This window comes from Pyruvatibacter sp. HU-CL02332 (assembly GCF_040362765.1).
GTDB lineage: Bacteria > Pseudomonadota > Alphaproteobacteria > CGMCC-115125 > CGMCC-115125 > Pyruvatibacter.
In genome coordinates, this window is record NZ_BAABWK010000001.1 from 568,277 (window position 1) to 624,274 (window position 55,998).

The following is a 55,998-nucleotide window of genomic DNA, read 5'->3' on the forward strand; positions in this document are numbered from 1 at the left end:
CCGTCATCCGGCCCTTCGTCCCGGCGCAACACCTGGTCCAGCGTGTCGATGTTGGAAATACCAAGCACCCGCACCTGCGCATCGCGCGGCACCAGCAGCGTGGCGGTGTCTGCCAGTCGATCGCCATCCACAAAGTCATCGCTCAGCGCCCGTCGGAACTGTGTGTCCCCCCAGTTAGCCAGCACCTGTTCCATCGCCTGCTCCACATGCAGGCGGGGAATGGGCACAGGACCCGACAGCGGTTCGCCAACAAGGTCTGACAGAGCGGCTGCATCCTCGCCAACAGCCAGCAACTCCGGCGTCATAATGCGGTCCGCAGACCTGAACCCACGCGCATCCGCACCGGGAGCCACAACGAGCGAGCCAGTCAACAATGCGGCAACGAGAATGCCACTCAGGCGACATGTCATACCCATCACAGCCGCTCCACCTGAATGGTCGCCAGACCAAGAGTGACTGTCACAGTCACGCGGAACCGCTGTCCCCCCGGCGATCGAATGATGACCACTCGGGTCGAGTTGACAGGAATAGTGAGAGACAGACCGGGCGCAATTGCCGGGTTCTCAAAGACAAACCCGTTATTGGGAAAGATGAACGCGTCGGTCGCATTGTCCGTCCCTGCCTGCAGGCTTTCACCGCCCGCCGCTGGTAGAACCGTGATCGTGCCGTCATTGGCAATGGCGAAATAGGCCGTAGACGGTGGCGCACCCAGCGTGTCCTGCGCCGTCTGAACAACACCGCCGCCCGCACCCGCGCCTGCATTGTTGCCCGCATCATTGCCTGCGTTGTTTCCAGCATTGCCCGCATTGCCCCCGCCAAACTCGGTGACGATCAACCGCTCCGACAGCGGATCAAACCCGACCACATGAATGCTGCGGTCTGCCTCGACACCAAGCAACTCAAGCAGCGCTTTGCCGCCATCAGGCAGCTGCGTCACGATTCCATCGCCAAGCGGGCCTGGTCCCGGGCCGGGGCCCGGCGGTCCCGGCGGACCGGGCGGCGGCTTTGGTCCATCGCCGCCTTTCTTCTTGTCGTCATCATCCAGCGGCGGCCCCTCGCATTTGCCACCGAACACCGCAACGAAGCGATGCTGCAGCTCAAGCAGACCGACCGTGAACTCACTGCGGTTTGACTGAGCAAACCCCTGCGGCGATCCGAAGTCTTCAATGGACAACGCCTGCGCGGAAACGGTCAGGCCGCACCAGGCAGCCCCGGCAACAAGTGCCAGTTGGAAAACGGAGCGGGTCATGATCAATTCCCCCCACCCGTATCAACAGCACCAAATCCTTGCGCACTCGCACCCTGCGCATTAAGCCCCGCTTCCACCGACGCCAGATCGCGGGCAAGTGCATCCGCGTTTGTGCCCGGCGTGCTGTCCACAAGTTTGCGTGCCGCATCAAATGCGTCTGCCGTTTTCTGCGCGCGATCTGAGAAGTTGCGCCCGGCAGTCGTGACATCGTTCTGCAGCGCTGCAATCGCATCCGCGTCAGCGCCCGATGCCTTGGCGTCCTCCAGTCGTTTGGACTTTGTCACCAGTTCAGCCAGCGCCTGATTTTGCTCAGTCTTGGCCCGCTTGAGAGCCTGCGACACTTGTTGGGCCTGCTGCGCCTGCGTATCGACGGGCTGATTGCCCACGGCTACACGTTCCGCGGCATCATCGGCAAGGTTGCGAAGCCGCTGCGCCTTAGCATCGAGTGCCGCCGCCTCATTGACCGCATTCACCGCGACACCACCCTGACTGCCTGACGCAACATTCGGTGCCCTGGCTTCGTCAAACTCTTTCAAAACCTGCTTGAACGCATCGGGGTCCGCAAAGGCTTCGCGCAGGTCTTTATCAATCAGGTCCTTGAGGCCACCGGCACCGCCCTGACCAAACTTGGTCGCCGTGCCGTCCTGAATGCTTTTGGCCAGACCTTCATCGCCCGCCGCCGTCGCCTTCCTGAAGCTGTTGAACTCGCTCGCGCCCACATTGGTGGAGCCGAACAGCCGTTCACCCAATACCGCCCGGGCGGACTCCGGTGACCCTGCTTCAATGACGCTGCCGGATTCCACAAAACCAGCGGACGCATTCGGCCCATCGCCCTTGACCAGAATATTGCCGGGGTTGGTATCAAACGGCACCAGCTTGGCATTCGCCGCCTTGTCGAACTCGCGCAGAATGGCGATCTGCTGTTCTCGGGTCAGTTTGACATTGCCCTCGCCCGCCACCTTCTCGATGTCCTCAAGAGTCTTGGCGCCATCGGGGAACCGCTCCTGCTTGAAGAACGGGACCTCTACTTCAACACCATCAATCACACGCTTGACCGTGCCCTGCCCCTTGATGTCCAGCGAGTTGACGCCCGCGTCTGCAAATTTCTCAGCGCCGCTGATCTGGTCATCGACAATCTCACGCGCCGCATCCGGATCAAACTTGGCACCCGCTCCGCCTTCACCTTTTGACACAACCTTGCCGGTACCATCCACACGGACGTTCTCAACCAGCTTGATAACGTCAGAGTTGGGATCACCGATCTTCTCAGCCACCACGTTGGCCGTGCGGCCTTCGCCGACAGCCCCTGCCGGGTCGTCCAGCGCTGCAGCCCGATCCGCAGGCAGGTCAATCGCACCCTTGTCCACCTTGCCCGGCGTCAGCGGCGGCCCCTGATTGCCCGCAGCCGCCTGCTGCTTGAGCGCTTCCTGCCGAGCTTTCTCTTTCGCAGCTCTGGCCGCAGCCTCAGCTTCATCGGCTGCGTCATCAAGCGCGTCAGCAACCTTCTCTTCTGGCGTTCCAGGCTTCTTGTTCAGGTTCTCGAAAAAATCTGACACGTCATCCGGAGGGCCATCGCCTGGGTCTGCAATGTCGTCGGCAAAGTCGAACGCGCCGCCATCAGACGTCCCGTCGCCATCACCAAAAATGTCAGCAAGTTCATCCTCGACGCTGCGACCGCCCCCTGAACCGTCGGTCGCGTCCCCCACCTCATCAAGAAAATTGCCATTGCCGGTGTCTGGCTCCGCATCCCCGAAGATATCTGCCAGATCATCCTCGACGGTTCTGCCGCTGCCGGTCCCGCCAGCAGGGACATCTTGGTCAGCCGCCTTGGCAAGATCATCGAGCACATTGGCGTTGTCGGCCTGCTCAGCCAGCGCATCCACCTGATCCTCGATACGCTTCAGCTCATTGGCCTCATCCACCGTGTCGGCAAATTTCTGCGTATCCCGAATGGCCTGCTCCGCCACATCGTCAAGCGGACCAAGACCCTTGGTGGCACGCAGATCATTTGCAGCCGCAATCGCTTCGTCGGTGGACGTAAAGACCTTGCCGCCCACCTTCAGCGATCTGGCACTGACAACAAGAGCTTCGCCGCCAAGCAGATCAAGCGCGAGAAACACGCCCGCAGATTGGCCCTTATTGATGGTTTGCTGTTCTTCGCTTTCCACGAGAAAACGTGTGGCTTCCTCTGTCAGATCTGTGGGTTCATCTCGCACAGCCTGCGCAATGGCAATACCGATTGCTTCGCCAACAGCCTCCGCATCATTCACCGTCAGTTCCGCAATATTGCCGATGCCAAAGCCGCCAAGCTGGTTCAACACCACCGCCCCACTCAGCTTGTCTTCCTGGCGCACCCGCAGATCTTCATCAATGAAGGCAGCAATGTCCGTACCCACCACAATGTCAAAGCCGCGTGGCAGAGATTCTGTGAGGAATTTTTTGGCATCCCTGAGCTGCTGGTCATCGGAAAACGCTGCCCCCAACGTGATGCCGTTGAGAACTGCCTTGTTAGCGGTCTCAAAGATTGTCCGCAGCCCTACAAAGAAGTCTTCGATGGCAACCAGCCCGCCAAGGCTTTCAACCTCTTTGATCTGCTTCGTGATTTCGCGCTGCGCCGCCAGCGCCCTGTCGCCATCCATCTTGAAGCGCAGGGGGAAGAAATCCTCAAAGCCTTCAACAACCGTTTCCAACGGCGGCGGCAAAATCGCAGCCTTGCGAAATACTTCCGGCGATACATCACGGTCAGGATGCTCGGGAAACGTCGTGTTCATGCCCGGCAGACCGGTAACAAGCCCCTCGCCCTCAGTGCCCGCAAGCACAGATGTGCCCTCACCGGGAGGCGCGCCGAGACAATGTTCGAAAGTGCCCGCATTGAACAGCGCTGCCAGACGCTGCTTCTTGCTCTGGTTGTCCGCACGCAACTGTGCCAACTGGTCTTTGCGCGCTTGAATTTTTTCCCGCGCTTCCTTCAGCTCCTTGGCAATGAAGGCGTCAACTTTTGTGCGCGTCTTGCTGCTTTCCGCGCTGGCTCGTGCGGAGATGTCCGCAAGTTCCTTTTTGAACTTCGCGACCTGTGCCAGCTGTCCAGCGCCGGACGTGAAGATGAAGGGAATGGCGGGTTCTGGAATGTCCGCCCCAAGCAACATGGGAATAAACAACGCATCGTCGCCCAACGCCGCACGTCGTTTGCGATCCCGCTCAAGCGCGGCGCGTTGTCCGGCTGCCAGGATGGTCTGTGCCTGCTTGCTTTGCAGCACGCCCGCCCGAGCCGCCCGCTCCACATAGTCGGCCATCAGGTCATTTTGATCCTGCAGCGGCGCCCGAAAGTCGCGCAACGGTGTCAGAATGTCATTGAGGAAGATCGCTTCAATGTCTTTTTGGCCCGCATCATGAAACAGGACGTCCAGCAGCAATGCTTCCATCAGATCCGTCACCGGTTCACAGGACTGCCTGAGAAGCTTTGTCCGCCGCGCGATTTCGCGTTCGCAGTCACGGCAGGCCTTTTGATCCGCGGGCGGCACCTTCGGTGCAGACGCTTGCTTGAGGAAACGTTCAGGCTCAAGCTGGGTGCGGACGACAATCCTGCCGTCCTCATCAAGCTCATGCAGGGGAATGGGCACCAGGTCACCGGGCTGCTGCGACCCGCTGACATTCTCAAACCCGCCCTCTGCCAGCTCGTCTTCAGGCAGTTCTACTTTCAGGCCACCTGCACCATCGGCAAGGTTTTGAGCGGCAGGCTTCGTGCCACCGCAATTGAGCACCTGGATGATGTGCCGCACCGGTGCCGGCCGAAAATTCTGCGGCCCGCCGCCAAGGTCTGCTTCGTCAATGGATGCAAACAGCTGGTAATTGCCGTCACCATATTTCCGGGCATCGAAAACGAAATTGCCCCGCGGCCCGATCTTCTCGAGCACTTCACCGTCCCGCCGCAATTCCCACGTCGCCCGGCTGTAGGGTTCCTCGCGGACATTTTTTGAGAACACCGCTGAATTGGTTTCACTAGTGATGTCCGCCACCCGCACCGTCGAGGTGAAGGTATAGGTCTTGCAGTGATTGCGATTGTCCGGGTCCCGCGGATCACGCTTGGACCCGATGACAAACGCCGTTCCCACAACCTTCGAGCCCTTGGGATTATCAATCCGGATCTGCGTAATGCCGCGCGTCCGGTTCTGGCCGGCAGAGACAACCGTCACCGTCTGCGACACGGCCCCGATCCGGAACGGTGACAACCGCCCCTTGGCCCGCACGGTCAGCCGGTAGACACCCGGCCGGGGCAGCTTGGCTAGGCCCTGGGCAAACTCGCCAAGTTTTTCAAAGGGCGCATCCGCATTGTCAGCGCGTTCAACAATCAGATCATATTGCTCCACCACCGGCTGGCGTTTGCCTGCATCGCGTGAGAACGCCTGCGTGACATGGCAATCCGTGGAGAAGCCCAGAATCTTTTCAATAATGACGTAGTCACCAACCGGACGGATGGCGGGCTGGTTGGCAAAGTCGATGACCGTCGGCAGTTTGAAGTAAAGCTGCTTGAGCACACGCTGCCCGACGCCTGCCTGCGTAAAGCCGTCCTTGCTCAGTTCGCGCGCAAGCCCCGCCTGCGCCTGCGCTGCCTCCTGCGACGACAGCACACCAATCTGGTCCGGAAACCCGCACACAGCCCCCTGCGCATGGGCCGGAGCCACCTGCAGCGCCAGCAAAGCCGCTACCGCCAGAGCACCAATGGCACTCAGCAGTCCCGTTCGGTGGATCGAAAGACGACAAACTGACGAAAAGACGCTGGAACGCAGCACGTTTGGATATTCCCCCTAGCCAGCCGTGCACCTGACCTGCGCACGGGGGAGAAATATCTATGGGCATTCGCACGCGCAGGCACCTGTCCAATAGGACAGGAAACGACATCTCCGGACGAAAAATGCCCGCAAAACTGGGAAAAAGAAGTGGGCTAGTTGCTCAAAAGATTACTGCGCGCCGCAATGGCCACCACCTCAACCCGTGAGGACGCTCCCAGCTTCTTCATCAGATTGTTCACATGGAACTTGATGGTCCGCTCACTGATGTTCAGGGCTTTGGCCATCTCCGGATTCGAGTCGCCACGTCCAAGCAGAGACAGGCACTCCAGTTCGCGTACGGACAATTGCACGTTGGGTACGTTTTCAAGGTCAAACCCGATAAAGTCATGCACCGCCACCGCAAAGACACGCGCCAGATCAATCAGCTCCTGACGTTGCGCTGAAATGCGCGCTTCATCAGCTTCGCTTTCACCAAGCACAAAGAAGTAGACCACCTGAATGCGCCCCGGCGTGTGCACCGGAACGAACAGGTCATAACTGAGGTGATAGTGGCTGGTCAGATCCACCAGCTCCTTTTGGTCCCGCGTGACATTCTCAGGCGTATAGACATCCGCCGTCGTAAACGGCTCCGTCGCCTTGGCGATGGCCGCCACCGCAAGATCAGTGTCGCGATACCCCTTCCACAGATACAGGGCCTCATAGGGCTTCATGTGGCGTGGCCCGCGGGTGGTAATCAGAAAGTCGCTCGACTGCGGCGACGCCCATGCGTCGCGGCGGCAGGAGAAATACAGGAGACCATCAACAGCCATCGACTGGAGAATGGCCTCAAGCACATTCACCGCCTGATTGTAATTCGACAGCGAGCCTACCTGCGCCAGAAATCGCGCCGCCGGCGGAAGCATGTCACCGGGCACCGCTCCATTGGTTCTGGCAGCAGCTTTGGCCCCTGTCCGTCCTGCGGTCTTTCCGGCTTTTTTAGTTGATGACCCGGCCACCTTTTGCCCAGACGCCATGTGCAACGCGTTCCCCTAGCCCAAACACCTGCAAAAGGGCAGAAAACCGCACTCCTCGCAGGGGAAGGACATTAGCATTCTCCCCCGCCGACGGCACCTTGAGATTTTGACCATGGGCGCGGCCAATCAATCGAACACAAAACCAGACACCACCGGTATCCAGGAAATCCCACCGGATAAAACCGAGTGACCTATCTCAATGAAGACGATCAGTTTTAGGCGCAGCATGCAGGTAAGCGTGGCCTTGGAACGTGTAGTGCGTCCATCGCAGGCATCAGTACGGCACTCTCAACCCAAACCGGAGGACTGCCCTATGACAACCGCAGGATTGAAGGTCTTTGACGAAACGGTTCACCTCACCAACACGTGGTTGAATGAACTGCAGCGGGATTTGGACCTCGAGAGCAAGCAGCAGGCCTATCACATTCTCCGGGTGGTTTTGCACCACCTGCGCGACATGCTGCCGGTCAACAACGCCATTCACCTGTCGGCACAATTGCCCATGCTTGTGCGCGGATTCTATCTGGAGAACTGGCGGCCAGGTGCCAAGACACCCCATCCAAAAACCCGCGAGGCGTTTTTGGACGCTGTCTCAGAAGACTTCATGCCGGGCCCTGACATCTCCGCCGCCAGTGCGGTCAATGCTGTGTTCTTCCTGCTCTCGCAGCATGTCACCGAGGGCGAGATCAGGCAGGTCATCGATTGCCTTCCAAAGCCGGTCCAGACGCTCTGGGATTCGGCCCGCCCGGCAGGCTAACCGCGCCTGCGCGCAACAAACCGCTTGATGGAGGCACGCACATGCTCGGTGGAAACCTGAAACTCACGACTGTCTTTGGCATCGAGATCAAAGTGAATGTGAGCTGGGTATTCATTGCAGCGCTGCTCTCGTGGGCCTTGGCAAAGGGTTACTTTCCCGTTCTCCACGAGGGGCTGCAGCAGATCGACTACTGGTCAATGAGCATCATTGCCGTGCTTGGACTGTTTGCCTCCATCCTTCTTCATGAACTTGCACATTCCATCGTTGCCCGCGCGTTCGGCCTGGAAATCAAAAGCATTACCCTCTGGCTCCTCGGCGGCATGGCAGAGATGCGCGATGAGCCGCCCACCCCCAAGGCTGAATTTCTGATGGCGATCGCCGGCCCCGCCGCAAGCATCTCGCTCGCGGGCCTGTTTTATCTCACTGGGGTAGCACTGGGATCTGGCGGTTCGGCAGCCTTGATCGGCCTCGTCGCCAGTTATCTGGCAAAGCTCAATCTTGTCCTGGCGATCTTCAATCTCGCCCCCGCTTTCCCGCTCGATGGCGGCAGGGTGGCCCGGGCCGCCATATGGTCGGCAACCGGCAACTATCAGCGCGCAACAGATATCGCATCGATTATGGGATCGATCTTTGGACTGGGCCTCATTGCATTGGGCCTGATTTCCCTACTCACCGGCATGGGGTTGAGCAGCCTTTGGCTGGTCATTCTCGGCCTCTTCATCCGCTTTGCCGCAGATGCGTCCCGCGCGCAGGCTCAGGCAAAACACACACTCGCCGGCGAACGGGTCTCCGACATCATGACGGCCAACCCCATTTGCGTGTCACCGGACATACCCGTGGCTCATCTAATTGAGCACTACATGTACAAATATCCCTTCGAGTTCTTTCCGGTGGTCGATAACGGCCAGCTTGTTGGAAGCGTGAGCCTGCATGAGGTCAAGCGTGTTCCACCTGGGGAGCGCGGCGCCATCCCTGTCCATCAGATCACTCGCCCACTCACCGACGACCACACAATCGGCATCGACGCGAGTGCTGCACAAGCGCTCGCCCAGATGCAGGCGACCGGGCAGAGCCTGCTCATGGTCACCCGCGGCCAAGCAATTGTCGGCGTCATCGCCATGCGCGACATCCTGAGACTGGTGACCCTCAAGACCACGCTCGCCAATAGCTGATCCCGCCATCTGGCCCGGTTTTGGGCGCAAAAGTTAAGAAGTGCACCGCCCCCGCAGCGGCGGGCTTTTCACAACACCATCGCGTAGAAATCTCACTCTCCATCGCAAGCCAGCATGTCGGTACGGAAATTCCTCGACACGACGCAATGCCATGTTAGCGTCCGCCCAACTTTGCAATTCAATCAACCTAATGAGGTCCATCATGTCTTTGCCCGAAACCTACCTTCAGATGCTGTCCACCCTCACCGAGGATGGCGAACTCCGCATGGAACTGGTCGAGCAGAAAATGCCGACGCCAAAACCCGGTCAGGTCATCATCAAGGTGGAAGCCACCCCGGTGAACCCGTCTGACCTTGGTGTCATGTTCGGCATGGCGGACGCAGCCGCATCCACAACATCCGGCTCCGGTGCCACAACCAAACTGTCAGCCCCTGTCTCGTCCCAGGGCATGCGCGTCATGAAGGCCCGCATCGGCCAGCCGCTCCCCGTCGGCAATGAAGGCGCCGGCACGGTTGTGGCTGCAGGCGACGACAAGGAAGCACAGGCTTTGATGGGCAAGACCGTGGCAGCCATGGGCGGCGGCATGTACGGCCAGTACCGCTGCGTTGATGCCATCATGTGCATGCCGCTTCTGGATGGCGACACGGCCAAGGATGGTGCGTCCAGCTTCGTGAACCCGCTCACCGCTCTTTGCATGGTTGAGAACATGCGCATGGACGGCCACACGGCCCTGGTCCACACAGCAGCCGCGTCAAACCTCGGCCAGATGCTCAACCGCATCTGTCAGGCAGATGGTGTTGAACTTGTGAACATCGTCCGCAAGAAAGAACAGGCCGACATTCTCAAGGCCATGGGTGCGAAATACATCGTCGACAGCAGCAGCGACAATTTCCTCGCTGAGCTGACGGACGCCGTTCACGCAACCGGCGCAACGCTTGCCTTTGACGCAACAGGCGGCGGCACCCTCGCCTCCACCATTCTCAGCGCCATGGAAGGGGCAGCCGCCCGCACACCAGGTGCCTACAGCATCTATGGCTCGGTCGCCCACAAGCAGGTCTTCCTCTATGGCGGCCTCGACACGTCCCCCACCACCCTGACACGCGGCTACGGCATGGCCTGGGGCGTGGGTGGCTGGCTGCTGCCAAACTTCCTTGCCAAGGCAGGTCTTGAAGTTGCGGGCCGCCTGCGCACGCGCGTTGCCAACGAACTCAAGACAACCTTCGCCAGCAACTACACCGACGAAATTTCTCTGGCTGAAGCCCTGCAGGCAGATGTCGTCGGCCGCTATCAGGCAAAGACAACAGGTGAGAAGTTCCTCATCTGCCCCCAGAAAGACATCTAGGAAGCAAAGCTTCCTCGACACAAAAGAAGGCCCGCACCGACATACGGTGCGGGCCTTTTTCTTTGGACGCCAACACTTGGCAAAGGTCTGGAATGACCCGCGCCGCAATGTGCGCCATCTCACCCGTGTGTCACCGCGACATGCAACGGAAGCATGCCGCTACGGAAAATCTGCCGCCGCCATATCCACTGGCATAGGCACACGCCCCGACCTATATTTTTGGACAGTTCAGTATCCAAAACGCCAGGGCGGACCAGACACATCATGCGACTTGTCAGCGACGACATCCTCACCGACAGCAACCGGCAACGCCCTACTTTTGATGCGGTCTATCCAGAGCTCAAGGAATTTGAGCTGTGGAACCCCGCGTCCTGGACCCAGGGCCACCCCCACGACTTCTACAGGAACATGCGTGAGAGCGCGCCGGTCATGTGGTCCGAGCTGCGCAAGGGCGGTGACGGGTTCTGGTCTGTCAGCCGCTACGACGATCTCAAGGCCGTTGAGCTGGCCCCCACGGTGTTTTCCTCAGAGCGCGGCAGCATCAATCTCGGCGTTGCGCCCAAGGACAAATGGAAACCTGAAAAGCTCGTCTCCGCTGCCTTGAACGCGCTCATCAACCTTGATGCGCCCCGGCACATGGAAATGCGCATCCAGCAGATGGATTTTTTCGCGCCAGCCTATGTGGCGACCCTGCGCGACAAAGTCTCTGCAAAGGTCGACGCGCTGCTCGACGACATGGAAAGCAAGGGCCCTGTCGTCGATATGGTGCCGGTGTTCTCTCAGGAACTGCCGCTCTTCACCCTGTGTGAAATGCTCGGCGTCGACGAAGAAGACCGTCCCAAGATCGCCCACTGGATGCACTATCTGGAACTCGCCAGCCAGTACCTCACCAATCCGTGGCAGGTCATCATCAAGGAACCGCTGTTCCCGTTCCGCTTCTTCAAGGCCGTGGAAGACATGTTCGCCTATGGGGAAGCCATCATGGCGGACCGCCGCGCCAACCCGCGCGAAGATCTGCTGACAGCCATTGCCAAGACCAAACTGTCTGACGAAGAACTGCCGCAGGAATTCCTCGACGGGTCCTGGCTCCTCATCATCTTTGCCGGCAACGACACCAGCCGCAATTCGCTGTCAGGCACCATTCGCCTGATGACGGAATTCCCCGACCAGCGCCAGATGGTGCTCGATGACACATCGCTCATCCCGCGCATGTCACAGGAAGCCCTGCGCATGATTTCGCCCGTGCGCCACATGCGCCGCACAGCCGTTGAAGACACGGAAATCAACGGCCAGCGCATCGGCAAGGATGAAAAGGTTGTGTTGTGGTACGGCGCCGCCAACCGTGACCCCAGCATGTTCCCGGATCCGGACCGCTTCGACATGATGCGGGACAATGTGGACAAGCACCTGGCCTTTGGCCACGGCGTCCACAAATGCCTCGGCAGCCGCATCGCCCAGATGCAGCTGCGCCTGTCCTATGAGCGCATCTTTGACCGGTTCCCCAACATCACATGGACCGGCCATCAGAAAGTGGCCCCCAACGCGCTGGTGCACGCCATCTCAAGCCTGAAGGTCAATCTGTACGGCCCCGACGGCAAGCGCCCGACACAGGTGCAGGTGCGCGCGGCCTAGGCCCGCCCGCCCTCAAGAGCGAACAGCGCTGTCATGTGACCATCGTCCAGCGTCCTGTTGCAGGTGATGGTGACGTCCGGCTTCGCCATGGCGAGATCATACTCGCCAAATGTCTCGGCAATCCGCTCGACCACATCACACACATGGTCCCTGGGCCGCTGCCCCAACAACCATGTGGCGTGGTTGTCCCGTTCGTCATCAGCCCCTTGCTGTGCTGCCGCCAACATGGCTGCCATCGATAACTCATCCGCTGTCATGCGTCCGCATCCCGGCAAGGCGATGCTGATTGTCCGCCGCCCTTCAAAGCCAAAAATGCGGGCAAGCTGCAAAACATCTGCAAGCGCCTCAGGTCCCCTGTCACCGAAGACCCGGTCGAACCCCTTGCTGACCGGAGGGCACTGACTATGGCCCGAGGCGCAGGCACGAAACCCCCAGATGGCGATGCCGGTTCCAAGTCCAAGGTCCGGCAGGAACACGCCCTCGACAAAAGACGTAGAGGCCTCAGAAGCACCCGGACACATCGACAGCGCCTTTCGTATGGGGTTCAGAAATGGGCCCGGAGGAGATACGGCGCGGCCAGACATGCGTTGCGACGCGCTGATATGCCCGGCAGATCGACGGGATCCAAACCATCCGATCTTCGCAGGCCCGTAGGCCCGTTAGCCGCGCCGCACCTCCCCCGAGGAACGATGCAAAAGCATCTCCTCGCTTATAATGTTATCGATAATCATTATCAATATCATTCTTAAGATGCGTACACATTGTTTGTCTCCGTGAGGATTCCCTCACAGACCGTCATCGAACATTGTCGAAATCAGGCCCGCAGACCTTTGTGAGGCAGTGGCCAAATGCAGCGGTCTCCGCATCGCTTGGACGCGAAGACCTGTCGCAAACAGATAGAGAAATGCTCAGCTACCGAAGCGTTCAATCACCATCTTGCCCAGGGTCATCAGATGCACCTGGTCGGGCCCGTCCGCCTGGCGGCACCAGCGGGCATAATTGTAGTGCTCGGCCATGGGGTAATCTTCCGTCAGGCCGCCCGCCCCGTGCATCTGCATGCAGCGGTCAATCACCGTCTGCATCATGATCGGCACCTGGGTCTTGGTGGCGGCAATCAGGTCACGGCTTTCCTGAGCGCCCTTCTCATCCATGGACTGCGCAGTGCGATGCACCAGCAGCCGCGCCATCTCGATCTCTGAAAATGACTTGGCAATCTCTTCGCGCACGGACTGATGCTTGGCCAGCGGACGCCCGAAGGTCTCACGGTTGAGAACGCGGTGGCAGGCCAGCTCCAGCGACCGCTGCCCGGCGCCGATCAGCCGCATGCAGTGATGCATCCGTCCCGGCCCAAGGCGACCCTGAGCAATCTCAAAGCCGCGCCCTTCGCCCAGCAGCACATTGTCCGCAGGCACCCGCACATTCTCGAATACGATTTCAGCGTGCCCTATGGGCGCGTCGTCATACCCAAGCGTGGACAGCGGGCGCACAAGCGTGATGCCCGGCGTGTCCTTGGGCACCAGCACCTGCGTCTGCTGCTTGTGACGGTTTTCATTGTCCGGATCAGACTTGCCCATGACGATGAATATCTGCGTGCGCTCATACATGGCATTGGTGATGAACCACTTGCGCCCGTTGAGCAGCCACTCGTCGCCCTCGCGGATGATCGAGAACTGGATGTTGGTCGCATCACTCGACGCCACATCCGGTTCCGTCATCGCATAGGACGACCGGATCTCACCGGCGAGCAGCGGCTTCAGCCACTGCTCCTGCTGCGCCGGCGTCGCATATTTCATGAAGACTTCCATGTTGCCGGTGTCAGGCGCGTTGCAGTTGAACACTTCAGGGGCCCAGATGACCCGCCCCATGATTTCGGCCAGCGGCGCATACTCGAAATTGCTGATGCCCCCATGCTCCGAATACTGAGAAAATTCAGGCGGCACGAACAGGTTCCACAGCCCTTCCGCCCGCGCCTTGGCCTTCAACTCATCCATCAGCGGCAAGGCTGCAAACCGGTTGGGCGCTGCCGCCAGCGCCTCCGCATAGGCTTTTTCATTGGGATAGATATGCGCGTCCATAAACGCGCGCAGCTTGTCCTGAAGAACAAGAGAGGTGTCGCTGTAAGTGTACATAAGGCCTCGGGGGTCATGCTGAATTGCGGATGCCCGCATTTGCCCTGACCCACGCGAGCCAGTCAATGAGCACACCCACAGGCACATGGCCCCTACTGGAGCCTTGATGGATTATTCGAAGAAGGAGATTTGGTAGCGGGAGAGGGACTTGAACCCCCGACACGCGGATTATGATTCCGCTGCTCTAACCAGCTGAGCTACCCCGCCACACATTTCTCGCGGGCACCTGTCAAAAACTGCCGGAAAACCGGTAATTTCAATGGCACAAAGCGCGGGAAAGACGGGCATATAGACGCCGCATCTTCCCGGTGTCAAGCGCCCAGCTGCCAGGCGGCATTTTAAGGCCATATCCCCAGTGGAATTGCGGATTGAGGCCTCCGGGACACATGCCATGCCCCAAAATTAGGCATATGCAACCGAATATGTGGAAATAATAACCTTTGGTCGTGTACAAAGTGTGCAGGGTGACGGTTTCATGACCGAATCACTAAGAGGGGACGGCCCATCCACTGAGGCCGAGATAACCAAAACAAACGACTTGAGGGGACGAAGCAAATGACAAAAACACTCCTTGCAGGCGCTGCCTTTGCAGCCGCTGCTCTTCTGGGCACAACAGCAGCCCAGGCAGACGATGCCGGCTGGTACGCAAGCCTTGGTGGCGGCGTGAACTGGGTGGATGAAGTCTCAGGCAACGGCGTGTCTATGGATTTCGAAGCCGGCTACAGCATCGTTGGCGCGGTGGGCTATGCCTACGCAGACGGCGAAATGGGCCGCTTCCGCGCTGAAGGTGAAATCAGCTGGACATCAAACGAGCTCGACAGCGCATCTGCCCTTGGCACGACCGTCAGCCTTGGTGGTGAGCTGGATCAGTTCGGCTTCATGGTTCAGGGTCTGTATGACTTCCTCCCGGATAGCGGCATCCGCCCCTATCTTGGTGTTGGTGTCGGCGTCGTTGACGGTGAAGTCACTGCAACGGTAGCAGGCGTGACGCTCAAGTCCGACGGCACCAACTTTGCCTATCGCGGCCTTGCCGGCGTTGGCGTCGCACTGGGCGACAATGCAACGCTTGATGTTGGGTACCGCTTCACAGGCGTGACCTCTGATGAAAACATCAACAACAATGCAGCCATCGCTCAGGTGCGCTTCAACTTCTAGATCTTCTTCACTGAAGCTTCTTCGAAAAGGGCGTCCCTGAGGGGCGCCCTTTTTTGTTGTTTAGGTGCTGCTGTCTGTCCGGCGTCGGAAGCGCATCAACGTGAAGATGCGCAAAAGCCCAAGTGGCTTTTCCATCACCAGTTCCAGATCAGGATGATTGAGCACCCGCTCGCGACCAAACGCCGGGTGCCAGCCGATAAGGGCGGCCACGCGCTCAAGCTTGCGCTCAAACCACAGCACCCACCCGTCCGCCTTGGCAAAGTGATTGACGATCACGACTTCGCCGCCCGGCTTGGTGATACGCGCCAGTTCGTCCAGCACCGCTTCCGGGTTGGGCGCGACCGACATCACATACATGGCGACCGCACAGTCAAAGCGGCCTGTCTCATAGGTCAGTGCGCCTGCGTCCATTTCCTCCAGCGCAGCCACATGCCCCAAAGCCCGCTCGCTGACCCGGCGTCGGGCCAGCTCAAGCATGTCCGTTGAAAGATCAATGCCGGTGATCCGCGTGGTGCGCGCATAGCCGGGAAGCGAAAGCCCTGACCCCACACCGACTTCCAGCACGCTCATTGGCTCGTCGCTTGCGTGCGCGTTGGCATGCTTGCGAGCCAGCGCATTGACCGCCGCCACCGCCGCAGCACGGCCCACATCCGTAACGGGACCAACAACAGCATCATAAAACCGGGCCCAGCGCGCATAAGCACGCCGAACCGCATTCTCATCCAGAGCTTGGGAGTTTCCTGTCATCCCATTCACGTAACCGCAGAGAATGACGATTTAAAGGGGAAGATCGACGAATTGCGTTAGGTCAAAACGGCAGCAGAAGCACGCAGCTAGAGCGTACGCCGTATCCAGCCACCGCCCAGCACCCGGCTGCCATCAGCGGGATCATAAAAGACGCAGGCCTGACCCGGCGACACCCCTTCTTCCGGAGATGACAACGTCACCAGCGCCCCGTCTTGTGTCGCCACAATGCGCGCGGCAAGCAGACGACCGGTGGACCGCACTTTGACGTTCACATCCACCGGGGTGTCGCTCAACGGCTGGTCACCAATCCAGTTGACGTCCGTAAGGGTGATGTCGCTCACACCCAGTGCTGACCGTGGCCCGACAATCACCTGCCGCTGTTCCGGATTGAGTCGCACCACAAACAATGGCTCTGCATTCTCGCCACCCATTTCGGTGTCGCTGATCCCAAGACCGCGACGCTGCCCGATCGTGTAGCGGATGATGCCGTCATGTGTGCCAAGCACCCGACCATCCATATGCACAATGTCACCGGGTTCAGCTGCTTCCGGGCGCAGCCGTTCAACCACCTGCGCATATTTGCCGTCCGGCACAAAGCAGATGTCCTGGCTGTCCGGCTTGGCCGCCACCTCAAGGCCCAGCTTCTGGGCAAGGGCACGCGTTTCATCCTTCGGCAACCCGCCAAGCGGGAACCGTAGAAACGCCAGCTGCTCGGGCTTGGTCGTAAACATGAAGTAGCTCTGGTCGCGACTGTCATCGACCGCGCGATGCAGCTGCGGTCCGGCATCACCGTCAAACCGCTGCACATAGTGACCTGTCGCAAGCGCATCTGCGCCAAGATCGCGGGCCGTTTCCATCAGGTCTCGAAATTTCACACGTTCATTGCAGCGCACGCAGGGAATAGGGGTTTCGCCGCGCGCATAGGCATCGGCAAAATCCGTCATCACGGAATCCTTGAAACGGCTTTCATAGTCCAGAACGTAGTGCGGGATATCCAGACGCTCCGCCACCCGGCGCGCATCATGAATGTCCTGCCCGGCGCAGCATGCGCCCTTCTTCTGAACCGCAGCTCCATGGTCGTAAAGCTGCAGCGTGATGCCCACAACGTCGTAGCCGGCCTGCGCGTAAAGGGCAGCCGCAACGGAGCTGTCCACGCCGCCGGACATGGCAACCACCACCCGCGTGTCCGCAGGGGCCTTGCCGGCAATCACCGGTGGCAGGTCGACGAACGGCGTCTCCACTCGCGCGGCGGCCTTATCCTCAGGCGTAGTATGGGCATCAATATGTGTCATGGCGCGGGACTATAGCGCCCGCCTCCCCCGCAGCAAGCCTCATGGGTCCCCAACCCAGCAAGCGGGACCCGGCAAGTCAGTCCCCCGCCCGGCAGGAATTGCCGGTCTTAGCCCGACTTCTGCCGGGCAAATCTCAGACGCACTTAGCGCAAAATCCCGAAATTCTGCCGTTTTTCGCTCAAGGCCCGGTTGGCCCCGCCCTTGCTCATACCTGTCTGAGAAATTGCGTCCATGCCGGCCACCCGGCCTTCCGCATGGGCATCGGGGCACGACAAGAGACACGGGATAAACCGGATGACATCGACTGAGACATTTAACGCAGGCCAGGTCCGCAAGGCAGAGGCAGCAGCACAGGTGAAAAACGCCGAGCCGCGCCGCGCCGAAGACGACAGCCGCTTCACAGAAGAACTGCGTGCCAGCCGGGCAGAAGAGAAGCGTCAGGCGGAAGAGCGCGTCCGCGAACGCAAGTCGGACGAAGCCCGTCTGGAAGAAACCCGCAAGGCTGACGCCCGCGAAGCAGCCGCACGCTCTGAAGAAGCCCGCGCTGAAGACGCAAGAGATGAAAAGGCGCAGGAAGAAAAAACCCGCGAGGAACGCGCCTCTGATCAGTCTGACGAAAACGACACAGCGGCTGCGGAAGACGAAGCCACAGCGGACAACGTTGAAGCAACCAAACAGCAGACTGCGGCGGTCGAGACCGTCATCGGCGCTGAAGCAAGTGACGCACAACCTGTCGCTGACGCAACAGACACCACCCAGGCCGATGATGATGTGGTGACCGCATCTGTTAAAGACATCACCACAGCAGAGAAAGCCGCAGCCACACAGCAGGCAGCAGCGGCAAGCGCAGCAGCAAACAAAGCTGAGGCGACAACGGCTGGTGACAAGCAGAATGCACCCACCGCCGTCTCCGCTGCATCCAAGAACGCCGACAGCAAGACCAACCAGCCAACACCTGACCAGCAAAATGCATCAACCGCTGCCAAACCGGCTGCGGCTGGCAACAGTGCTGCGGCTCCAACCGCTGACAGCGCAGCTGGCAAGGCACAGGCCACAATTCGTGATGCCGCCGCCGCACCTGTGGAAACGGAAGTAACCGTCGCAAGCACATCCGCGCAGGCGGCCGGCAAACGCGGTCTTGGCCACGCCACAGCTGAAAGCATGCAGGACGCAAAAGCTGAGGCAAAGCCAACAGCCAAAACCACGTCAGCGACACAGGCACCGGAAACCGCAGCATCGACTGACAAGCCCACAACCATGGCCCAGGCAGCCCAGCGCACATCCGCGTCCGAGATTGCGCTTCAGGCGATTCTGGCCAAACCAGCCGGCACCCCTCAGGACATTCGTGTTGCGGGGCTTGACGGCGCTGCCAGCACGCCTCTTCAGGCCACCGACAGTGCAGCCCCTGCACCCAGCGTAACCGTGCGTGCCATCGTGGCAGCTTCCGCGCAGCCTGGCACACCGGTTCAGCCACAGACACCGGCCCGCGAGATCGCCATCAACATGGCGAAGAATCTGGGCAACGGCACAAACCGCTTTGAAATCCGTCTCGACCCTGCCGAGCTTGGCCGCATTGATGTGCGGATGGAACTTGGTACGGATGGACGCGTTCAGGCGCATCTGACCGTCGACAAGCCCGAAACGCTGGACATGCTCCAGCGCGACGCCCGCTCATTGGAAAAAGCCTTGAGCGATGCCGGTCTCGATATGGAAAACGGCACCCTCAGCTATTCCATGCGTGACGACGGCGACGGCTCAGGTTTTGCCGACAACCGCGACACTGCTGAAGGCACCTCAGACAAAACACCGACCGAAGACGAACTGGCAGCAGATCTTGCCGCCGTCCAGCACATCTATGCGCTTAAAGCCGGGTCCGGCTCTGGCGTAGACATCCGCATCTAGGGACAGACCATGTCAATTGAAGCAATTGCAGCCGCACAGTCCGCTCAAAGCGCCGCCTCCACAGCCGGTTCAAAGCTCAATACGGACTTTGATACGTTTCTGACGCTGCTCACCACGCAGTTGAAGAACCAGGACCCTCTGGAGCCGCTGGACAGCAGCGAGTTCACCAACCAGCTGGTCCAGTTCTCAAGCGTTGAGCAGAACATCGCCACCAACCAGAACCTTGAGCAGCTGCTGAACCTCACCTTCGCCAACTTTGCAACGGACGCTGTGGGGTACATCGGCAAGGAAGTCGTGGCTGAAAGCCCGACCGCCATCCTCACAGATGGGTCGGCCAACTGGGGCTACGAGCTGGATGCCCCGGCTGAAAAAGTACAGCTGTTTGTCACGGATGCTGCAGGCCGACTGGTGCACACCTCAGACCTGCAAAACCTCTCTGGTAACCAGACCTTTAACTGGAATGGCAAGGATTCAAATGGCCGGCAGCTGTCAGACGGTGCCTACACCCTGCGTGTGATTGCCCAGGATGCCGCTGAAAACGAAATCAAAGTCACCATGAAGCAGGCCGGTGTCGTCTCGGCTGTTGAGTTCGACAACAACACGCCGGTTCTTACCGTCAATGGCTCCGGTATCCAGTTGTCAGATGTCATCACAGTTCGTGATGTCGCGACCGGGTCGTAACCCAATGACCCTTTTGACCCATTGCGACACACCCCAAGGCACCAAAGTTAATTGGCTATTCACCATGGCATTTAGCCCTTCCTTAAATGCCCACGACGTACTCTTCAGCTCACACACACAGAACGTGTGACGGTTTGAAGTCAGGATCTGCTTGAAATGAGCATGCAATATCAATCGCGAGTGAGCTATGTGATCGGGCCGGATGGTAGCCCCCTCACTATTGCTGACCTGCCGCCGCCGGAAACGAAGCGCTGGGTCATCCGCCGCAAGGCTGAAGTCGTGGCCGCTGTGCGCGGGGGTCTTCTATCATTGGAAGAAGCCTGCCAGCGCTACACGCTGACTGTCGAAGAGTTTTTGAGCTGGCAGCGGTCCATTGAGCGTCACGGCCTGCCAGGCCTGCGCGCCACCCGCGTGCAGCAATACCGCGAGCACTAGAACAAGCGTTTTCAGAAAAAGTGGTTTCCGGTTTTTCGGTTCGAAAACGCGAAAAACCAAGACGAGGCATGATGCACCATCATGCCGGACACAACATACGGGTCCTTATTGAGTATCGGCCCCCAAGATAGCCGCAAGGCTTGCGTACTTGTGCGTCGTAGCGCCGGAGAGTGGAAACACTCCCCGGCGTTTTCTTTTTGTTAAGCCTTCAAATTGTTTCGACCAATCGGCAAATTTTGCCGAGTTATCTGCCGACGTTAAGACGTTGTTTAGTGGTGCCGGGTAAATCTTGCCTAGCTGGATTACACCGGACACGGACAAAACCACCAAGGACATAGGTGGGCGATCGTGGACCGGCCCTTTTATCCGGCGCGATGATCCACTAGGCCCAGGATGAGCCGGAGTATCGCGCAATCCCGACCACACTCCGGGGGTGCGCCGTGAACGGCACATTTGACTTCCTAAAGGGGCTTGGCCCCTCTCGGCTTATCGCACTGGGCGCTGTCACCATCGCCCTCGTTGCCTTTTTTGCCGTCATCATGATGCGTGTGTCGCAACCCACCATGGCGCTGCTCTATAGCGGCCTGCCGGTGAGCGACAGTGCTGAAATCGTTGCCAAGCTCGAGGCCATGAGCGTGCCGTACGAGCTTAAGGGCGACGGCACCACCATTATGGTTCCCAAGACAGAAGCCCTGCGCCTGCGCATGAGCATGGCCGAAGCGGGCCTGCCGTCCGGCGGTTCTGTTGGCTACGAAATCTTTGACGACACATCTGCGCTGGGCACCACCAGCTTCGTGCAGAACATGAACCATCTGCGCGCTCTGGAAGGCGAACTCGCCCGCACCGTGCGCGCCCTCGACACTGTTCAGGCTGCCCGCGTGCATCTCGTCATGCCCGAACGCGAACTCTTCAGCCGCGAACGTCAGGAACCAACCGCCTCCATCGTCATCAAGGCCCGTGGCGGCCTTGGTCGCAGTCAGGCCAAGGGCATTCAGTTCCTTGTGGCCTCTGCAGTTGAAGGCCTCAATGCCGCCAACGTCTCCATCATTGATGAAACCGGCAACATGATCGCCGGCGGGGCCGACGGCACGTCGCTGGGGTCTTCCTCCATGGACGAACGCCAGCGCGAATATGAAACACGCCTGCGCCGTCAGGTCGCTGACATTGTCACCAGCGTCGTCGGCACCAACCGCGCACGCATTCAGGTCGCAGCCGAGCTGGACTTCAACCGCATCACCCGCAACTCAGAGACATTTGACCCAGAAGGTCAGGTTGTCCGGTCAACCCAGACGGTCGAAGAATCTTCTTCTGCAACAGAACGCGACGGCCAGGCTGGCGTGACAGTGGGCAATGACCTGCCGGACGCTATCGGCCAGGGCGGCGGTGCTGACGACGCAACGTCGAATGAAAGCAACGCCCGCGTTGAAGAAACGGTCAACTACGAAATCTCTCGCACCACCACGACGGAAGTGATCGAGGCTGGCAGCGTCAAGCGCCTGTCCGTTGCCGTGCTCGTGGATGGCGCATATGAGGCAGCCGAAGACGGCACGCAGACATACACCGCCCGCTCACCTGAAGAGCTGGAAATGATTGGGCGTCTTGTGCGCTCTTCCATCGGCTTTGATGCCGCTCGCGGCGACAGTGTCGAAGTGGTCAATCTGCCGATCAACGACACCGCTACAGAACTTCTTGCAGACGACGCTGCTGAACTTGGCTTCATGGACAGCATCATGAGCAGCCTCGACGTCATGCGTCTTGCTGAACTTGGTGCTCTTGTGGTCGTCACGCTACTTGGCGTCTTCCTGGTGGCTCGTCCGCTCATCAACAAGCTGACCACACCTGGCGTCCAGCAAGGTGGCCAGGCTGCAATCACCGGCGGTGCCCCAAGCAACGCGCCGCAGCTTCCCAGCCCCGACATGCAGCAGATACTGGCACAGGCCCAGGCAGACGGTCAGGAAGTCATCACCGCCCCCGACGGCACACCCATTGCGCTTGCTGCCCCCACGCCGGAGCAGCAGGCCGCAATGATGCTGGAAGACAACACAGGTTCGATGATCGACATCGCCCAGATTGAAGGACAGGTGCGCGAAAGCTCCGTCCGCAAGGTTGGCGAGATCGTTCAAAACCATCCCGAAGAGTCGCTGACAATCCTGCGCGGCTGGCTCCACGAAACCGCATAGTTCACGCGCCAACAAGGTCTGAAAGTCGACATCATGGTCGCTCAAGCAAAACCAAAGATGGACATCAACAAGCTGACCGGTGGCGAGAAAGCCGCCATCATGCTGCTCGCCCTGGGCGAAGAGCATGGCGCGCAGCTCTGGGAAATGTTCGACGACGATGAAATCCGCGAACTCTCCATGGCCATGTCCAATCTGGGCACGGTTGATGCGGAACTCGTTGAAAAGCTGTTGCTCGAATTCGTTTCCGGCATGTCATCTACCGGCGCCCTGGTTGGTACCTTTGATTCAACAGAGCGCCTGCTCTCACGTTTCCTGCCTGACGAACGCGTCAGCCTTGTCATGGACGAGATCCGTGGTCCTGCCGGTCGCACCATGTGGGACAAGCTGGGCAATGTGAACGAAGTCGTTCTGGCCAATTACCTCAAGAACGAATACCCGCAGACAGTTGCCGTCGTGCTCTCGAAAATTCGCGCTGACCATGCCGCCAACGTGCTGGGTGCCCTGCCCGAGGACTTCTCCATGGAAGTCGTCAACCGCATGCTGCGTATGGAAAGCGTACAGAAGGACATTCTGGACAAGGTCGAACAGACCCTGCGTCAGGAATTCATGTCCAACCTTGCCCGCACCAACCGGCGCGACAGCCACGAGACCATGGCGGAGATCTTCAACAACTTCGATCGCCAGACCGAAAACCGCTTCATGACGTCCCTTGAAGAGCGCAACCGCGACGCGGCGGAACGCATCAAGGCCCTCATGTTCACATTCGAAGATCTGGCCAAGCTCGACCCGGGTTCCGTGCAAACACTTCTGCGCGCTGTCGAAAAAGACAAGCTGGCTCTGGGTCTCAAGGGCTCTTCCGATACCCTGCGCGATCTCTTCCTCTCCAACATGACCGAACGCGCCGCCAAGATGCTGCGCGAAGACATGGACATGATGGGCCCTGTCCGCCTCAAGGACGTGGACGAAGCGCAGATGATGATGGTCAACATCGCCAAGGACCTCGCCAACAAGGGCGAGATCATGATGGCGGACGGCAATTCGGAGGACGAGCTCATCTATTAGTCCGGCTTCGAACGGACATAGAGAGCACCAGACCTCATGAGCAACCCAGCCATCATCACCCTGCAGGAAACGTCCCGGTTCGAGTTCGATCGCGAACTGTCCAAGGGCGCCGTCGTGCAGCCACGCGCAGAACGCAAGAAGACCAAGTGGTCCGAAGAAGAAGTCAACGCCATTCGGGCAGAGGCCTTTGCCGCCGGTGAGGATGCTGCGCGCGCCAGTGAAGAAGCGAACATCTCCCGCCAGATAGCGGCCGGCTCCCAGCAGGTTGCTGAACGCCTTGGCGTCCTGCTTGAAAATCTGCACACAGAGCGCGGAAGCCTGCGCGAAGAAGCAGCTGAAATCGCTCTCACCATTGCCCGCAAGCTGATGCCGGCCCTGATGGAAAGCGCACCCACCGCTGAGATTGAAGCTGTTATCGAGAACTCCTTTGCCCTGCTGCGCAACGAAGCCCGCGTCGTCATCTATGTGGCTGACGGCGAAGAGGAACTTCTCGGACCACGCATCAGCGAAATGACAACTGAACACGGCTTTGACGGCCAGCTTGTCGTGCGCACAAACGAAGATATTGCCCCCGGCGACGTTCGCATTGAATGGGCCAGTGGCGCGATCACCCGCGACACACCAGCCCTTGACGCAAACATTGAACAGATTGTCCGCACCTACCTGTCAGCACCCGGTGCCGACCAGTCCGGACAGACAGACTTTTTCGCCCTTCTGGGCAAGCAGCAATAACCCCTGCTCCGCGCGGGCATTGGAAAGCCCAAAGCGGACAGAGTTGAGGAGAAGACCATGAGTGACGAAACCGAAATGCCGCTCGATGATTTGTCAAATGCAGGCGCGGACGCAGGTCCAAACGCTGGGTTTGCAAACCCGGACGCAGAACTTCCCGTTCCGGCTGAAGGCGCCGAAGGTACAGACGAAACCGCACAGCCTGGCGACGGCGAAGAACGCTTTGCCGCTGACCTTGAAGCTGTGTTCGACGTGCCCGTGCATGTCTCTGCCGTGCTGGGCAAGACCCACATGGAAGTCAGCCAGCTTCTCAAGCTCGGCCGCGGCGCGGTCGTGGAACTGGACCGCAAGGTCGGTGAGGCCATCGATATCTACGTCAACAACCGTCTCGTCGCCCGTGGCGAAGTCGTGGTCGTGGACGAGCGTCTCGGCGTCACCATGACGGAAATCATCAAGGGCGGAAACGCTGCGTAAGGCGACGCAGCAACGGAAAAACACCATCATGCGCTCATCACTCACAGCCATCATCGCCCTGATCGCAAGCTTTGCCTTGCTGGCGGCTGCCCTGACCCTTGAAGGCAACGGGTCAGCGTTCCTTGATGTGCGTGCGGCTCTCATCGTCTTTGGCGGCACTCTGGCCGTCACCATGATCTCGTTCTCTCCTCTCGAGGTCATCATGGCGATCCGCGAGACCTGGTCTGCCATCGCCACCCCGCGGTTCAACCGCAAGGGCGCAGCTGACCGGATGCTGAAGATTGCCGAGCGTACCCGCAAGGACGGCCTCCTGGGCGTTGAGCGCCTGCTCCCCAAGCTTCGTAACGATCCTTTCCTGTCACGCGCCCTTGCCATGCTGGTTGACGGCATTGAAGTCGCCGACGTCGAGCGCATGCTTGAAGACGAACGTCTTGCAACAGCACAGCGCCGTACCGAAAGCGCCGAAGTCCTGCGCCGTGCCGCAGACATTGCACCCGCCATGGGCCTCATCGGCACATTGGTTGGCCTTGTTCAGATGCTCGGCCAGCTGAACGACCCCGCAGCCATCGGCCCCGCCATGGCCGTGGCCCTGCTCACCACATTCTACGGCGCGGTCCTGGGCACCATGGTGCTCTCCCCGCTTGCCGCCAAACTTGATCGCATCTCAGGCGATGAACGCGACATGCTCGCGATCTACGCCGCCGGTGCAGCCGCCATCGGCCGCAAGGACCATCCTCGCCAGGTCGAACACACACTCAACGCCCTGCTTCCCGAAGCAGACCGCGTCCAGTATTCGCGTTAAGGAGCCAACCCCATGCGTTTGCTTATTGTAGGTAGCCTCAACGGCCAGCTCACCACCGCCACAAAGATGGCGATGGAGACAGGTGCCAAAGTTGCCCAGGTCGACAACGGCGAACTCGCCATGGACGCCCTGCGTGCCGGTCAGGGTGCTGACCTGTTGATGGTGGAAGTCTCCAACGACATTGGCTGGCTGGCAGCACAGTTGCAGGCAGAGCGCATCGCCCTGCCGATCGTGGCCTGCGGCCTGGGCTCAGACGCCCGCGCCGCCGTCAACGCCATCCGCGCCGGTGCCAAGGAATATGTGCCCCTGCCGCCGGACGCCAAGCTCATTGCCGCGGTGCTGGAAGCTGTCGCCGACGACACACACGCCCTGATCTACAAGGACGACATCATGGCGGATGTCATCCGCCTTGCGGACCAGATCGCCCCGTCTGATGCCTCAGTCCTCATCACCGGTGAAAGCGGTGTGGGTAAGGAAATCATGGCGCGCTATGTCCACCGCCACTCGGCACGCAAGGACAAACCATTCATCTCCGTCAACTGTGCGGCCATTCCTGAGAACCTGCTCGAGTCAGAACTCTTCGGCCATGAGAAAGGTGCCTTCACCGGCGCCGTCTCCCGCCGCATCGGCAAGTTCGAAGAAGCTGAAGGCGGTACTTTGCTGCTCGACGAGATCTCCGAAATGGATGTGCGCCTGCAGGCCAAGCTTCTGCGTGCCATTCAGGAACGCGAGATCGACCGTGTCGGCGGCAACAAGCCCGTCAAGGTCAACATCCGCATCCTCGCCACATCCAACCGAGACCTTGCAACAGAAGTCCGCAACGGCACTTTCCGCGAAGACCTTCTCTACCGCCTCAACGTGGTGACCCTGTTGATCCCCGCTCTGCGCGAACGCCCTGCAGACATCATGGAACTGTCAGAGCACTTCGTGAAGCGCTACGCAGACGCCAATGGCGTGCCTGCACGCCCGCTGTCAGACAGTGCCAAATCGCACCTGGTTCGCCAGCACTGGGCCGGCAACGTTCGTGAGCTGGAAAACACGCTCCACCGCGCCGTGCTTCTGGCCAATGGCGATGAGATTGACGTGGACGCCATCCGCCTGCCGGACGGTTCCCGCATTGATCAGACGGTCGCCGTTTCGTCCAGCGATCCCGCATCACGCGCTGCTCAAGTGGCCGAGACTGTCAGCCGCAACCTTGTGGGCATGACTGTTGCCGACATGGAACGCGACCTGATTCTCAACACGCTGGATCATTGTCTGGGCAACCGGACGCACGCCGCCAACATTCTGGGCATCTCCATTCGCACCCTGCGCAACAAGCTCAACCTCTACACCCAGCAGGGTGTATCGGTCGCAGCCCCGGGCGAAGCCCGGATCGCCGGTTAGTCCTTTCAAGTAACGCCTAAAGTATCCGGAACGCATACGCGCAATGTCAGACGCAGCACCAACAACACCACCGGCAGGCGGAGGCCTCTTTGGAGGCCTGACCCTGGGCGGCATTGGCAATGCCATTGGCGCGCGCTCCGAGCTGGCACTTGCTGCCGGCGTGTTGACCATCATTGTGGTCCTCATCCTGCCGATGCCCAGCTGGATGCTGGACTTTGCCCTCGCCATCTCCATCACCTTCTCGGTGCTGGTCATGATGACGGCCCTCTTCATCAAGAAGCCGCTTGAATTTTCGTCCTTCCCGACCGTGCTTCTGATAGCCACCATGCTGCGCCTTGCGCTCAATCTGGCATCCACAAGGCTGATCCTCTCTCAGGGCCATGAAGGCACCCACGCTGCCGGTGCTGTGATCGAGGCTTTCGGCAACTTCGTGATGCAGGGCAACTTCGTCATCGGCATCATCGTTTTCGCCATCCTGGTCATCGTGAACTTCGTGGTGATCACCAAAGGCTCCGGCCGTATCGCTGAAGTCGCTGCCCGTTTCTCCTTGGACGCCATGCCCGGCAAGCAGATGGCCATCGACGCTGATCTGTCCGCCGGCATGATCGACGAAGACACAGCTCGCCGCCGCCGCTCGGAGCTTGAGTCCGAAAGCGCGTTTTACGGCTCCATGGACGGTGCCTCCAAATTTGTGCGTGGCGACGCCATCGCCGGTCTGCTGATCACCTTCATCAACGTTATTGCCGGTGTCATCGTCGGTGTCGCCCAGATGGACATGTCATTTGCGGACGCCTCCGCCACCTATACGCTTCTGACAGTAGGCGATGGTCTGGTCAGCCAGATCCCCGCCCTCATCGTATCCATGGCTGCCGGTCTTCTGGTGTCCAAGGCCGGGGTGGACGGTGCTGCAGACGAAGCGCTTTTTGGCCAGCTTTCCGGCTATCCCCAGGCGCTGGGCATGTCATCCGGCGTCATGGTCGTCATGTCTCTTCTGCCTGGCATCCCCATGGTGCCGTTCCTGCTGCTGGCGGGGATAAGTGGCGCCGCCGCCTGGTTCCTCACCAAGGGGGCTGAAAAGAAAATCGCCGACGAGGAAGCAGCCGTCGCCGAAGCCGCCGCACAGGAACAGGCCGCGCCTGTTGAAGAGCCGATCTCCACAGCACTCGCAATGGATGAGCTTCGCCTTGAGCTTGGTTTTGGTCTGCTGCCCATGCTGGAAGGCGATGGCGAAGGCCATTCCCTGACCGAACAGGTCAAAGCCCTGCGCCGTCAGGTGGCTCAGGATATGGGCTTCGTCATGCCGTCCCTGCGCATCCTCGACAACATGCAGCTGGATTCAACGTCCTACGTCATGCGCGTCAAGGAAGTGGAAGCCGGTGCTGGCATTCTCTATCCCGATCGTCTCATGGTTATGGACCCCCAGGGTGGCCCCGTGGACCTGCCCGGCGAGCACACAACCGAGCCGACCTTCGGCCTGCCCGCCACTTGGATCGATCATACCCAGCGCGAAGAAGCATCCTTCCGCGGTCTCACTGTCGTGGACCCGGCAACCGTGCTCACCACGCACATCACCGAAATCATCAAGGCCAACATGGCCGAGCTTCTGTCCTACGGCGAAGTACAAAAGCTGCTGGACGACATCGGCGGCGACAATCAGAAACTGGTGGAAGACCTTGTGCCGGATCGCGTTTCCGTCACCACCATCCAGCGCGTCCTGCAGCAGCTGTTGACCGAGCGTGTTTCCATCCGCGATCTGCCGACCATTCTGGAATCCATTGGCGAGGCTTCAAGCCATACCCAGAGCGTGACCCAGATCGTCGAGCATGTGCGCACCCGCCTTGCGCGTCAGATCTGCCACACCAATCAAAGCTATGCCGGCTACCTGCCGCTGATCGCCCTGTCACCGGAATGGGAAGACGCGTTTGCAAATTCTCTTATCGGCAATGGCGAAGACAAGCAGCTGGCCATGCCGCCGAGCGATCTTCAGAACTTCATCCAGTCCCTGCGCATGGCCTTCGATCAGGCCGCTGCATCCGGCGATGTTCCCGTGCTTCTCGTCAGCCCCGGCAACCGCCCCTATGTGCGGTCCGTTGTCGAACGTGTAAGGCCACAGACTGTCGTCATGAGTCAGGCAGAAGTTCATCCCCAGGCGCGTCTCAAGACGCTGGCCCAGATTTAAGGCGGGCCTGGTAGAGTATGCGTCTTCGTCGATTTAAAGCCCCCAGCATGCGCGAGGCCATGGCCCGCGTCCGTGACGAGCTGGGCGAAACCGCCATCATCGTCTCCAGCGAAGAACTGGAAACTGGCGGCGTGGAAGTCACAGCCGTCAATGAACGGCGCGGTGATACCCGCGACACCGAACCTGAAACCGTCAGCCCCGTGCGCAATCAGCTTGAAATGCGTCTCAAGGCCCGCCTGCGCGGTGAAGCAAAAGCATCACAAGCGGCAGCCCTGAACACAGATACCACTGCGACTCTGGGTCTGACGTCCACTGACCTCTCAACCGTTCTGAATGACCATCGCGTGCCAGAAGCTCTGGCGGACCGCCTGCTTCAGGCTGCTTCAGCGCACGAAAATGACGATGCCCAGGCCGCTCTTGCCCACAGCTTTGGTATCGCGCTTGATTTCCAGCCCATCGGCGAACAGCTGCCCGGCTCCATCATGCTTATCGGTGCGCCGGGTGCTGGCAAAACCGTAACAGCCGCCAAGCTGGCAGCCCGCGCGGTCCTTGCCGGTCAGCAGGTGGACATCATTACGGCGGACGCCGTGCGCTCAGGTGCCCTTGCCCAGTCAAAAGCCTATGCCGACGTGCTCAATCAGGACGTTGCCGAAGTACGCGGAGCGGATGAACTTGCCTTGATGCTCGACACCCGCGCTGAACTCGGTCGCAACCGCCCCTGCATCATCGACACGCCTGCCACCAATCTGCATGACCGTGCAGAGCTGGATCACACAGCCCGCCTCGTTCAGGCCTGCCGCGGCACTGATGCAAACAGCACGGTGGAACCCATCGGCGTCATTGCCGCCGGCGGCGACATCGAAGACATGGCGGAAGCAGCACAGTTCTTTGCGCAGCTCGGCTGCCGCCGCGTCATCATCAGCCGCACGGATGCCACCAAGCGACTTGGCGGCGTGATGGCCGCCCTTGCGACTGCCCGCCTCGCCGTCGCGGAATTTGGCATCAAGCCCTATCTGGCTGGTGGCCTTGTGGCAGCAACGCCTTCACGCCTCGCTCACATGACCCTCACAAAATCCACCACCAGCGCGCCGCAGCCGGCAGTGCTGCCGCGCCGCGCCTCCGCTTCAGTCACCCCCCTCGCCGGTGTATCTCCCACCGGCAGCACGGAGCCCACATCCGCATGAGTACGCAACCCTCCACCACAGCGGCACCTGAAAAAGCCCGCCGTAGTCAGACCATCATCACCGTCGCGTCCGGCAAGGGCGGCGTCGGCAAGACCATGGTCTCCACCACACTGGCGCACAGCCTTGCCTTTGCCGGTGAGCGCACTTTGCTTGTGGACTGCGACCTGGGCCTCGCCAATGTGGACGTGCAGCTGGGCATTATGCCCGAACACGACCTTGCAAGCGTCGTCGCCGGCACAACCGCATTTGAAGACGCCACCATTCGTGTCAGCAGCGACGACAGCGCGTCGGCGCGTGGCGCCTTTGATGTCATCGCGGGTAGTTCTGGATCCGGCAATCTGGGTGCACTGGCCCGCACCGAGCTTGCCCGCCTGCGTCAGGGTCTGACATTGATTGCCGCTCACTATGATCGTGTGATTGTTGATCTGGCCGCGGGCGTTGATCCCGCCGTCACCATGTTTGCATCCATCGAAGGACCAACCCTTGTGGTGGTTACCGATGAGCCGACCTCAATCACAGACGCCTATGCCTTCATCAAGGTCGCCTCAATGACACCGCGCGACGACGGCACTGCCGCCGACATTCGGATTGTCGTCAACATGGCGGAGACAATTGAAGCCGGCCGCAAAACCTATGAAGCCCTGTCACGGGCCTGTGGAAACTTCCTCGGGATCACGCCGCCCCTGGCGGGAATCGTACCGCGCGATACAGCCGTCCGCGATGCAGTTCGACATCAAACGCCCCTGCTGACACGTAGCCCGAATGCCAAAGCCGGTGCAGCAATCGCCAAGATGGCTGACGGCATCCGCGCAGGCTCAGCCAAATAGCGCCCGCACAAACGCCTGTTTTCTGTCGGTTTTCGTCCGCGGTAACTGCTTTTGTGGCACACCGGCCACACCGTCTGTGCAAACCCTCTCGATACGCGTAGTCTTTCGACATCATTCGTGAGCCCGGTCACACGCTTGATAAAGAACCGGGCCATGGTGATGGGAACGTCGGAGGACATGAACCTAAAGGGGGGGTTCTTTAATGGAAGACGCTTTGCAGTTGGTCCAGCCCGTGCTGGACTTCTTTGCCGCTGGCTTCAATCAGGTAAATGCGATTCAGGGGATTATCATCGGTGTGCTCGCAGCATTCGTGCTGCGCCAGTACTCTCGCATTCTGGTTATCAGCTTTGTAGCTACACTTGTTCATCTTGTTGTTGATACCGCTCTGCCGGTCATTCGGGGAGCGGAACTTAAACTGCCGCCTCTCGCAGATCTGGAATGGTGGAAGTATGTGCTGCTGCTCTATGTCGGTTACCTGGTCGTCATCACGGTGATCTACATACTCAAGAAGATCCTGATCCGCGGATAGGATCAGCACCTAGAACAAACAAAAAGGCCGCTGCACTGACGCAGCGGCCTTTTTCATTTGTAAGACGCTTTGAGCGCTAGCCGATTTCAGCAGCACCACGCCCATGCATGTTGATGGCTATCTCGTCGAGGTCAGCCTGCTCCCGGCGGCGGGTTTCAGCCTTGGCCCGGCTACGCGCACTCTCATCCACAAGCTCAACCTTCTTGAGGTCTTCAAACGCTTCCGTCAGCTTTTCGCGTTCCGCATCCACCTGGCGCGACAGCTCACTGATGGACTGCGCCAGATTATCCCGGCGCATGGACGCGTATTTGGCGTAAGTCGGATAGGCATAATGCGCCTCGTCCGAAATACCGGCCTTCTTCTGCTCGTAGCGCACACGCTTTTCGAGTTCTTCCTCCTCACGGCGGAAGTCATCAAGCATCTGCTCCAGATCGGCCACGCGCCGCTGGATTTCCTCTACCTGAAACCGCTGCACGCGGATCAATGATGTACGGGACTTCATGTCACTTCCCCCAAGTGCTTACTGCCCTGCATGACCGTCTTCCATCTCAACGTCAGCTACCTCTGGCGGCTGAGCGGTGTTCAAAATTCCATCGAGCATCCCAAAGCCATCCGCCAGCGGCGTGGCTTCGCCCTTGCGCTGAGACAGGAACGCGTCAAAGTCCGGCATCAACCGAATGGCCTCGTCCACCAGCGGGTCAGCCCCACGGCGATAAGCACCGATGCGAATGAGCTCTTCCATGTCCGTATGCGCAGACATCAGCTCCCGCGCACGGCGCACAAGCGCAAATTCTTCTTCAGACTGGCAATGCGGCATGGTCCGCGACACCGACTTGAGAACATTGATCGCCGGGTAGCGCCCCCGCTCGGCAATGGCGCGCTCCATGACGATATGACCATCCAGAATGGACCGCACGGCATCCGCCACCGGCTCATTGTGGTCATCGCCTTCAACCAGCACCGTAAAGAGCCCGGTAATGGACCCTGAGCCAACACGGCCAGGACCTGCGCGTTCAAGCAGGCGCGGCAGTTCTGAGAACACGGTTGGTGTATAACCCCGCGTCGTGGGTGGCTCTCCACCAGACAGACCAATCTCACGTTGCGCTGTGGCAAACCGCGTCAGGCTGTCCATCAGGCACAGGGCATCAAGCCCGTGATCCCGGAAATATTCTGAAAGCGTCATGGTGAGGTAGGCTGCCTGACGGCGCATCAAGGCGCTTTCATCTGACGTTGCAACCACAACAACGCTGCGGGCGAGACCTTCCTCACCCAGATCATCTTCAATGAATTCCTGAACTTCGCGGCCACGTTCCCCGATAAGCCCAATCACGGACACATCAGCAGACGAATAGCGCGCCAGCATCGACAGCAGCACGGACTTACCAACGCCGGAGCCCGCAAAAATGCCCATGCGCTGGCCACGGCATGTGGTTGCAAAGGCGTTGAGGGCGCGTACACCCAGATCAATCCGCTCACCCACCCGTGCACGATCATGTGCCGGCAGCGGCGTTCCCTTGAGCGCGTAGGGCACACCGCCCTGCGCAATAGGGCCTTTGCCATCAATTGGCTCGCCCATGGCATTCACCACACGACCAAGCCAGGCCGGTGATGGGTGCATAATCGGTTCAGCTGATTCAAACTTTGCAGGCGCGCCCATCCGCAGGCCTTCAATGGCGGCAAACGGCATCGCCAGAGCACGATTTTCGCGGAAACCCACAACCTCGCAGGGCACGGCCACATCACGGGCGCCAGGCACAACCACACGGCTGCCAAGGCTGAGCGATGTCAGCGGGCCTTCAAGCTCCACCATCAACCCACGCACAGCGGCCACAGTGCCATACTGTTCAACAGGCGACAGACGCTCGATTTCAGCAAGAAGCGGCTTCATAGGGTCTCACAAACTCTTTGACCGGTGCCTTCCAAGAGGAAAAAGCAAACCGGTGATGAGCAAGTGTGCCGCCAAGCCGATTAAGGGCTGGTAAACCCTATCAACCAGTTACGTAAAATTTCCAAATTCGCTGTTCAAATGGCCCGATAAGAAAAAGTGTTGCGCCAAGATGACCCAAAACACACGGAATTCCGGGCATCACTGAAAGGCTTTGGCAATGGGCATTAAAAAAAGCTGACGCCGTTAAGCTTTGTTAACCATTTGATCTTAACGTCCATACAGGGATTAACTGGGGTATCGGCGAATCACCTGATTTTCCGATCCGATATGGCACAGCAGGCCCAACGTCATAGGGCCGACGCCGCTTGAAGGGGGAGCAAGGACATGCGGGTTCTTCTCATCGAAGACGACAGCGCAACGGCCCAGAGCATCGAACTGATGCTCAAGTCGGAAGGCTTTAACATCTACACCACAGATCTGGGCGAAGAGGGCATCGACCTCGGCAAGCTCTATGATTACGACATCATTCTGCTGGACCTGAACCTGCCGGACATGTCGGGCTATGAAGTGTTGAAGACGCTTCGCCTTGGCAAGATCGGCACACCGATCCTCATTCTCTCCGGCATGGCCGGCATCGAGAACAAGGTTCGCGGCCTGGGCTTCGGCGCCGACGACTACATGACCAAGCCGTTCCACAAGGACGAGCTGGTTGCCCGCATCCACGCTGTGGTGCGTCGCTCCAAGGGTCACAGCCAGTCCGTCATTCGTACGGGTCGCCTGACCGTCAACCTCGACACCAAGACCGTTGAAGTTGAAAACCAGCGCGTTCACCTGACCGGCAAGGAATACCAGATGCTGGAGCTGCTCTCGCTCCGCAAGGGGACGACCCTGACCAAGGAAATGTTCCTCAACCACCTTTATGGCGGAATGGACGAGCCGGAACTCAAGATCATCGACGTGTTCATCTGCAAGCTGCGCAAGAAACTCGCAGCCGCAACGGGTGGCGAGCACTACATCGAAACAGTCTGGGGCCGTGGCTACGTTCTGCGCGATCCAGTCGAGGAAGAAGTCGCGGAAGCCGCAACCGCCTAACACCTCCTCACTTCGGGACACACCAAAAGGGCGCCTGCTTCAAGCAGGCGCCCTTTTTCTTTGCTGATATGTCCCCTAGCCTGCCTTTCATGGCCGAGCTGAAAACCAAGCCCACCAAGCAAAGCGTCACGGCGTTCATAAAGACCGTGGAGTCAGAGCGACGGCGTACCGAAGCGAAAGTGCTGATGCAGATCATGCGCCGCGTGACCGGCAAGCGCCCGGTCATGTGGGGCCCCTCCATCATCGGCTATGGCAAATACCACTATGTCTATGAGTCAGGACGCGAAGGCGATTGGATGGTGACGGGCTTCAGCCCCCGCAAAAGCGCGATGACGGTCTATCTGATGGCCGGATTTTCCGACAAGCAGAAGCTACTCGCCAAGCTCGGCAAGCACCGCACATCCGTAAGCTGTCTATACATCAACAAGCTTGACGACATTGATCTGGATGTCCTGGAAGAAATGATCACCCAGGACGTCGCTCTCATGCGCACAAAGTACAAGACCGCTTAAGCGGTTTTGCTTAGCCCTGCAGAAAGCGGCTGACGAGCAGGTGCAGCAGGAGTTGCGGCAGGTGACCCAGCTTTGGCCGTGTACACCTCAGGATTGCGAGCGTAGAGCCCGCGAGATCCCGGCACCGGCTTGAAAGCATCAGTGATACCAACAACAGTTTCGGCAGCACCAAGCAGGACACACCCGTCTTCCGGCAGCATGTCAGCCATCCGTTCCAGCACCATTTTCTTGGTGGGCTGATCGAAGTAGATCAGCACATTGCGACAGAAAATGATGTCAAACTTGCCAAGCGCTGTCAGCGGCTCCAGCAGGTTGTTTTCCTTGAAAGTCGCCATGCTGCGGATCTTTGTATCGATCTGCCAGCTTTCACCAATCTGCTTGAAATATTTCATCAACAATTGGATCGGCAGACCGCGCTGAACTTCAAACTGCGTGTACATGCCCTCACGTGCGCGTTCCAGAACTTCGCGTGACAAATCCGTGCCAAGAAGTTCGAAGTTCCAGCCCCTTGCAGCCGCGCAATCATTGATCAGCATGGCAAGCGAATAGATCTCCTGCCCTGTCGAGGCAGCAGCACTCCAGATACGGACCTTGCGCTGCGGCCGGTTAGCCAGCATGTGCGGCAGAACCGTATTGGTGAAGAGATCAAACGGCGTTTTGTCGCGAAAGAAGAATGACTCATTCGTCGTCATCGCTTCAGTTACGTCAGCCGCGAGGCTTCCATTGGCATCCGCGCGCAGTGCCTTGACCAGTTCCGGGATTCCCCCCAGTTCAGCCTTGCGGGCAATCGGAGTCAGGCGGCTTTCAAGCAGATAGGTCTTGTCGCTGGACAGAACCAGACCGGACCGCTTACGCACCAGATCAGATAGAAACTCGAATTCTTCGGGTGTCATTATCGCCTCCCGGCAAACTGGCGAGAGATCGCCGAACTAATCTGGTCCAAAGGATAAACAGCAGCGCAGATACCCGCTGCTGCGCAGGCTCCCGGCATGCCCCAGACAACACTTGTTGCTTCATCTTGTGCGTAGATCGTGCCGCCAGCGTCCGCAATGATGCGGCCTCCGTCACGGCCGTCATGGCCCATACCCGTCAGCACCACACCCAGGGTGGCGGGGCCAAACAGCTTGGACACACTTTCAAACATCGGGTCCACAGCGGGCCGACAGAAATGTACAGGTGGTTCCTGATCAAGCTTGATCGCCACACCGGGCCCGTCCTTGCACAACCGCATGTGATAGTCGCCAGGGGCCACATAGATGTGGCCTGCCTGCAAGCGCTCTCCATCTTCGCCTTCCTTAGCCGGAAGACCCGAAAGCCTCCCCAGCTTCTCAGCAAGGATTTTGGTGAAAGATGGCGGCATATGCTGCGTAATGACAACAGGTACAGAGCTGATCGCCGGACCGATTTTCTCAAACACATCAAACAGCGCCTGAGGGCCACCCGTTGATGAGCCGATAGCAAGAATGCGGGGCGGCACACTGGACGCCTTGCGCACTTCAATCTTGTCTGGTGTAGGTCCCAACAAAGCAGCCGAACGCGTTGCAGTCGGTGTTGCTGTCTTGGCAGAGCTGCCAGCACCGGCACCCGGCCCCATCATCCGCTGCGCCGTCCTACCAAGAGCTTTTGCCTTGGTCAGCAGTTCACGGCGAAACTCTTCAGACCCGGCAATGCCACGAGCGCTATCAGGCTTGGGAACATAATCCGTTGCCCCCAAAGACAGCGCCTTGACCGAAATATCTGCATTCCGAAGCGTCAGTGTCGACGCCATGATCACCTTGGTACCTGGTGACCCCGCAAGAATGCCGGGCAGAGCCTCAAGCCCATCCATTTCCGGCATCTCGATATCGAGGACCACAACATGCGGCTTTACCTTGCCGACCTGGTCCACGGCCTGCTTGCCATTGGAACACGATCCGGCCACTTCAAGACCGTCCGTTTCTTCAATCCAGCGCTTCACAAGCCCACGAATGACGGCACTGTCATCAACAACCATGACCCGAACAGCATTTTCTGCGGAGCCAGATGTGACTGCCCCCGTGCCTGTGCTTGTCCTGGCCGCAGAAGCGGTAGACGGATTGCGAGATATGGTTGTCGACTGATCCATGAAGCTAGACCAGACCTGCTTCAGCAAACTTCGCCTGTACGATATCGCGATCGAACGGCTTCATGATGTACTCATTGGCACCCGCGTTGATCGCTTCACTGATGTGCTGCATGTCATTTTCCGTCGAGCAGAAAACAACAACAGGTGCATCACCGCCATCGCGCTTGCGAAGAGCGAGCAGAAAATCCAAACCGTTCATGACCGGCATGTTCCAGTCCAGAAGGATGGCATCCGGCATCTTGGTATCGCACGCATCAAGCGCAGCAGACCCATCAGCGGCTTCTTCAATGTTGAAGTTCATTTCTTCAAGAATACGGCGCGCGACTTTTCGGATCACACGGCTATCGTCCACAACGAGACACGTCTTCATGGAGTTTCAGGCCTTCTGCTTGATCACCACAGCAATGCAGCTGCGGATGAATAATGAGATTCGTTAGCTCCGCCGGGCCCTTAGGCCGCGACAGATGCGCTTTGCAGTTCCAGAGCCTTCGACACGTCCAGCACCACCATCAGATCGTTTTCCAGGCGGTGAACACCGCTGGAAACCTGCTGCCAGCGAGGGTCAAGATTTGCCGGGCTGCGTTCTACATCCTGTGCCTGAAGGCTTAATACTTCGCCTACGCTATCGACCATAAGTCCGAAGGCTTCTCCGCCTTCTTCAATGCCGACAGCCATCCGGGACGCGCCTTCCTCATTGGTCGGCAGACCAAGCCGGATGCGCATATCAATCGCCGTGACGATACGACCACGCAGATTGAGGACGCCACGGACTTCCGGCACGGACAAAGGCACGCGTGTCAGAGACTGCACTTCAAATACGTCCTGCACCACTGTCACGGGAATACCGAAGAGCTGCTCACCGACAAACACGGTGATGTACTCCACAAGATTTCCATCAAGATGGATAAGGCTGTCGGCGCGATCGATCAGACCGTTGTTATCTTCCGCACTCATGCCACTGCTCCTTCGTTCTGAAGTGTTTCACGCAGGACATCAATGAGCCCATCGCGATCTGTCTTCGCCACATAGTCCGAGAACCCGACATCGTGTCCGCGCTGAATATCTTCACGCGAGGTACGCGACGACATGGCAACAATTGGTGTGGTGCCCCACGCAGCATCGTTCTTCACGGCTTCAGCGAAGTCGAAGCCATCCATGCCAGGCATCTCAATGTCGCTGACAATGATATCGAAGCGAGCACCTGCATCACGCAGCTGGAAAGCATCATGGGGGTCAGCAGCTGTTGTGACCCGATACCCGGCAGCATTCAGCAATGGTGCCAGCATGTTGCGGAAGAACGGGCTGTCATCCACGAGCAGCACCCGCTTGGACGTTGGCTCATCTGAACGATCACCGTCAGCGCGCGCAAACCAGTCCTCGAATGCCAGTGTCAGGAAGTGGCCGACATCAATAATCTCGGTCGCCTTGTCACGCACAATCGCGCTGCCGAGCATGCCCGGCGTTTCGGACGTAATGTCCATATCGAGCGGCGCTTCGATAACGTCAACGATTTCGTCAACCACAAGGCCCATCGAGCGGCCGTCATCGGTGAACACCAGGATCGGCTGACGACCCTCTGTCACCATTTCCTGATCCGATGACACTTTCTGCAGCGGCATCAGTTTGCCGCGATACTGAACCACCGGTTTGTGGTCAGACATCTCAATCTCGTCAACGACGACTTCCTCGAGGCGCGTCACAAGAGACAGCGGCACTGCCTTGGGCTCGCCACCACCTGCACGGAAGATGAGAAGTGAGGTATTTTCGTTATCCAACAGATGACCATCCAGTTCCGGACCATCTTCCAGCTGAGCAGCCACCTCTCGGCTGACGCACTGCGCGATGCCGTTTGGATCGATGATCATGATGACACTGCCGTCACCCAGGATAGTGTTGCCGGAGAACATGTTGATGTCCCGCAGCATGGAAGCTGACGGCTTCACAACAATTTCCTCGGTGTCGAAGACCGTATCCACAACAATACCGAACTGTGCCGGGCCGACCTGGGCCACAATCACGAAGCTTTCGCTACGCTCTGCTGTTGGCAGCGGTACATTGCCGTCTTCGTCCGGCTTGCGGTTCTTGTTGAGCAGCAACAGTTCATCAAGATAGACCAGCGGCAGCAAATTACTGCGCAAACGCAGAACAGGCGTGTCGTTGATCTTCTCAATCCGCGCCTCGGAGTCAGCCTTGGCACGCACAAGCTCGACAACGGCAAGCTGCGGAATGGCAAAGCGCTGTGCGCCTGATTCAACAATCAGGGACGACACAATTGCCAGTGTCAGTGGGATCTTGATTGTGAATGTCGTGCCCTTGCCAGACACCGATACCAGATCAACATTACCGCCGATCAGCTCAATGTTGGTGCGCACCACATCCATGCCCACGCCACGGCCGGATACGTTCGTCACAGCGGCAGCTGTAGAGAACCCGGCTGCAAAGATGTATTTGTGGATCTGCGCTTCGGTCTTCTCTTCAAGCTCGGCTGCCGTGGCAATGCCGTTCTCAATGACCTTCTCGCGAATACGATCCGTATTGAGGCCATGCCCATCATCTTCAATCTGAATAATGATGTGTCCGCCTTCATGATAGGCGCGCAGGGTGACCTTGCCGGTTTCCGACTTGCCAGCCGCAAGACGGGCATCCGGCATTTCCAGTCCGTGGTCAGCAGAGTTGCGGACCATATGCGTCAGCGGATCCTTGATCAGGTCAAGAACCTGACGGTCCAGTTCCGTGTCCGCACCTTCCATGTTGAGCTCGATCTTCTTCCCAAGCTCGTTGGACAGATCGCGAATGATACGCGGCAGCTTCTGCCAGGCATTGCCGATCGGCTGCATCCGCGTTTTCATCACGGCTTCCTGCAGCTCGGCTGTCACATTGGACAGACGCTGCAGAGGTACCTTGAATTCTGAATCATCAAGACGGCGAACCATCTCAAGAAGCTGGTTCCGAGACAGCACAAGCTCAGACACCATGGTCATGAGGTTTTCCAGCGTGTCCACATTCACGCGGATGGACTGGTTGGCAACGGAAGACTCCCGTGCTGTTGCCTCTTCAGCCTTTGGTGCCGCCTTGGCAGCAACGGGCTTGGCAGCTGCCGGTTTCGCCGGAGCTGCTGCAGCAGGTTTCGCGTCTTCGACCGGTGCTTCCACAGCCGCGTCTTCAGCTTCAGCCTCAGGAGCAGCAGCTGCTGCATCTTCTGGACCTTCCGCTTCCTGGAAAGCGCGCTCAAGTTCATCAAGAGACACTTCGCCGGGCTTCAGTTCGCGCTCAAGTTCCTTGACCTCAATAGGGGCTTCTTCTTCAGCGGCAGCTTCTGCAGCAGGCTCACCACCGGCTTCAGCTGCAATCGAGAAGGCTTCAAGCTGCGAGATCAGGTCTGAGTCATCACCAGCCGGTTCAGTCTCATTGGCTTCGAGTTCGCCGAGGATCTCTTTAATCCGGTCAAGCGTATGAAGAATGATGGTCACGCCGTCGCCGGTTACTTCAGCGCCGTCACGATATTTGCCCATCAGTGTTTCAGCAGCGTGTGCCAGTGCTTCCAGGCGCGGCAGTCCCAGAAATCCGCAAGTGCCCTTGATCGTGTGCACCAAGCGGAAGATGTTCGACAGAATGGCCTCGTTATTGGGATCCTGTTCGAACTTCACAAGTTCGACGTCCACAACATCAAGGCTCTCAAAAGTTTCTGTCAGAAACTCGCGTAGAAGGTCGTCCATGGTTCCCCACCCCGGAAAAACTGGGCGCGTCCCCTAAACGGGATAGCGCCTGATAGTTTCGGAGTGTTAGCGGGAAACATTAAAAACAGGTGAAATAGCGTGCGATGTCGGTAACCACACAACCCATAGGTGTGTAATTACCCAATCATGCCATCGTCCACGGTGGCATTCGGGCCATAGCTGATGGCGAAGGTAACTGGCCCTTCCTCCATGGCCTGCTCGACTTTCAGGGACGCATCCAACTGTTTTCCAAGCAAGCCAATCAAATAAGGCTGGATGGCCCGGCTGTCAGGCAATCCGTCAAACTTGTCGCCCTCAGCCAGATTTGAGTGTTCAGGAATACGCGCCCGCGGCCCCGTGGCAACGATCACCATGCCCTCATTACCATTTTCAACAATGATATTGAGTTCGCCGCCACGCGGAACCGCGCCGGTCGCGAACTGAAGCAAATTCATTAACAGTTTCAGCCGCGTCTTGTGCAGGGCTGCTGGTTTGGTGTCCCACGCCAGCGTAATCCGTCCGCCTTCCATCAGGCCTTCAGCCGCCCGGCGGGCATCAGCGATTTCGATATGGGCGCCGGCTGAACCGGAAGCCCCGAAAGCAAGCCGCGCAAACTGGAGTTTTGCAGACGCCTGCAGCGCACTTTTGGCAATCAGGATCAGGGCGTGTTCACGCATTTCCTGATCTTCTTCTTCCTCAAGCACTTCAAGACCATTGACGATGGCCCCAACGGGGCTGATTACGTCATGGCAAACGCGTGAACAAAGAAGAGCTGCAAATTCCAGCTGATCCGGGCCATCAGTTTCGCCTGCTCCGGGTCCTGAGCCAGATCCTGAGCCAGCACCAGCAGTATTGTCGTTCGTTGCAAATTCGCCCGTCATTACGCTGTTTCTCCTGCACCGTTCCGGCATTGGAACCGAATCACCATGTCCAATTTTTGATACACTTCGCAGACCGATCGTGCAAAGAAGAGTGCCCTTCCCAACCGTGTTCTACGTCGTGCACGGCGGAACTATCCCGCCCCTTCAACGTGCGAATTCCAGACAGATCGAGCCCGCCTGTGCCTGACACTTCATTGCTGACCGAACTCACAGATATCTCCATCGACGCCGGCGCGCGCATCATGACCCTGTATGAGCGCCCCATCAAAGTGACCGAAAAAGACGATAAATCCCCGGTTACGGAAGCGGACCAGGCCGCCGAGGACATCATCCTCGCCCGGCTCGCCAAAGCATTTCCCGATATTCCTGTCGTGTCTGAAGAAGCAGCCGCTGCCGGCCATGTGCCCGATTTCGGCGACCGGTTCTTTCTGGTGGACCCCTTGGACGGGACCCGCGAATACATCAAGCGCAACGGTGAGTTCACCGTGAACATCGCCCTGGTGGAAAAAGGCGTGGCAACAGCAGGCGTTGTCTACGCGCCGGCCAAGTCACTTCTCTATGCCGGAGCCAACGATCTGGGTGCGCACGAAATCAAGGTCGATGCGCACAAGCCAGCCGACGCTGATGCGCCGCGCACCATCACAACCCGGACAATGCCTGCTGATGGACTGGTGGCAATCGCCAGCCGCAGCCATCGCGATCAAAAGACGGAAGAATTTCTCAACCACTACAACGTGCGTGACATTGTGACGGCAGGGTCTTCGCTGAAGTTCTGTGTGGTGGCGCGTGGTGATGCGGACATCTATCCCCGCCATGGTCGCACCATGGAATGGGATACAGCAGCAGGCCATGCCGTGCTCACCGCAGCAGGCGGTACGATCACCCGGCTGGATGGAACCCCGTTTCTATATGGAAAAAGTGCGGACGGGCTCGCAAACCCGTTCTTCATCGCCAAAGGCGACCCATCAGCGTACTAGCAGGCAGTCCCGCTAGGCTCCATCACCGGCGGCAATGGCTTCCATCATATCAAGGTCACTGATTTCGACCCGGTTGCCCTCTTTGAGGGTGATGACACCACTGGTCTTCAGCTTGGTGATCGACCGGCTCACAGTTTCAACTGTCAGACCCAGATAGTCCCCCATGTCACTTCGACTCATGGGGACGCGCACCGGATTGGCTTCTTCACCGCGATCATCGGACCTGCGGGACAACCAAAGCAGAAAAGACGCGATGCGTTCCTGGGCCGTCTTGCGGCCCAACAGCAGCATCTGCTCCTGCGCGACGGCCAACTCCATGGACGCCAGGTTCAACAGCCGGTTGGAAAGCTTGGGGTAGGTATCAATCAGCTCCTGCATCTTTTCAGACGGCAGCGAACATGCCCGGACCGGTTCAAGCACCTCTGCCGTATAGCCATACTCAGCAGCTGGGTTCATGCCCAGAAAGTCACCCTTGAAAAGAAACCCGGTAATTTGCCGACGTCCGTCTGGCAGCAGCTTGTAGAGCTTCAAAGCCCCCGCCTGCACGATGAAACAGGCCCCCACGGAATCGCCTTCGAAAAACAGCGTTTCACCAGCCTCATACGTATTGGTCTGCGTGAGTTTCGCCAGACCACCAAGCTCATCATCAGTCAAAACCGCGCACACAGCCTGGGTGCGTACGTCGCAGCTCACACAGGGGCTGGACGCATCTCGCGGCAGCGCAGGTGAATATCCTGCGGTTTCTGCAACTTCACTTAGCCCGGCATCGCCTGAAAAATCCGGCATTAGGCACACCACGAATATAGGGTTTTGTACAAATGATCTAAGTCAAACCTACCGTGGTCACTGCCTTGTGGGCAAGCAACGCCAATTGCCACACGTGGCAGCACGGCTCTGGCATCTTGGTAGGACTGAACATTTTGAAAAGTGGCCGGCGGCGGCCTCCCAAATAGCCCCCCGACAGTTTGGGGGCCGCGCCGGCCTGACCGCCTCACATGGCCCGCAAAAGCAGGCCCGCGAGGGGACAGAACTGCATTTTCGGGCTACATCCAGGCTGCCAGAGGAGCAGTAAGAAGCAGAAAACCCGATATGCGTGCTGCGCGCTCCATGTGTCCCGAAACGCCAGCACCCACATAGCTGCAACGCCCATGCCGATTGCCCAAAGCCTCACCTGCAGCCCGGCAAGGCGCAGCAAACAAGGCAAATACCGGGTCTGTGGAGAAATTTATGTGTGTGTTGTCCAGCCAGTCAGCTGGACGTCTGCCAAGATGAGGCACCCGGACCGTCCCAATTTGGGACGGTCGTCATTGGCCACCGCCCGGTTTTATCCGGGCCCGGGGCAAACGCTATTTGCGCCGCCAGCCCGAACCATCATTCACATACTGCCCGGCAGGCGCCTGCCCAACCAGCTTGCTTCCCGCCAGCTGCTCAACAACAGAAAGAGACGTACCCTGCGAGGCTGCGATCTGACCGTACTGGGCCTTGCGGCCAAGGTTGACCCCGTCACCCAGCTGCTTGACGGCAGCCGATGGCGCTGAGGGATACCCGACATAACCGGTCGACATTTCACCGACCACGCCTTGTGCCTTGGCCTCATCGAGCGTCAGAGCATAGGCAGGAGAAAACGCTGAAAATGCAAGCGCAAGCAGGACAACAAGGCCGGAAAGCAGGGCAAAGCGGTGAAGCTGTGATGCCGACTGACTGCGCGAACGGGCTATGGAAAGTGCGGTCATGTTTTTCATCTCTCGCATAACGGCTCCTAGAATAGGTCCGGATTGTTGGCAAACAGATCATCAAGTTCACGGTCAACCTTGATGCGGATTTCCTGCTCAATTTTTACATTGAGATTGATCTCAATAGGCTTGTCGGGCGCCTGCACCTGAATGGTGGGCGTGCAAGCCGCAACCCCAAGCGCCAGCAAGCCAGCAATCACTGGCAGCCGTCGACCGGCACTCTGGCGGAAAAACACGTCTGCATTGCTCTGCGCATTGCTCATTGAACCAACCTGCATTCTGTCATGTGTGTCATTTAAGGTCCGCGTCGCTGAACCCTGTATGAACGGCCTACCCGGTGTAGGCAACTTTCCATGAGCTTACGGCTCCGGCCCCACACGCTCAACACTAAGCCCGTCCAGGTTTTCCTTGCCGGTCACCACGTCAAGCGCCCTGAAGCCAACGGTACCGCGCCTCAGAAGGTCCAAAAAGGCCCCCTGGGTGCTGATGTTGAGATGCACCGGATAGCCCTCAAGCAAATCCGGGTTCGCACCCTGAAGCGTGATTTTAAGCGTCAGTTCACCATCAACAGGCCCATCAATCTCGAGGCTCAAGACCTGAAAATGAAAGTTCTCCAGCGCCTGAAACGCGATATTCGCGCCTTCAGCGGTTTGACCCGCCGCATCGGTGCTCGCATTTTGATACCGGACAACGCCTCCTGGTTCAGCTGCAAGTTTCGCCTGCGTGACATAGACCGACCCGTCGCGAATTTCGATTGGGACCGCGCCGCCCAAAACGCCTTCGCCCGAAAGCCCCTCCATCTCCACCAGATTGAGAAGCTCCGTCAGATTGACACTCAAGGCGGCAAGTTCAGCCCGTTGAACATCCGCACGCGTATTGAGCGCACCCGAAGTAAGCACGAGTTGGCCGCCAGCAAACGGCCATTGCGCATTCTCGATGATGACATCGCCGCCCCCTTCAACCCGCACCAGCGCAATGCCGCCTGCAAGGGGAAGTCCGGCATCCAGAACGCCAATCGAGACCGCTTGCGTGCCGCGTGTGCGAACCGGAACAAGACTGGAAAACTCTATGTCACCGGAGACCTGTGCAAATCGTGCCGCCGAGGCCTGAAGCCCGACATTTACAAGCTCTGTTCGCGCCGACGACCGCCGCACACCGGTATTGTCCCACGCAATAGTACCACTGGCTGAAACCTCTCCGGATACGGCAGCCACAACCCCCAACAGCACCGGCGCAAGCTCCTGTGGCTGCAGTCCATCCTCTGCAAACGCCAAAGGCCCGGCCTTGAAATCAAGCTGCCCCTCACCGGAGGCAAGGCCATGACTGAGAGTGGCACTTGTCAGAACAACGCCGGCCGGCGTCTTGATGGTGACAGGGCCCTTAAGGCGGCTGGCCAGCAATCCATCTTCGCCAAGACCATCAAGCGACAGGGAAGCTGTTGCCTCGATAGCGGCAAACCGCTTGGCAGCCTGTGTATCGGTCACCCGCACACGATCGATATCCAGACGTCCAAGCTGTCCAGAACCGCCCGGCGCCACGGTAACGTCGGCAGATATGTTTTCCAGACGCAGGGCCTGTTGCGGCAACGCAAGATTGCCACCCTTTACCGCCATCGACGCAACAACCTGACCATCTGTACCCTGACGAATTGTAGTATCCATCTGCGGCAACACACCGTTGAGCGTGTCAGCGAGTTCAATACGGGCGGGCATCAGACTGAAATCTGACCGCAGCAACGTCGAAGCAACATCAATACTGAGCACAGGGTGTGCCGCTGCGGGGCAGAGCTGCAAGTCTTCCAGTTTCCAGACAGCATCTGCCGCCGCCTTCAAGGCAATCGGCATGCACTGGCGCAGGGAGAAGGAACCCGAACCCTCTTCAAGATCAAAACGCGCAGTCAGATCAACCGGCGCAGAAGCATATGTGACAGGCAGCGGCTGACCTGAATGCTCTACAAATGTCAGGTCGCCTGCGATGGTTGCGTCTACACTCCCCGCCTCACCCAGGCGCATCGCGGCATTGACATCCGACAGCGAGATCTTCCCGGGAAGTCGGTCATGGTCGCTTTCAAGAGTGAAAGACGTAAGGCGCAGCGCCTGACCGTCCACATCACTCGTGGCATCTATCCGCCCACCGCCGCTTGCAAGATCACCACTCAGGCGAAGATCAAAACCGGAAACCAGAGCTGATGTGTCTGCGGCAACATCAAGAAAACCATCAAGGCCGACCTCAACGTCTCCGTCAGGCGTCGCCAGAAAGAGCGTTCCGTTACTTAGATCCACCCGATCCAACGGCACCGCTGTCTGTTCCGTCGCCGTCGATGGGTCGCCAGGTGTCGTCAGTCGATCAATGAGTGGATTGAGAGCACCAAAGTCCGGGGCGCCATCAACCAGCCGTCCGCGGAGAACCAGATCGCGCAAAGACACGGTGCCGATGCGCCCTGCCCACAGGTCCACGGGTGTGTAGGTGAGGTCAATCCGGCCAACAGACAGCGTGTCATCTGCCTCACCACCACGACCCACGGTCACATTTGAAAGCGTCGCCTTGCGCCAGTTGATCTCGTCAAACTGCAGATCAAGGCCCACAAGCCCCAAGTCTGCAGCCGCTGACAGCACAATAGGACGCGCCAGCGACGGCAGATAATGAACAACGCCCGCAATCCCAAGCGCCAGGACTAGGAAAAGCCCCAGCACCCACCAGCGAATGCGCCTCAGGACGCTATGACGCGGCTGTTTGGCTTCTTTTGCGGGGCCTTTGTCCTCCGCAGAAGAATGGCCGCTGGAAGTAATCTGGTCGTCTTCCGAGGTCATAGCCGAATTAACCACTTGCCTTATTGATGCCAGAGACAGCCATTAGTCACTGAACATCACATTTACCTCATGCACAAATACGGCATGTACAAGAAGCTGCCCGCACGATATCGAGAACACAGAAGAAAAGTCGCCCTTATACAAGGTGGCATTCCGCAGCAGCACAACGAGAACCAACTGACCGCCTGCGGCCAGATCTGAGGAAACCAACGACCATGAAGATTTTGTCTCTCCTGCGCTCATCAGCCAGCGCCGCATCTGCTCCAAAGACATCAGGTGCCCTGACATGCGCAGTGGCTGCCGCCGTAACGGCATTTTTCCTCATGCCGCAGCCAGCAAATGCGCAATGGGTTTCCACAAAGGAGCTGGTGGACAACTTCTGCGAAAACGAAGCCGCGGAAGAATCAGCATTCTGTGCCGGGTATGTGGCAGGCGCGCTGCACGTGCTTATGGCCCCCCCGGAGCTTATGCCGACCGGTCAGTTCTGTATCGAAGTCGACAAACAGCCAAAGCTGAGCGCCATTGCGGATCGCCTCACGACCCTGCGCAAGGAACAGCCTGAACTTGAAGGCACACCAGCGTTCACCGTGATTGCCGCCATCATTGAACGCGGTTTCCCCTGCCCTGAGGATCTGTTGGACCCCAATGCGCCCTCTGTTCAGCAGCCCGCTGCACAGGCACCAGCACCTGCAACCCCTCAGGAACCAGGCACGCCATCTGATCTCTTTGGACTGCCATCATCTGAGTAAGCGATCCGTAAAACAGGCCAGCGCTTACCTGCTTGCTGGCAACATGGAGGACACGGCTATGGACTTCCTGAAGACTGCAATAGCAATGCCCGCAATGGTTTTGGCGTCGTTCCTGTTTCTCACAGCACCCGCTGCCGCTGAGACCAATGGCACTTACTCTGAAGATGAAATCGTCCAGGCGGTACGTGGCTTCTTCGGCGACGTATCGGAAGACATGGCCAAGGCTGTCAGCAAGGTCTTCGCGGATCAGGGCCGCCCCAACGCCTACATCGTCGGCGAAGAAGGCTCAGGCGCCATAGGTGTTGGCCTGCGTTATGGCAGTGGCAGCATCCACATGAAACCGGGCCGGGTTCAAAAGGTCTACTGGCAGGGTCCGTCCATTGGCTGGGACCTTGGCGGCAACGCCTCAAAAGTGTTCACCCTCGTCTACAACCTGCCGAACATTGACGGCATCTATCGCCGCTTCCCCGGTGTTGAAGGGTCGCTCTACGTGATCGGCGGTGTAGGTGTGAACTATCAGCAGGCGGGTGACGTAATCCTTGCACCCATGCGCGCTGGCGCTGGCCTGCGCGCGGGTGCCAATGTCGGGTATCTCAGCTACACACGCGAACGGCGCATCCTGCCCTTCTAGGCTTGAGTCCCTATTCAAACTGAAAACGCCGGCCTCTCAAAAAAGAGCGTCGGCGTTTTTCATGTCTGCTGACATATCCCAGTCCGCTTACTCGTCTTCGTAGTCCTGCTCGTCAGGCGCATAAGCCTCGTCGTCTTCCTCGATGGTCTCGTCAAAGGTTTCCACGACGATGCCGGAATCAAACGCCCCTTCAATCATCACGTCTTCTTCGATGAACATATCATTGGTGAAAAAGCTGCCGTCCTGCGCCAGGGCTGAACCGCCCACGGCCACCGCAGCGACGACGCCAAAAATCAGCCCACAGAGTTTTGGCGAAGTCTGCCCAACGCCCAACACTCGCTTCATACCGGGTTCCGCCCAAATCCATTTAGACCCAATTTCACACGCCCGATTGTGCGCCAAAACGTATGAACAAAAAAAGGGCGCTGATGCAATGCCCTCAGCGCCCTCTTCAAAATCAGCATTGATCCTGATGCTGCGACCAGAAAACAGCCTACTCTTCGTAGTATTCTTCGATGATTTCTTCTTCGTAGGTTTCCTCGATGATCTCTTCTTCGTAGGTTTCCTCGATGATTTCTTCCTCATAAGTCTCCTCGATGACCTCCTCGTAGGTCTCCTCGATGATGACTTCTTCTTCGTAATACTCTTCTGCCTGTGCCGGGCTACCCAGCGAAACAGTCCCGAAAGCCAGGCCAACGGCAGCAGCCGCGGCAATGCCAAATGATGGTTTGAATGACATGCAATATTCCCCTGTGTCACAAATTGTTTGCAAAACAAGTTGACCCCATGTTTTCGCCCAGCACAACAAATCCCTCAGCCTGCGGAGAGAGTTTTTTTGCACGCCATTCATACTGCATTCAGGCTGGGTTGGTACGCCGTTTGAGTTCTGCCAAGACCACAGCAACGCCACGAACCGCAAAATACCCCACCGCACCGGCCACCAGAGCCACAAATGGCCAATCTGCAAAATACCCTGTGACCTGCATGGTTGCGTAACTGAGCACAGCCACGCCAGCCCAGGCCCCCAGTGCCGTTTTACGACCGCCGTCCTCATACCATTCCACGTCGCCAGCGCCCGAATGGTCAAACTCACCATCAATCGGCTCGACATCAGCCAATGGTGCTTCAACGGCAGCCATCATATCTGGTGCCGGTGCTACAACGTCGCTGGTCTGGTCACGGGTGTCGTTCATGGGGTCAGTTTAACGGTGTTTTGCCAACAAGGTGGCAACTTTCCTGCGTTTTTGGCAATCTGCGCAGATGGGATGCGCTTGGGGAAGCCATCATCCCTAATTTGGGGCGTAGAGCACCGGCTGCAACGTATTTCTGCCGGTGCCGAGTTGGGGTTGAGTACACCATGGCCGAAGCACTGATGCTTGTCCTTCTGGGCGTGTTGATAATGGCACTTGCTGCCTTGGCCCTTGCACCACTGCTGTGGGCGCGGGCTGCCAAAGTTACAACGGAACGCGTCCGACAGGATGTCCACTCCGCAGCCTTTAACGAGGCAAGCGATCATGTTTCCAAAAAATACGAAGGCAAGATTGCAGCCCGTGAGGGCAGCTTGCTCACTGAAATCCAGCAGCTTGAGGCATCGCGCGACAAGATTTCCTCTGAGGCCTCAAGCCGCGTAAGCGCGCTGGAAGAAACCCGCGTGACCCTCGAACAGGAAATCGCCAATCGCGATGCCTTGCTCGCGGAAAGCGAGAGCCAGATGCAGGCTCTTGCCGACAACGTCCGCAATCTCGGTGCCCGGGCAGATTCACTGGGCCGTGAGGCAGCCGACCTTGGCAGCCGTGCAGAAGCCCTGAGTTCAGAAATCGCCGGCCTGGGTGAATCCCATCACGAGATTGCCCAGTCCCTTCACCCGGAAGCAGCCCCGGCTTCACCTTCTGTTGCTGCCCCTGTCGCCTATGACGAGACAGTCGCGACCGAAGCACCTGCAGACGCAGCTGCGCCCACACCTGAGGTTGCAGCGCACGATCCGGCCCAGCAATTCGTCAGTGATGACGCCGCATACGATCAAGGTTCAGACCAGAACGCAGAGCAGGCCGAGCCTGACCAGCAGCCAGACCAGCAAGCTGAACCGGAACCCGATCAGCAGCCAGAGCAGCCAGAACAGCAGGTCGCAGCAGCAGCGGCGCCCAAGGAACCCACCCTGTCAGACCGCATCCGTGCCCTGCGTGATGGCGTATCCGCCTAAGCGGCCAGCCCTCCCTCGTGTAGGCGTCACCACATTTGATTTTCACTGGTCAATCGAACAGTAATTGCTGCGGCTGGCCGTGGAGCCTGATATGGTCCGTCCCAAATCTGTCGACAGGGGACGAAGCATGCACGTTCGATCAACAAGAAAAACACTGGTTTCACTTGCCGCACTAACGCTCGCTGCGGGCCTGTCGCTGACATCTGCAAGGGCACAACCAGTCGAGTCGCCCGAAGCCGTCGAGGCGGCCCAACCGGCCCAGACGCCCCAACGGATCGAGAAGCCCAATTTTCTGGTCGTCATGGTCGATGACATGGGCTGGTCGGACCCCGGTTTCCTTGGCAGCAAGATCCGCACGCCACACATTGACGCCCTGGCAGAACGCGGCACCTTCATGTCCAACTTCTACGTTGCGCCAACCTGCTCTCCCACCCGCTCCATGCTGATGACCGGCGTGAGCAATCACGCCGCCGGCGTTGGCACCATGCACACCCTGCAGGCACCCAACCAACTTGGCCGGATAGAGTACGGCGCCCAGCTGCATGACGGCGTGGTCACCGTCGCAGAAATGCTGAAGGCAAATGGGTACGCCACGATGATGAGCGGCAAATGGCATCTGGCGATCGATGAGGACCAGCGGCCACACAATCGTGGCTTTGATCGTGCCTTTGGCCTGCTGGAAGGCGCATCCAGCCACTTCGCGGATCAACGCCAAATTGGTGTTCTTGAAACTGTCACCTACCTGGAAGACGGCAAGCCGACCGAACTGCCGGACGATTTCTACTCCAGCATCGGCTACACCGACAAAATCATCGAATACATGGATGGCGCCTCCGACACACCGTTCTTTGCCTATCTCGCCTACACGGCACCTCATGACCCGCTTCAGGTTCCTGACAACTGGCTTGATCGCTACAAGGGTGTCTTTGATGACGGCCCGGCTGCTGAAAAAGAGCAACGGCGGCAGCGTCTGGTGGAACTGGGCCTAATCAGTCCGGACAGCCAACTGGATGCCCCGCTAAATTTCCCAAGCTGGCTGCCATCCTACAAAGCGCCATGGGCTGAACGATCACCAGAAGAACGCGCCACCGACATCCGGCGGATGGAAATCTACGCCGCCATGGTCGAACTGCTGGATCAACAGTTGGGCAGAGTGGTTGCACGACTGGAAGAGACCGGTCGCCTCGACAACACCTACATTGTTTTCCTGTCTGACAATGGTGCATCGGTCACCACGCCGATTGTTTATCGGGGAAACACCCGCGAGTGGTTGCACGACAATTACGATCAAAGCCCGGAGCGCATGGGACAGGCGGGCTCCTTCACAACCATGGGCCGCGACTGGGCCAACAGCAGCAACACGCCCTTCCGGCTGTTCAAGGCCACCGTGGCTGAAGGCGGCGTCAGATCGCCGATGATCATTTCCGGCCCGGGCCTTGAGCGCGGAGTAATCCGCAACAGCACGGGCCATGTGACGGACCTGGCACCAACGCTCTACGAGCTGGCGGGCATCACATCCCAAAACCACCCGGTCTATGAGGGAAAACTCCAGCCACGTGGCCGGTCGATCCTGCCCATTCTGGCAAGTGACGAAGGCGACGACACCCGGCCAATCGTCACCGAACTGTTCGGCAACCGCATGGTGAGGAAGGGCAATATGAAAGCCGTCTTCCTCGGTCCACCTGTCGGCAACAGCGAATGGGAACTATTCGACATTGCAGCTGATCCCAGCGCGACCGCCAACCTGGCAGACCAGTTTCCCGAGAAGCTGGCAGAGATGGTGCAAGCCTATGAGGATTTTGCCGCTACCAATAATGTGGTCACGCCTGAGCCCCCGCTGGCCCTGCGCCCAGAGGTTTTCTTTGAAGGTGAGTGCAACTGGTGGTGCGAGGCAAGGTTCTCGGCCGCGGAAACCCTGGTCAATCCGTCAAGCCGCAACACGCTGTTCGCCGTGATCGGGGCTGCGCTTTTGCTTGGTGGATTTATGCTTGTCCGCAGCAGACGCAGGAAGCGTGCAGCGTGAGGTCAGCCGATAAGGCAGAAAAGTCCTAAGGAACCGCAGGCGTCAGCACCAAAGAGCGGACCACCTGGCCTGAGCGCGTATTGACCACCATGATCCGCTCGGGCTGACCCTCGCTGACCAGATGAATGACCAGCCGCCGCTCATCACCGGTGACCGCATGGACCTGATATCCGGCAGGAACAGGCACTTCAAAGTCTCCCGCCTGAGTGACCGCAATCACAGGCTCAGGCGCGACCTCGGCCTCGTCGCCAGAAGATGATATGCGTGAGGCTATGGTTGCCACCACAATGGCAAAGCCGATAATCAGCAGGATACCCAGCACAATGACGGTGATAAGCAACACTCGCTGCGTCCGCGCAGTTGCTTCGTCTATTTCTTCAATCTCGCCCGCATCGCCTGCGGGTTTGCTATCCTGAGCGGCCATGACCGATCCTGTTGCCTCACATAAAACTGCCGATACGCCGGCACACGAAGACGGCTCCCCGCCCTATCGCGTGGAAGTCCTCGACGCTGGCGATATGCATGCCAGTGAGTTGCCCTTGGGCGCAAGCCTTATCCGCGTTCTGGTGGGCGAAGACGCAGGCGGCCTGCGCACCGACAAATTGCTGGCAGACGCCCTGCCCGACCTTTCCCGCGCCCGCGTTCAGGCCCTCATCGCAGAAGGACAGGTAGAAGCCCGTGAGGCTCCGTGTACGGAAGAAGGCGTCCAGGTCGTTGACGAAACAAAGACTAAGCTGATCACAAACGCCTCCTCAAAAGCGCAGCCCTTCACCGCCTATGACGTCATGCACCCCGCCGCAAAAGCGGCAGAACCCGAGCCCCAGGACATTCCACTCACAGTGCTGTTTGAGGATGATCATCTGATTGTCATCAACAAACCTGCGGGCATGGTCGTGCATCCCGCCGCGGGCAATGAAGACGGCACACTGGTCAATGCCTTGCTGCACCACTGTGCTGGCACTCTGTCTGGTATTGGTGGCGTCGCCCGCCCTGGCATTGTCCATCGGCTGGACAAGGAAACATCCGGCGTCATGGTCGCTGCAAAAACCGATCAGGCGCACAAGGCACTTGCGGCACAATTCGCGTCCCACGGGGCCGACGGTGCCCTTGAACGCGCCTACTGGGCCCTTGTCTGGGGACATCCCCGCCGCCGCAAGTTCACCATTGATGCGCCGTTGGGCCGCCACCCCAATGACCGCAAAAAGATGGCCGTGGTATCTGAAGCCGTCGGGCGCCGTGCAGTTACCCATCTTGAAGTCAAAAAGCGGTTTGAGCCCGAGGGCAAACCCGTCGCCGCCCTGGTTGAATGCCGCCTTGAAACCGGCCGCACCCACCAGATCCGCGTTCACCTCACCAAAGAAGGCATTCCCGTCATTGGTGACCCCGTCTATGGCCGCAGCCACATGACAATGGCCAATGGGCTGCCTGAGCCGGCCAAATCAGTGGCTAACGCGTTTTCCCGGCAGGCCCTGCATGCCTATCTGCTGGGGTTTTCCCATCCAAAAACCGCAGAAAAGCTGATTTTCGAGGCCGATTTGCCACCGGATATGGCCAAACTCCTCGCCTGTTTAGAAGCGTTGTAAAATACCTGTGAACGGCCCCTTCAAAATTCAGCACTAATCCCTAAATATAGAGGGCTTCAGGCGGACCCTGCGTCAGCGCGCCAAAACGCGTATCTGTGGGGAAAAGCCTGACCGCAGGCCCAAATCCAACAAAATCGGGCCGGAGGGGAGACTAATCATGGCGACCAAATCCATTCCAAGTCTGACGCCAGATGGCAGCCTGACGCGCTATCTGCAGGAGATCAGAAAATTCCCCATGCTTGAGCCAGAGCAGGAATACATGCTCGCGCGCCGCTATGCGGAACACGAAGACCCCGACGCTGCCCACAGCCTTGTGACAAGCCACCTGCGTCTCGTCGCAAAAATTGCCATGGGCTATCGCGGCTACGGCCTGCCGATTGCCGAGGTCATTTCCGAAGGCAATGTGGGTCTCATGCAGGCCGTAAAACGCTTCGACCCGGAAAAAGGCTTCCGCCTCTCGACCTACGCCATGTGGTGGGTGCGTGCCGCCATTCAGGAATATGTCCTGCGCTCATGGTCCCTGGTGAAGATCGGCACAACAGCCGCGCAGAAGAAGCTGTTCTTCAACCTGCGCAAAGCCAAGAGCAAGATCGACGCCCTGGAAGATGGCGACCTGCGCCCTGAACACGTGCAGTCCATCGCCACCAAGCTCGGCGTGCCCGAGCAGGACGTGATCAACATGAACCGTCGCATGTCCAATGGGGGCGATCAGTCCCTCAACGCGCCCATGCGTGCGGATGCGGATGGCGGTGAGTGGCAGGACTGGCTGGTAGATGAAAGCGAAAGCGCTGAAGAGACCATCTCTGAAAGCGAAGAGCTTCTGCGCCGTCGCGAGATGCTGGCCGCTTCCATGCAGACCCTCAACGAGCGTGAAATGCACATCCTCACCGAGCGCCGCCTCAAGGATGAACCTTCAACGCTGGAAGAGCTAAGCCAGGAATACGGCATCAGCCGCGAACGCGTGCGCCAGATCGAAGTCCGGGCGTTTGAAAAGCTGCAAAAGGCCATGAAGGCCGCCCACAAGGACGAAATCCGGGCGACACGCGAAAAGGCCGAGGAATACGCCAGCTAGCACCCGCTTCTGGAACTCAATATGTCAAAGGCCGGTCGCAAAAAAGCGGTCCGGCCTTTGTCGTTCCAGGAGGTTGTGCGCGGCAAAGCTAGAACGACGCCTCAGCGGTTTCGGTAGGTTTGCACTTGCGGCAGCGCAGTTCGACGTTTGACCCGTCCTGCCCCAGAAAACGCATCTGCACCCAACGTCCGTTGGAGTCATACCAGACCTCGTTCTGAAGGGCGCCTTCGTACCGGTACCTGGTGGCATCAATCACACCGTGCGCCGTGTCCACTTTTTCAACGCCGACCGGAACGAGGCGGACATCAGCGACACGCCCGGTGATCGTATTCAGCACCTGCTGCGATCCAACCACGCCGGCATTCCAATGGTTGGTCGG

At 58.8% G+C, this 55,998-nt stretch carries 52 protein-coding genes and 1 tRNA gene (2 of these 53 only partly in view); 27 read left to right on the forward strand and 26 right to left on the reverse strand.

Features of this window, described 5'->3' with window-relative positions; genetic code table 11:
• The 4 genes from ABXH05_RS02775 to ABXH05_RS02790 all read right to left on the reverse strand — a co-directional run.
• A protein-coding gene (locus ABXH05_RS02775; protein ID WP_353559678.1) for a hypothetical protein crosses the window boundary here: on the reverse strand, positions 1-416 show its 5' portion. 145 nt of this gene lie to the left of the window's left edge; the window shows 416 of its 561 coding nt (coding positions 1-416); it begins with the start codon at positions 414-416; the stop codon falls past the left edge of the window.
• On the reverse strand, positions 416-1,249 hold the full coding sequence (locus tag ABXH05_RS02780; RefSeq protein WP_353559679.1) for a hypothetical protein: 834 nt from the start codon (positions 1,247-1,249) through the stop codon (positions 416-418). The genes ABXH05_RS02775 and ABXH05_RS02780 overlap by 1 nt, the downstream gene beginning before the upstream one ends.
• A 2-nt stretch (positions 1,250-1,251) precedes the next feature.
• Positions 1,252-6,039 (reverse strand): hypothetical protein, encoded by a 4,788-nt coding sequence (locus ABXH05_RS02785; protein WP_353559680.1) that lies wholly within the window; start codon positions 6,037-6,039, stop codon positions 1,252-1,254.
• A gap of 152 nt (positions 6,040-6,191) precedes the next feature.
• The gene (locus ABXH05_RS02790; RefSeq protein WP_353559681.1) at positions 6,192-7,052 is read right to left on the reverse strand and encodes a helix-turn-helix transcriptional regulator; all 861 of its coding nucleotides are present in this window, start codon (positions 7,050-7,052) and stop codon (positions 6,192-6,194) included.
• Between the two features lie 313 nt (positions 7,053-7,365).
• On the opposite strand from ABXH05_RS02790, the gene ABXH05_RS02795 reads away from it, so the two are divergent.
• The 4 genes from ABXH05_RS02795 (at position 7,366) to ABXH05_RS02810 (ending at position 11,955) form a co-directional block, all read left to right on the forward strand.
• Positions 7,366-7,809, forward strand: a complete 444-nt coding sequence (locus ABXH05_RS02795) for a DUF2267 domain-containing protein (RefSeq protein WP_353559682.1) — start codon at positions 7,366-7,368, stop codon at positions 7,807-7,809.
• Between the two features lie 41 nt (positions 7,810-7,850).
• Positions 7,851-8,981, forward strand: coding sequence for a site-2 protease family protein (locus ABXH05_RS02800; protein WP_353559683.1), 1,131 nt, complete (start codon positions 7,851-7,853; stop codon positions 8,979-8,981).
• A gap of 202 nt (positions 8,982-9,183) precedes the next feature.
• Complete coding sequence (locus ABXH05_RS02805) at positions 9,184-10,323, forward strand: zinc-binding dehydrogenase (protein ID WP_353559684.1); 1,140 nt, start codon at positions 9,184-9,186, stop codon at positions 10,321-10,323.
• Between the two features lie 264 nt (positions 10,324-10,587).
• Positions 10,588-11,955 carry a cytochrome P450 gene (locus tag ABXH05_RS02810; protein ID WP_353559685.1) on the forward strand — a complete coding sequence of 456 codons (1,368 nt, stop codon included), beginning with the start codon at positions 10,588-10,590 and terminating at the stop codon, positions 11,953-11,955.
• Here ABXH05_RS02810 and ABXH05_RS02815 read toward each other — a convergent pair.
• The 3 genes from ABXH05_RS02815 to ABXH05_RS02825 all read right to left on the reverse strand — a co-directional run bounded on the left by ABXH05_RS02815 (position 11,952) and on the right by ABXH05_RS02825 (position 14,291).
• Complete coding sequence (locus ABXH05_RS02815) at positions 11,952-12,476, reverse strand: hypothetical protein (RefSeq protein WP_353559686.1); 525 nt, start codon at positions 12,474-12,476, stop codon at positions 11,952-11,954. The two genes, ABXH05_RS02810 and ABXH05_RS02815, sit on opposite strands and share 4 nt — an antisense overlap.
• A gap of 387 nt (positions 12,477-12,863) precedes the next feature.
• The gene (locus ABXH05_RS02820; protein WP_502947707.1) at positions 12,864-14,123 is read right to left on the reverse strand and encodes an acyl-CoA dehydrogenase family protein; all 1,260 of its coding nucleotides are present in this window, start codon (positions 14,121-14,123) and stop codon (positions 12,864-12,866) included.
• A 91-nt stretch (positions 14,124-14,214) separates the two neighbouring features.
• A tRNA-Met gene (locus ABXH05_RS02825) sits at positions 14,215-14,291 on the reverse strand.
• 348 nt (positions 14,292-14,639) lie between these two features.
• On the opposite strand from ABXH05_RS02825, the gene ABXH05_RS02830 reads away from it, so the two are divergent.
• Positions 14,640-15,239, forward strand: coding sequence for an outer membrane protein (locus tag ABXH05_RS02830; protein WP_348138146.1), 600 nt, complete (start codon positions 14,640-14,642; stop codon positions 15,237-15,239).
• A gap of 60 nt (positions 15,240-15,299) precedes the next feature.
• Here ABXH05_RS02830 and ABXH05_RS02835 read toward each other — a convergent pair whose 3' ends face one another.
• Positions 15,300-15,986, reverse strand: a complete 687-nt coding sequence (locus ABXH05_RS02835) for a class I SAM-dependent methyltransferase (RefSeq protein ID WP_353559687.1) — start codon at positions 15,984-15,986, stop codon at positions 15,300-15,302.
• Positions 15,987-16,072: 86 nt separating this feature from the next.
• Positions 16,073-17,278 (reverse strand): tRNA 2-thiouridine(34) synthase MnmA, encoded by a 1,206-nt coding sequence (gene mnmA, locus ABXH05_RS02840; RefSeq protein WP_353559688.1) that lies wholly within the window; start codon positions 17,276-17,278, stop codon positions 16,073-16,075.
• A 294-nt stretch (positions 17,279-17,572) separates the two neighbouring features.
• Here mnmA and ABXH05_RS02845 point away from each other — a divergent pair, with 294 nt between their 5' ends.
• The 13 genes from ABXH05_RS02845 (at position 17,573) to ABXH05_RS02905 (ending at position 31,648) form a co-directional block, all read left to right on the forward strand.
• Complete coding sequence (locus tag ABXH05_RS02845) at positions 17,573-19,180, forward strand: flagellar hook-length control protein FliK (RefSeq protein WP_353559689.1); 1,608 nt, start codon at positions 17,573-17,575, stop codon at positions 19,178-19,180.
• A gap of 9 nt (positions 19,181-19,189) precedes the next feature.
• Complete coding sequence (locus ABXH05_RS02850; protein WP_353559690.1) at positions 19,190-19,861, forward strand: flagellar hook assembly protein FlgD; 672 nt, start codon at positions 19,190-19,192, stop codon at positions 19,859-19,861.
• A 156-nt stretch (positions 19,862-20,017) separates the two neighbouring features.
• Positions 20,018-20,296: a CtrA inhibitor SciP gene (gene sciP / locus ABXH05_RS02855; protein ID WP_348138136.1), complete on the forward strand. Its 279-nt coding sequence runs from the start codon at positions 20,018-20,020 to the stop codon at positions 20,294-20,296.
• Positions 20,297-20,736: 440 nt separating this feature from the next.
• Positions 20,737-22,476 carry a flagellar basal-body MS-ring/collar protein FliF gene (fliF, locus tag ABXH05_RS02860; protein ID WP_353559691.1) on the forward strand — a complete coding sequence of 580 codons (1,740 nt, stop codon included), beginning with the start codon at positions 20,737-20,739 and terminating at the stop codon, positions 22,474-22,476.
• Between the two features lie 33 nt (positions 22,477-22,509).
• A complete protein-coding gene (fliG, locus tag ABXH05_RS02865; RefSeq protein WP_043949688.1) occupies positions 22,510-23,538 on the forward strand; it encodes a flagellar motor switch protein FliG in 1,029 nt (342 codons plus the stop codon).
• A gap of 36 nt (positions 23,539-23,574) precedes the next feature.
• Positions 23,575-24,270, forward strand: coding sequence for a FliH/SctL family protein (locus ABXH05_RS02870; RefSeq protein WP_353559692.1), 696 nt, complete (start codon positions 23,575-23,577; stop codon positions 24,268-24,270).
• 57 nt (positions 24,271-24,327) lie between these two features.
• Positions 24,328-24,741: a flagellar motor switch protein FliN gene (fliN, locus tag ABXH05_RS02875; RefSeq protein ID WP_353559693.1), complete on the forward strand. Its 414-nt coding sequence runs from the start codon at positions 24,328-24,330 to the stop codon at positions 24,739-24,741.
• Positions 24,742-24,769: 28 nt separating this feature from the next.
• Positions 24,770-25,543 carry a motility protein A gene (locus ABXH05_RS02880; RefSeq protein ID WP_353559694.1) on the forward strand — a complete coding sequence of 258 codons (774 nt, stop codon included), beginning with the start codon at positions 24,770-24,772 and terminating at the stop codon, positions 25,541-25,543.
• A 12-nt stretch (positions 25,544-25,555) separates the two neighbouring features.
• Positions 25,556-26,929 (forward strand): sigma-54-dependent transcriptional regulator FlbD, encoded by a 1,374-nt coding sequence (flbD, locus tag ABXH05_RS02885; RefSeq protein WP_353559695.1) that lies wholly within the window; start codon positions 25,556-25,558, stop codon positions 26,927-26,929.
• A 43-nt stretch (positions 26,930-26,972) separates the two neighbouring features.
• Positions 26,973-29,108 (forward strand): flagellar biosynthesis protein FlhA, encoded by a 2,136-nt coding sequence (gene flhA / locus ABXH05_RS02890; protein WP_353559696.1) that lies wholly within the window; start codon positions 26,973-26,975, stop codon positions 29,106-29,108.
• 17 nt (positions 29,109-29,125) lie between these two features.
• The gene (locus ABXH05_RS02895) at positions 29,126-30,292 is read left to right on the forward strand and encodes a flagellar biosynthesis protein FlhF (RefSeq protein ID WP_353559697.1); all 1,167 of its coding nucleotides are present in this window, start codon (positions 29,126-29,128) and stop codon (positions 30,290-30,292) included.
• Positions 30,289-31,119, forward strand: a complete 831-nt coding sequence (locus ABXH05_RS02900; protein ID WP_353559698.1) for a nucleotide-binding protein — start codon at positions 30,289-30,291, stop codon at positions 31,117-31,119. Before ABXH05_RS02895 ends, ABXH05_RS02900 begins: the two co-directional genes overlap by 4 nt.
• A 202-nt stretch (positions 31,120-31,321) precedes the next feature.
• The gene (locus ABXH05_RS02905; protein WP_348138118.1) at positions 31,322-31,648 is read left to right on the forward strand and encodes a hypothetical protein; all 327 of its coding nucleotides are present in this window, start codon (positions 31,322-31,324) and stop codon (positions 31,646-31,648) included.
• Positions 31,649-31,724: 76 nt separating this feature from the next.
• Here the strand turns inward: ABXH05_RS02905 and fliJ are convergent, their stop codons facing one another.
• Both fliJ and fliI read right to left on the reverse strand, forming a co-directional pair.
• Complete coding sequence (fliJ, locus tag ABXH05_RS02910; RefSeq protein WP_348138116.1) at positions 31,725-32,150, reverse strand: flagellar export protein FliJ; 426 nt, start codon at positions 32,148-32,150, stop codon at positions 31,725-31,727.
• Positions 32,151-32,168: 18 nt separating this feature from the next.
• Positions 32,169-33,536: a flagellar protein export ATPase FliI gene (gene fliI, locus ABXH05_RS02915; protein ID WP_353559699.1), complete on the reverse strand. Its 1,368-nt coding sequence runs from the start codon at positions 33,534-33,536 to the stop codon at positions 32,169-32,171.
• A gap of 384 nt (positions 33,537-33,920) precedes the next feature.
• Between fliI and ctrA the strand changes: the two genes are divergently transcribed.
• On the forward strand, positions 33,921-34,628 hold the full coding sequence (gene ctrA / locus ABXH05_RS02920) for a response regulator transcription factor CtrA (protein WP_043949698.1): 708 nt from the start codon (positions 33,921-33,923) through the stop codon (positions 34,626-34,628).
• 89 nt (positions 34,629-34,717) lie between these two features.
• Complete coding sequence (locus ABXH05_RS02925) at positions 34,718-35,140, forward strand: DUF1801 domain-containing protein (protein ID WP_353559700.1); 423 nt, start codon at positions 34,718-34,720, stop codon at positions 35,138-35,140.
• Here ABXH05_RS02925 and ABXH05_RS02930 read toward each other — a convergent pair.
• The 6 genes from ABXH05_RS02930 to ABXH05_RS02955 all read right to left on the reverse strand — a co-directional run bounded on the left by ABXH05_RS02930 (position 35,137) and on the right by ABXH05_RS02955 (position 41,841).
• The gene (locus ABXH05_RS02930; RefSeq protein ID WP_353559701.1) at positions 35,137-36,033 is read right to left on the reverse strand and encodes a CheR family methyltransferase; all 897 of its coding nucleotides are present in this window, start codon (positions 36,031-36,033) and stop codon (positions 35,137-35,139) included. The genes ABXH05_RS02925 and ABXH05_RS02930 overlap by 4 nt on opposite strands.
• Positions 36,033-37,244: a protein-glutamate methylesterase/protein-glutamine glutaminase gene (locus ABXH05_RS02935; RefSeq protein ID WP_353559702.1), complete on the reverse strand. Its 1,212-nt coding sequence runs from the start codon at positions 37,242-37,244 to the stop codon at positions 36,033-36,035. Before ABXH05_RS02935 ends, ABXH05_RS02930 begins: the two co-directional genes overlap by 1 nt.
• A 4-nt stretch (positions 37,245-37,248) precedes the next feature.
• Positions 37,249-37,614 (reverse strand): response regulator, encoded by a 366-nt coding sequence (locus tag ABXH05_RS02940; RefSeq protein ID WP_353559703.1) that lies wholly within the window; start codon positions 37,612-37,614, stop codon positions 37,249-37,251.
• 80 nt (positions 37,615-37,694) lie between these two features.
• On the reverse strand, positions 37,695-38,198 hold the full coding sequence (locus ABXH05_RS02945; protein WP_353559704.1) for a chemotaxis protein CheW: 504 nt from the start codon (positions 38,196-38,198) through the stop codon (positions 37,695-37,697).
• Positions 38,195-40,960, reverse strand: coding sequence for a hybrid sensor histidine kinase/response regulator (locus tag ABXH05_RS02950; RefSeq protein ID WP_353559705.1), 2,766 nt, complete (start codon positions 40,958-40,960; stop codon positions 38,195-38,197). The genes ABXH05_RS02945 and ABXH05_RS02950 overlap by 4 nt, the downstream gene beginning before the upstream one ends.
• A 137-nt stretch (positions 40,961-41,097) precedes the next feature.
• Positions 41,098-41,841: a histidine phosphotransferase family protein gene (locus tag ABXH05_RS02955; RefSeq protein ID WP_353559706.1), complete on the reverse strand. Its 744-nt coding sequence runs from the start codon at positions 41,839-41,841 to the stop codon at positions 41,098-41,100.
• 149 nt (positions 41,842-41,990) lie between these two features.
• Between ABXH05_RS02955 and cysQ the strand changes: the two genes are divergently transcribed.
• Complete coding sequence (cysQ, locus tag ABXH05_RS02960) at positions 41,991-42,818, forward strand: 3'(2'),5'-bisphosphate nucleotidase CysQ (protein ID WP_461496169.1); 828 nt, start codon at positions 41,991-41,993, stop codon at positions 42,816-42,818.
• Positions 42,819-42,830: 12 nt separating this feature from the next.
• Here the strand turns inward: cysQ and ABXH05_RS02965 are convergent, their stop codons facing one another.
• From ABXH05_RS02965 to ABXH05_RS02980, 4 genes are all read right to left on the reverse strand, one after another.
• The gene (locus ABXH05_RS02965) at positions 42,831-43,604 is read right to left on the reverse strand and encodes a Crp/Fnr family transcriptional regulator (protein WP_353559708.1); all 774 of its coding nucleotides are present in this window, start codon (positions 43,602-43,604) and stop codon (positions 42,831-42,833) included.
• A gap of 560 nt (positions 43,605-44,164) precedes the next feature.
• Positions 44,165-44,551, reverse strand: a complete 387-nt coding sequence (locus ABXH05_RS02970) for a YdbL family probable chaperone protein (protein ID WP_353559709.1) — start codon at positions 44,549-44,551, stop codon at positions 44,165-44,167.
• A 26-nt stretch (positions 44,552-44,577) separates the two neighbouring features.
• Positions 44,578-44,814, reverse strand: coding sequence for a YnbE family lipoprotein (locus ABXH05_RS02975; RefSeq protein WP_353559710.1), 237 nt, complete (start codon positions 44,812-44,814; stop codon positions 44,578-44,580).
• A gap of 96 nt (positions 44,815-44,910) precedes the next feature.
• Positions 44,911-47,361: an intermembrane phospholipid transport YdbH family protein gene (locus tag ABXH05_RS02980; RefSeq protein WP_353559711.1), complete on the reverse strand. Its 2,451-nt coding sequence runs from the start codon at positions 47,359-47,361 to the stop codon at positions 44,911-44,913.
• A 215-nt stretch (positions 47,362-47,576) separates the two neighbouring features.
• Here ABXH05_RS02980 and ABXH05_RS02985 point away from each other — a divergent pair, with 215 nt between their 5' ends.
• Positions 47,577-48,110, forward strand: coding sequence for a Rap1a/Tai family immunity protein (locus ABXH05_RS02985; RefSeq protein WP_353559712.1), 534 nt, complete (start codon positions 47,577-47,579; stop codon positions 48,108-48,110).
• Between the two features lie 58 nt (positions 48,111-48,168).
• Positions 48,169-48,741, forward strand: a complete 573-nt coding sequence (locus ABXH05_RS02990) for a DUF1134 domain-containing protein (RefSeq protein ID WP_353559713.1) — start codon at positions 48,169-48,171, stop codon at positions 48,739-48,741.
• Positions 48,742-48,828: 87 nt separating this feature from the next.
• On the opposite strand, the gene ABXH05_RS02995 is transcribed toward ABXH05_RS02990, so the two are convergent.
• The 3 genes from ABXH05_RS02995 to ABXH05_RS03005 form a co-directional block, all read right to left on the reverse strand.
• A complete protein-coding gene (locus ABXH05_RS02995) occupies positions 48,829-49,086 on the reverse strand; it encodes a hypothetical protein (RefSeq protein WP_353559714.1) in 258 nt (85 codons plus the stop codon).
• Between the two features lie 148 nt (positions 49,087-49,234).
• Positions 49,235-49,480, reverse strand: a complete 246-nt coding sequence (locus ABXH05_RS03000) for a hypothetical protein (protein WP_353559715.1) — start codon at positions 49,478-49,480, stop codon at positions 49,235-49,237.
• 118 nt (positions 49,481-49,598) lie between these two features.
• Positions 49,599-49,934 carry a hypothetical protein gene (locus ABXH05_RS03005; RefSeq protein ID WP_353559716.1) on the reverse strand — a complete coding sequence of 112 codons (336 nt, stop codon included), beginning with the start codon at positions 49,932-49,934 and terminating at the stop codon, positions 49,599-49,601.
• A gap of 164 nt (positions 49,935-50,098) precedes the next feature.
• Between ABXH05_RS03005 and ABXH05_RS03010 the strand changes: the two genes are divergently transcribed.
• Positions 50,099-50,941, forward strand: a complete 843-nt coding sequence (locus ABXH05_RS03010) for a hypothetical protein (protein WP_353559717.1) — start codon at positions 50,099-50,101, stop codon at positions 50,939-50,941.
• 127 nt (positions 50,942-51,068) lie between these two features.
• Positions 51,069-52,964, forward strand: coding sequence for an arylsulfatase (locus ABXH05_RS03015; protein ID WP_353559718.1), 1,896 nt, complete (start codon positions 51,069-51,071; stop codon positions 52,962-52,964).
• A 25-nt stretch (positions 52,965-52,989) separates the two neighbouring features.
• On the opposite strand, the gene ABXH05_RS03020 is transcribed toward ABXH05_RS03015, so the two are convergent.
• A complete protein-coding gene (locus ABXH05_RS03020; RefSeq protein ID WP_353559719.1) occupies positions 52,990-53,388 on the reverse strand; it encodes a hypothetical protein in 399 nt (132 codons plus the stop codon).
• A gap of 94 nt (positions 53,389-53,482) precedes the next feature.
• Between ABXH05_RS03020 and ABXH05_RS03025 the strand changes: the two genes are divergently transcribed.
• Positions 53,483-54,547: an RluA family pseudouridine synthase gene (locus ABXH05_RS03025; RefSeq protein WP_353560970.1), complete on the forward strand. Its 1,065-nt coding sequence runs from the start codon at positions 53,483-53,485 to the stop codon at positions 54,545-54,547.
• Between the two features lie 157 nt (positions 54,548-54,704).
• Entirely contained in the window at positions 54,705-55,619 is a 915-nt protein-coding gene (rpoH, locus tag ABXH05_RS03030; protein WP_353559720.1) for an RNA polymerase sigma factor RpoH, read from the forward strand.
• A gap of 88 nt (positions 55,620-55,707) precedes the next feature.
• On the opposite strand, the gene ABXH05_RS03035 is transcribed toward rpoH, so the two are convergent.
• Positions 55,708-55,998 carry the 3' end of a DUF6134 family protein gene (locus tag ABXH05_RS03035; protein WP_353559721.1) on the reverse strand. Its footprint extends 462 nt past the window's final position, so the window shows 291 of its 753 coding nt (coding positions 463-753); the start codon falls outside the window, past its right edge; it ends in the stop codon at positions 55,708-55,710.

What these genes read in the sequence shown, in the direction of transcription:
- ABXH05_RS02905 (WP_348138118.1), top strand. Translation starts at nt 31,322, where the DNA reads ATGGAAGACGCTTTGCAGTTGGTCCAGCCCGTGCTGGACTTCTTTGCC.
- flhA (WP_353559696.1), top strand. Translation starts at nt 26,973, where the DNA reads ATGTCAGACGCAGCACCAACAACACCACCGGCAGGCGGAGGCCTCTTT.
- ABXH05_RS02930 (WP_353559701.1), bottom strand. Translation starts at nt 36,033, where the DNA reads ATGACACCCGAAGAATTCGAGTTTCTATCTGATCTGGTGCGTAAGCGG.
- ABXH05_RS02800 (WP_353559683.1), top strand. Translation starts at nt 7,851, where the DNA reads ATGCTCGGTGGAAACCTGAAACTCACGACTGTCTTTGGCATCGAGATC.
- fliN (WP_353559693.1), top strand. Translation starts at nt 24,328, where the DNA reads ATGAGTGACGAAACCGAAATGCCGCTCGATGATTTGTCAAATGCAGGC.
- ABXH05_RS02975 (WP_353559710.1), bottom strand. Translation starts at nt 44,814, where the DNA reads ATGAGCAATGCGCAGAGCAATGCAGACGTGTTTTTCCGCCAGAGTGCC.
- rpoH (WP_353559720.1), top strand. Translation starts at nt 54,705, where the DNA reads ATGGCGACCAAATCCATTCCAAGTCTGACGCCAGATGGCAGCCTGACG.
- flbD (WP_353559695.1), top strand. Translation starts at nt 25,556, where the DNA reads ATGCGTTTGCTTATTGTAGGTAGCCTCAACGGCCAGCTCACCACCGCC.
- ABXH05_RS02990 (WP_353559713.1), top strand. Translation starts at nt 48,169, where the DNA reads ATGGACTTCCTGAAGACTGCAATAGCAATGCCCGCAATGGTTTTGGCG.
- ABXH05_RS02835 (WP_353559687.1), bottom strand. Translation starts at nt 15,986, where the DNA reads ATGACAGGAAACTCCCAAGCTCTGGATGAGAATGCGGTTCGGCGTGCT.
- ABXH05_RS03020 (WP_353559719.1), bottom strand. Translation starts at nt 53,388, where the DNA reads ATGGCCGCTCAGGATAGCAAACCCGCAGGCGATGCGGGCGAGATTGAA.
- ABXH05_RS02940 (WP_353559703.1), bottom strand. Translation starts at nt 37,614, where the DNA reads ATGAAGACGTGTCTCGTTGTGGACGATAGCCGTGTGATCCGAAAAGTC.
- ABXH05_RS02955 (WP_353559706.1), bottom strand. Translation starts at nt 41,841, where the DNA reads ATGACGGGCGAATTTGCAACGAACGACAATACTGCTGGTGCTGGCTCA.
- ABXH05_RS03000 (WP_353559715.1), bottom strand. Translation starts at nt 49,480, where the DNA reads ATGTCATTCAAACCATCATTTGGCATTGCCGCGGCTGCTGCCGTTGGC.
- ABXH05_RS02895 (WP_353559697.1), top strand. Translation starts at nt 29,126, where the DNA reads ATGCGTCTTCGTCGATTTAAAGCCCCCAGCATGCGCGAGGCCATGGCC.
- sciP (WP_348138136.1), top strand. Translation starts at nt 20,018, where the DNA reads ATGAGCATGCAATATCAATCGCGAGTGAGCTATGTGATCGGGCCGGAT.
- ABXH05_RS02965 (WP_353559708.1), bottom strand. Translation starts at nt 43,604, where the DNA reads ATGCCGGATTTTTCAGGCGATGCCGGGCTAAGTGAAGTTGCAGAAACC.
- ABXH05_RS02820 (WP_502947707.1), bottom strand. Translation starts at nt 14,123, where the DNA reads ATGCGGGCATCCGCAATTCAGCATGACCCCCGAGGCCTTATGTACACT.
- ABXH05_RS02830 (WP_348138146.1), top strand. Translation starts at nt 14,640, where the DNA reads ATGACAAAAACACTCCTTGCAGGCGCTGCCTTTGCAGCCGCTGCTCTT.
- ABXH05_RS03025 (WP_353560970.1), top strand. Translation starts at nt 53,483, where the DNA reads ATGCATGCCAGTGAGTTGCCCTTGGGCGCAAGCCTTATCCGCGTTCTG.
- ABXH05_RS02790 (WP_353559681.1), bottom strand. Translation starts at nt 7,052, where the DNA reads ATGGCGTCTGGGCAAAAGGTGGCCGGGTCATCAACTAAAAAAGCCGGA.
- ABXH05_RS02845 (WP_353559689.1), top strand. Translation starts at nt 17,573, where the DNA reads ATGACATCGACTGAGACATTTAACGCAGGCCAGGTCCGCAAGGCAGAG.
- ABXH05_RS02950 (WP_353559705.1), bottom strand. Translation starts at nt 40,960, where the DNA reads ATGGACGACCTTCTACGCGAGTTTCTGACAGAAACTTTTGAGAGCCTT.
- fliI (WP_353559699.1), bottom strand. Translation starts at nt 33,536, where the DNA reads ATGAAGCCGCTTCTTGCTGAAATCGAGCGTCTGTCGCCTGTTGAACAG.
- ABXH05_RS02795 (WP_353559682.1), top strand. Translation starts at nt 7,366, where the DNA reads ATGACAACCGCAGGATTGAAGGTCTTTGACGAAACGGTTCACCTCACC.
- ABXH05_RS02815 (WP_353559686.1), bottom strand. Translation starts at nt 12,476, where the DNA reads ATGTGTCCGGGTGCTTCTGAGGCCTCTACGTCTTTTGTCGAGGGCGTG.
- ABXH05_RS03015 (WP_353559718.1), top strand. Translation starts at nt 51,069, where the DNA reads ATGCACGTTCGATCAACAAGAAAAACACTGGTTTCACTTGCCGCACTA.
- ctrA (WP_043949698.1), top strand. Translation starts at nt 33,921, where the DNA reads ATGCGGGTTCTTCTCATCGAAGACGACAGCGCAACGGCCCAGAGCATC.
- ABXH05_RS02900 (WP_353559698.1), top strand. Translation starts at nt 30,289, where the DNA reads ATGAGTACGCAACCCTCCACCACAGCGGCACCTGAAAAAGCCCGCCGT.
- ABXH05_RS02880 (WP_353559694.1), top strand. Translation starts at nt 24,770, where the DNA reads ATGCGCTCATCACTCACAGCCATCATCGCCCTGATCGCAAGCTTTGCC.
- ABXH05_RS02980 (WP_353559711.1), bottom strand. Translation starts at nt 47,361, where the DNA reads ATGACCTCGGAAGACGACCAGATTACTTCCAGCGGCCATTCTTCTGCG.
- ABXH05_RS02870 (WP_353559692.1), top strand. Translation starts at nt 23,575, where the DNA reads ATGAGCAACCCAGCCATCATCACCCTGCAGGAAACGTCCCGGTTCGAG.
- ABXH05_RS02810 (WP_353559685.1), top strand. Translation starts at nt 10,588, where the DNA reads ATGCGACTTGTCAGCGACGACATCCTCACCGACAGCAACCGGCAACGC.
- ABXH05_RS02850 (WP_353559690.1), top strand. Translation starts at nt 19,190, where the DNA reads ATGTCAATTGAAGCAATTGCAGCCGCACAGTCCGCTCAAAGCGCCGCC.
- fliG (WP_043949688.1), top strand. Translation starts at nt 22,510, where the DNA reads ATGGTCGCTCAAGCAAAACCAAAGATGGACATCAACAAGCTGACCGGT.
- mnmA (WP_353559688.1), bottom strand. Translation starts at nt 17,278, where the DNA reads ATGACACATATTGATGCCCATACTACGCCTGAGGATAAGGCCGCCGCG.
- ABXH05_RS03010 (WP_353559717.1), top strand. Translation starts at nt 50,099, where the DNA reads ATGGCCGAAGCACTGATGCTTGTCCTTCTGGGCGTGTTGATAATGGCA.
- ABXH05_RS03005 (WP_353559716.1), bottom strand. Translation starts at nt 49,934, where the DNA reads ATGAACGACACCCGTGACCAGACCAGCGACGTTGTAGCACCGGCACCA.
- fliJ (WP_348138116.1), bottom strand. Translation starts at nt 32,150, where the DNA reads ATGAAGTCCCGTACATCATTGATCCGCGTGCAGCGGTTTCAGGTAGAG.
- ABXH05_RS02925 (WP_353559700.1), top strand. Translation starts at nt 34,718, where the DNA reads ATGGCCGAGCTGAAAACCAAGCCCACCAAGCAAAGCGTCACGGCGTTC.
- ABXH05_RS02780 (WP_353559679.1), bottom strand. Translation starts at nt 1,249, where the DNA reads ATGACCCGCTCCGTTTTCCAACTGGCACTTGTTGCCGGGGCTGCCTGG.
- ABXH05_RS02945 (WP_353559704.1), bottom strand. Translation starts at nt 38,198, where the DNA reads ATGAGTGCGGAAGATAACAACGGTCTGATCGATCGCGCCGACAGCCTT.
- ABXH05_RS02995 (WP_353559714.1), bottom strand. Translation starts at nt 49,086, where the DNA reads ATGAAGCGAGTGTTGGGCGTTGGGCAGACTTCGCCAAAACTCTGTGGG.
- ABXH05_RS02985 (WP_353559712.1), top strand. Translation starts at nt 47,577, where the DNA reads ATGAAGATTTTGTCTCTCCTGCGCTCATCAGCCAGCGCCGCATCTGCT.
- ABXH05_RS02935 (WP_353559702.1), bottom strand. Translation starts at nt 37,244, where the DNA reads ATGGATCAGTCGACAACCATATCTCGCAATCCGTCTACCGCTTCTGCG.
- ABXH05_RS02805 (WP_353559684.1), top strand. Translation starts at nt 9,184, where the DNA reads ATGTCTTTGCCCGAAACCTACCTTCAGATGCTGTCCACCCTCACCGAG.
- ABXH05_RS02970 (WP_353559709.1), bottom strand. Translation starts at nt 44,551, where the DNA reads ATGACCGCACTTTCCATAGCCCGTTCGCGCAGTCAGTCGGCATCACAG.